This is a genomic window from Qipengyuania sp. NPDC077410 (genome assembly GCF_044543405.1).
GTDB classification, from domain to species: Bacteria; Pseudomonadota; Alphaproteobacteria; order Sphingomonadales; family Sphingomonadaceae; genus Qipengyuania; species Qipengyuania pacifica.
The window spans coordinates 619823-676891 of the sequence record NZ_JBITWB010000001.1 but is presented as its reverse complement, the minus strand read 5'-3'; the positions used below and the strand labels follow the sequence as shown (position 1 = coordinate 676891).

At 63.2% G+C, this 57069-nt stretch carries 50 protein-coding genes (2 of these 50 only partly in view); 23 read left to right on the top strand and 27 right to left on the bottom strand.

The genetic code is table 11. The features are described from left to right. Positions 1-71, bottom strand: partial view of an ABC transporter ATP-binding protein gene (locus tag ACIGGE_RS03330; RefSeq protein WP_397489435.1) — the 5' portion only. Its footprint begins 931 nt before the window's first position; 71 of the gene's 1002 nt are visible here — the first part of the coding sequence; its start codon is at positions 69-71; the stop codon falls past the left edge of the window. A gap of 45 nt (positions 72-116) precedes the next feature. Between ACIGGE_RS03330 and queG the strand changes: the two genes are divergently transcribed. Then, positions 117-1166: a tRNA epoxyqueuosine(34) reductase QueG gene (gene queG / locus ACIGGE_RS03325; RefSeq protein ID WP_397489434.1), complete on the top strand. Its 1050-nt coding sequence runs from the start codon at positions 117-119 to the stop codon at positions 1164-1166. On the opposite strand, the gene ACIGGE_RS03320 is transcribed toward queG, so the two are convergent. From ACIGGE_RS03320 to ACIGGE_RS03270, 11 genes are all read right to left on the bottom strand, one after another. Continuing rightward, the gene (locus ACIGGE_RS03320; RefSeq protein WP_397489433.1) at positions 1150-2376 is read right to left on the bottom strand and encodes an NAD(P)/FAD-dependent oxidoreductase; all 1227 of its coding nucleotides are present in this window, start codon (positions 2374-2376) and stop codon (positions 1150-1152) included. The genes queG and ACIGGE_RS03320 overlap by 17 nt on opposite strands. A 45-nt stretch (positions 2377-2421) precedes the next feature. Continuing rightward, positions 2422-7110, bottom strand: coding sequence for an NAD-glutamate dehydrogenase (locus tag ACIGGE_RS03315; protein WP_397489432.1), 4689 nt, complete (start codon positions 7108-7110; stop codon positions 2422-2424). 179 nt (positions 7111-7289) lie between these two features. Continuing rightward, positions 7290-8267: an LLM class flavin-dependent oxidoreductase gene (locus tag ACIGGE_RS03310; RefSeq protein WP_397489431.1), complete on the bottom strand. Its 978-nt coding sequence runs from the start codon at positions 8265-8267 to the stop codon at positions 7290-7292. Further along, positions 8264-9103: a tetratricopeptide repeat protein gene (locus ACIGGE_RS03305; RefSeq protein WP_397489430.1), complete on the bottom strand. Its 840-nt coding sequence runs from the start codon at positions 9101-9103 to the stop codon at positions 8264-8266. The genes ACIGGE_RS03310 and ACIGGE_RS03305 overlap by 4 nt, the downstream gene beginning before the upstream one ends. Continuing rightward, positions 9100-9843 carry an alpha/beta fold hydrolase gene (locus ACIGGE_RS03300; RefSeq protein ID WP_397489429.1) on the bottom strand — a complete coding sequence of 248 codons (744 nt, stop codon included), beginning with the start codon at positions 9841-9843 and terminating at the stop codon, positions 9100-9102. The genes ACIGGE_RS03305 and ACIGGE_RS03300 overlap by 4 nt, the downstream gene beginning before the upstream one ends. Before the next feature lie 41 nt (positions 9844-9884). After that, entirely contained in the window at positions 9885-11009 is a 1125-nt protein-coding gene (locus ACIGGE_RS03295) for a M48 family metallopeptidase (protein WP_397489428.1), read from the bottom strand. After that, positions 10966-12057, bottom strand: a complete 1092-nt coding sequence (locus ACIGGE_RS03290) for a YjgN family protein (protein ID WP_397489427.1) — start codon at positions 12055-12057, stop codon at positions 10966-10968. The genes ACIGGE_RS03295 and ACIGGE_RS03290 overlap by 44 nt, the downstream gene beginning before the upstream one ends. A 51-nt stretch (positions 12058-12108) precedes the next feature. Next, the gene (locus tag ACIGGE_RS03285) at positions 12109-12318 is read right to left on the bottom strand and encodes a helix-turn-helix transcriptional regulator (protein ID WP_196847165.1); all 210 of its coding nucleotides are present in this window, start codon (positions 12316-12318) and stop codon (positions 12109-12111) included. Further along, positions 12315-12896, bottom strand: a complete 582-nt coding sequence (locus tag ACIGGE_RS03280; RefSeq protein ID WP_397489426.1) for a hypothetical protein — start codon at positions 12894-12896, stop codon at positions 12315-12317. Before ACIGGE_RS03280 ends, ACIGGE_RS03285 begins: the two co-directional genes overlap by 4 nt. Beyond that, positions 12893-13069: a hypothetical protein gene (locus ACIGGE_RS03275; RefSeq protein ID WP_158246634.1), complete on the bottom strand. Its 177-nt coding sequence runs from the start codon at positions 13067-13069 to the stop codon at positions 12893-12895. Before ACIGGE_RS03275 ends, ACIGGE_RS03280 begins: the two co-directional genes overlap by 4 nt. A gap of 56 nt (positions 13070-13125) precedes the next feature. Beyond that, the gene (locus ACIGGE_RS03270; RefSeq protein WP_146029842.1) at positions 13126-13308 is read right to left on the bottom strand and encodes a hypothetical protein; all 183 of its coding nucleotides are present in this window, start codon (positions 13306-13308) and stop codon (positions 13126-13128) included. Between the two features lie 157 nt (positions 13309-13465). Between ACIGGE_RS03270 and ACIGGE_RS03265 the strand changes: the two genes are divergently transcribed. The 3 genes from ACIGGE_RS03265 to ACIGGE_RS03255 all read left to right on the top strand — a co-directional run bounded on the left by ACIGGE_RS03265 (position 13466) and on the right by ACIGGE_RS03255 (position 18118). Next, complete coding sequence (locus ACIGGE_RS03265) at positions 13466-15127, top strand: alkaline phosphatase D family protein (protein WP_397489425.1); 1662 nt, start codon at positions 13466-13468, stop codon at positions 15125-15127. 240 nt (positions 15128-15367) lie between these two features. Next, positions 15368-17350: a threonine--tRNA ligase gene (gene thrS / locus ACIGGE_RS03260; protein ID WP_196847161.1), complete on the top strand. Its 1983-nt coding sequence runs from the start codon at positions 15368-15370 to the stop codon at positions 17348-17350. A gap of 21 nt (positions 17351-17371) precedes the next feature. Continuing rightward, positions 17372-18118, top strand: a complete 747-nt coding sequence (locus tag ACIGGE_RS03255) for a sulfite exporter TauE/SafE family protein (protein WP_196847160.1) — start codon at positions 17372-17374, stop codon at positions 18116-18118. A gap of 4 nt (positions 18119-18122) precedes the next feature. On the opposite strand, the gene ACIGGE_RS03250 is transcribed toward ACIGGE_RS03255, so the two are convergent. The 3 genes from ACIGGE_RS03250 to ACIGGE_RS03240 are packed head-to-tail and all read right to left on the bottom strand — an operon-like array spanning position 18123 to position 21005. After that, a complete protein-coding gene (locus ACIGGE_RS03250; RefSeq protein ID WP_255548746.1) occupies positions 18123-18251 on the bottom strand; it encodes a hypothetical protein in 129 nt (42 codons plus the stop codon). 34 nt (positions 18252-18285) lie between these two features. Beyond that, positions 18286-19278, bottom strand: a complete 993-nt coding sequence (locus ACIGGE_RS03245; RefSeq protein WP_397489423.1) for an agmatine deiminase family protein — start codon at positions 19276-19278, stop codon at positions 18286-18288. 14 nt (positions 19279-19292) lie between these two features. Next, a complete protein-coding gene (locus ACIGGE_RS03240) occupies positions 19293-21005 on the bottom strand; it encodes a M28 family metallopeptidase (protein WP_397489422.1) in 1713 nt (570 codons plus the stop codon). 106 nt (positions 21006-21111) lie between these two features. Here ACIGGE_RS03240 and glnE point away from each other — a divergent pair, with 106 nt between their 5' ends. The 8 genes from glnE (at position 21112) to ACIGGE_RS03200 (ending at position 31696) form a co-directional block, all read left to right on the top strand. Next, positions 21112-23793, top strand: a complete 2682-nt coding sequence (gene glnE, locus ACIGGE_RS03235) for a bifunctional [glutamate--ammonia ligase]-adenylyl-L-tyrosine phosphorylase/[glutamate--ammonia-ligase] adenylyltransferase (RefSeq protein WP_397489421.1) — start codon at positions 21112-21114, stop codon at positions 23791-23793. Then, complete coding sequence (locus tag ACIGGE_RS03230; RefSeq protein WP_397489420.1) at positions 23790-24263, top strand: peroxiredoxin; 474 nt, start codon at positions 23790-23792, stop codon at positions 24261-24263. Before glnE ends, ACIGGE_RS03230 begins: the two co-directional genes overlap by 4 nt. Beyond that, positions 24260-25060 (top strand): ferritin-like domain-containing protein, encoded by an 801-nt coding sequence (locus ACIGGE_RS03225; protein WP_397489419.1) that lies wholly within the window; start codon positions 24260-24262, stop codon positions 25058-25060. The genes ACIGGE_RS03230 and ACIGGE_RS03225 overlap by 4 nt, the downstream gene beginning before the upstream one ends. Before the next feature lie 136 nt (positions 25061-25196). Beyond that, the gene (locus ACIGGE_RS03220; protein ID WP_103023943.1) at positions 25197-25877 is read left to right on the top strand and encodes a M23 family metallopeptidase; all 681 of its coding nucleotides are present in this window, start codon (positions 25197-25199) and stop codon (positions 25875-25877) included. 151 nt (positions 25878-26028) lie between these two features. Beyond that, a complete protein-coding gene (locus ACIGGE_RS03215; RefSeq protein ID WP_397489418.1) occupies positions 26029-27576 on the top strand; it encodes an acyl-CoA synthetase in 1548 nt (515 codons plus the stop codon). After that, the gene (locus tag ACIGGE_RS03210) at positions 27576-28877 is read left to right on the top strand and encodes a cytochrome P450 (protein WP_397489417.1); all 1302 of its coding nucleotides are present in this window, start codon (positions 27576-27578) and stop codon (positions 28875-28877) included. The genes ACIGGE_RS03215 and ACIGGE_RS03210 overlap by 1 nt, the downstream gene beginning before the upstream one ends. Positions 28878-29304: 427 nt before the next feature. After that, positions 29305-29937 (top strand): OB-fold-containig protein, encoded by a 633-nt coding sequence (locus tag ACIGGE_RS03205; RefSeq protein WP_397489416.1) that lies wholly within the window; start codon positions 29305-29307, stop codon positions 29935-29937. Between the two features lie 37 nt (positions 29938-29974). After that, positions 29975-31696 carry a flotillin family protein gene (locus ACIGGE_RS03200; RefSeq protein ID WP_397489923.1) on the top strand — a complete coding sequence of 574 codons (1722 nt, stop codon included), beginning with the start codon at positions 29975-29977 and terminating at the stop codon, positions 31694-31696. A 55-nt stretch (positions 31697-31751) separates the two neighbouring features. On the opposite strand, the gene galU is transcribed toward ACIGGE_RS03200, so the two are convergent. Beyond that, the gene (gene galU, locus ACIGGE_RS03195) at positions 31752-32642 is read right to left on the bottom strand and encodes a UTP--glucose-1-phosphate uridylyltransferase GalU (RefSeq protein WP_397489415.1); all 891 of its coding nucleotides are present in this window, start codon (positions 32640-32642) and stop codon (positions 31752-31754) included. Positions 32643-32778: 136 nt separating this feature from the next. Here galU and murA point away from each other — a divergent pair, with 136 nt between their 5' ends. After that, positions 32779-34062, top strand: coding sequence for a UDP-N-acetylglucosamine 1-carboxyvinyltransferase (murA, locus tag ACIGGE_RS03190; RefSeq protein ID WP_397489414.1), 1284 nt, complete (start codon positions 32779-32781; stop codon positions 34060-34062). Positions 34063-34124: 62 nt separating this feature from the next. After that, positions 34125-34346: a hypothetical protein gene (locus tag ACIGGE_RS03185; protein WP_103023950.1), complete on the top strand. Its 222-nt coding sequence runs from the start codon at positions 34125-34127 to the stop codon at positions 34344-34346. Between the two features lie 32 nt (positions 34347-34378). Here the strand turns inward: ACIGGE_RS03185 and ACIGGE_RS03180 are convergent, their stop codons facing one another. Next, complete coding sequence (locus ACIGGE_RS03180; RefSeq protein ID WP_369828438.1) at positions 34379-34639, bottom strand: ribbon-helix-helix domain-containing protein; 261 nt, start codon at positions 34637-34639, stop codon at positions 34379-34381. Between the two features lie 88 nt (positions 34640-34727). On the opposite strand from ACIGGE_RS03180, the gene ACIGGE_RS03175 reads away from it, so the two are divergent. Beyond that, on the top strand, positions 34728-35465 hold the full coding sequence (locus tag ACIGGE_RS03175) for a DUF4019 domain-containing protein (protein WP_397489413.1): 738 nt from the start codon (positions 34728-34730) through the stop codon (positions 35463-35465). A 42-nt stretch (positions 35466-35507) separates the two neighbouring features. On the opposite strand, the gene phbB is transcribed toward ACIGGE_RS03175, so the two are convergent. Both phbB and ACIGGE_RS03165 read right to left on the bottom strand, forming a co-directional pair. Further along, positions 35508-36233 carry an acetoacetyl-CoA reductase gene (phbB, locus tag ACIGGE_RS03170; RefSeq protein ID WP_103023952.1) on the bottom strand — a complete coding sequence of 242 codons (726 nt, stop codon included), beginning with the start codon at positions 36231-36233 and terminating at the stop codon, positions 35508-35510. Between the two features lie 113 nt (positions 36234-36346). Beyond that, positions 36347-37111 (bottom strand): hypothetical protein, encoded by a 765-nt coding sequence (locus ACIGGE_RS03165; protein ID WP_397489412.1) that lies wholly within the window; start codon positions 37109-37111, stop codon positions 36347-36349. A gap of 333 nt (positions 37112-37444) precedes the next feature. Between ACIGGE_RS03165 and ACIGGE_RS03160 the strand changes: the two genes are divergently transcribed. The 4 genes from ACIGGE_RS03160 (at position 37445) to holA (ending at position 42018) form a co-directional block, all read left to right on the top strand. Next, positions 37445-37894: a DUF3576 domain-containing protein gene (locus tag ACIGGE_RS03160; RefSeq protein WP_103023953.1), complete on the top strand. Its 450-nt coding sequence runs from the start codon at positions 37445-37447 to the stop codon at positions 37892-37894. A gap of 76 nt (positions 37895-37970) precedes the next feature. Further along, complete coding sequence (gene leuS / locus ACIGGE_RS03155) at positions 37971-40487, top strand: leucine--tRNA ligase (RefSeq protein WP_397489411.1); 2517 nt, start codon at positions 37971-37973, stop codon at positions 40485-40487. Beyond that, entirely contained in the window at positions 40487-40975 is a 489-nt protein-coding gene (lptE, locus tag ACIGGE_RS03150; protein ID WP_103023955.1) for an LPS assembly lipoprotein LptE, read from the top strand. The genes leuS and lptE overlap by 1 nt, the downstream gene beginning before the upstream one ends. Then, a complete protein-coding gene (gene holA / locus ACIGGE_RS03145) occupies positions 40972-42018 on the top strand; it encodes a DNA polymerase III subunit delta (RefSeq protein WP_397489410.1) in 1047 nt (348 codons plus the stop codon). Before lptE ends, holA begins: the two co-directional genes overlap by 4 nt. Before the next feature lie 10 nt (positions 42019-42028). Here the strand turns inward: holA and ACIGGE_RS03140 are convergent, their stop codons facing one another. Genes ACIGGE_RS03140 through ACIGGE_RS03130 form a run of 3 tightly spaced genes read right to left on the bottom strand, consistent with a single transcriptional unit; the run spans position 42029 to position 43887 of the window. Further along, the gene (locus tag ACIGGE_RS03140) at positions 42029-42577 is read right to left on the bottom strand and encodes an LptA/OstA family protein (RefSeq protein ID WP_301643220.1); all 549 of its coding nucleotides are present in this window, start codon (positions 42575-42577) and stop codon (positions 42029-42031) included. Then, positions 42577-43245 carry an LPS export ABC transporter periplasmic protein LptC gene (locus ACIGGE_RS03135; RefSeq protein WP_103023958.1) on the bottom strand — a complete coding sequence of 223 codons (669 nt, stop codon included), beginning with the start codon at positions 43243-43245 and terminating at the stop codon, positions 42577-42579. Before ACIGGE_RS03135 ends, ACIGGE_RS03140 begins: the two co-directional genes overlap by 1 nt. A 24-nt stretch (positions 43246-43269) precedes the next feature. After that, complete coding sequence (locus ACIGGE_RS03130; RefSeq protein WP_196847145.1) at positions 43270-43887, bottom strand: ribonuclease D; 618 nt, start codon at positions 43885-43887, stop codon at positions 43270-43272. Positions 43888-43966: 79 nt separating this feature from the next. On the opposite strand from ACIGGE_RS03130, the gene ung reads away from it, so the two are divergent. Together ung and ACIGGE_RS03120 are read left to right on the top strand one after the other, a co-directional pair. Further along, on the top strand, positions 43967-44650 hold the full coding sequence (gene ung / locus ACIGGE_RS03125) for a uracil-DNA glycosylase (protein ID WP_397489409.1): 684 nt from the start codon (positions 43967-43969) through the stop codon (positions 44648-44650). Positions 44651-44705: 55 nt separating this feature from the next. Beyond that, positions 44706-46199, top strand: coding sequence for a serine hydrolase domain-containing protein (locus ACIGGE_RS03120; RefSeq protein WP_397489408.1), 1494 nt, complete (start codon positions 44706-44708; stop codon positions 46197-46199). A gap of 1 nt (position 46200) precedes the next feature. Here ACIGGE_RS03120 and ACIGGE_RS03115 read toward each other — a convergent pair whose 3' ends face one another. The 5 genes from ACIGGE_RS03115 to ACIGGE_RS03095 all read right to left on the bottom strand — a co-directional run bounded on the left by ACIGGE_RS03115 (position 46201) and on the right by ACIGGE_RS03095 (position 55531). Next, the gene (locus ACIGGE_RS03115; protein WP_397489407.1) at positions 46201-46980 is read right to left on the bottom strand and encodes an SDR family NAD(P)-dependent oxidoreductase; all 780 of its coding nucleotides are present in this window, start codon (positions 46978-46980) and stop codon (positions 46201-46203) included. A gap of 14 nt (positions 46981-46994) precedes the next feature. After that, positions 46995-48431, bottom strand: a complete 1437-nt coding sequence (locus ACIGGE_RS03110; protein WP_397489405.1) for a glutamate synthase subunit beta — start codon at positions 48429-48431, stop codon at positions 46995-46997. 113 nt (positions 48432-48544) lie between these two features. Then, the gene (gltB, locus tag ACIGGE_RS03105) at positions 48545-53197 is read right to left on the bottom strand and encodes a glutamate synthase large subunit (RefSeq protein ID WP_301643224.1); all 4653 of its coding nucleotides are present in this window, start codon (positions 53195-53197) and stop codon (positions 48545-48547) included. Positions 53198-53424: 227 nt separating this feature from the next. Next, entirely contained in the window at positions 53425-54285 is an 861-nt protein-coding gene (locus tag ACIGGE_RS03100; protein ID WP_397489403.1) for a hypothetical protein, read from the bottom strand. 28 nt (positions 54286-54313) lie between these two features. Continuing rightward, a complete protein-coding gene (locus ACIGGE_RS03095) occupies positions 54314-55531 on the bottom strand; it encodes a TIGR04063 family PEP-CTERM/XrtA system glycosyltransferase (protein WP_397489402.1) in 1218 nt (405 codons plus the stop codon). Positions 55532-55610: 79 nt separating this feature from the next. Here ACIGGE_RS03095 and ACIGGE_RS03090 point away from each other — a divergent pair, with 79 nt between their 5' ends. Further along, positions 55611-55796 (top strand): hypothetical protein, encoded by a 186-nt coding sequence (locus ACIGGE_RS03090; RefSeq protein WP_397489400.1) that lies wholly within the window; start codon positions 55611-55613, stop codon positions 55794-55796. Continuing rightward, a protein-coding gene (locus ACIGGE_RS03085; protein ID WP_397489399.1) for a DUF5935 domain-containing protein crosses the window boundary here: on the top strand, positions 55789-57069 show its 5' portion. Its footprint extends 102 nt past the window's final position; only the first 1281 of its 1383 coding nucleotides appear in the window; its start codon is at positions 55789-55791; its stop codon lies off the right edge, out of view. The genes ACIGGE_RS03090 and ACIGGE_RS03085 overlap by 8 nt, the downstream gene beginning before the upstream one ends.

Sequence of the window (57069 nt, the reverse complement as noted above, 5' to 3'; positions counted from 1 at the left end):
CGCGCCTCGATAGCGAGCGGACGATGGCCGTCGGCCGGGGGTCGCGTCATGGTGCCTGTCTCGGTAAGCATGGGCGCATCGATAGCGGCTGGCAGTGAACGGGAGCACACGCAAGCGTGGTTAACGCGGAATTGCAGGATGATTTGCGCAAGGAGGCGCAGCGGCTGGGCTTCGTCGCCTGCGGCTTCACCTCGGCTGCGCCCGATCCGCAGCGTGCCGCGCGCCTCGAAGAATATCTGGGCGAAGGCCGTCACGGGTCGATGGAATGGATGGAAGCGCGCAAGGCCCAGCGCGCCTCGCCGCAGGGGCTATGGCCCGAAGCGAGAAGCGTGATCGCGCTCGGCATGAGCTATGCGCCCGACATCGATCCGCTGGCGCTGGAATCGCACCCGGAAAAGGCGCGTGTCTCGGTTTATGCACAGGGGCGCGATTATCACGATGTCGTGAAAAAGACGCTCAAGGCCCTGGCGCGCTGGCTCATCGAACGTGCGCCCGAAAGCGAACTCAAGGTTTTCGTCGATACGGCGCCGGTGATGGAAAAGCCGCTCGGCGAAGCGGCCGGGATCGGGTGGCAGGGCAAGCATACGAACGTGGTCAGCCGCAACCACGGTTCGTGGCTGTTTCTCGGCGCGATCTACTCGACCCTGGACTTCGCGCACGACACCCCGGGCCGCGACCTGTGCGGCTCCTGCCGCGCCTGTCAGGATGCCTGCCCGACCGATGCCTTCCCCAGCCCCTACAAGTTGGACGCGCGTCGCTGCATTTCCTACCTGACCATCGAGCATAAGGGCGAGGTTGAGGAAGATCTCCGCCCCCTCCTCGGCAACCGCATCTACGGCTGCGACGACTGCCTGGCTGTCTGCCCCTGGAACAAGTTCGCCGATGCCGCGCACCGCCATCTGAAGCTCGCCCCGCGCCAGGAACTTGCCGCACCCGACCTCGCAGCCTTCTTGCAGTTCGACGATGCCGGCTTCCGCCAGTTCTTCTCTGGCTCGCCCATCAAGCGCATCGGCCGCAACCGCTTCGTGCGGAACTGTCTCTATGCAGCCGGCAACAGCGGTTCAGCCAGTCTGGCGCCGTTCGTACGCGGTCTGTGTTCGGATGAAGACCCCGTCGTCGCCGATGCCGCCCGCTGGGCGCTTGCGCGGATCAGCGCAGCTCCTTGAGCTGAACAGTCGCGTCCGCAAGCAGCTCCGGCTCGATCTCTGCGCGGTCCATCACCAGCTTGCGACCCTGAACGTAATCCTTGGTGTTGTTGACGCAATCGAGCGCCACGACCCGCCCCTCGCACAGATAGACCACGCTGAATTTCTTGTCCGCCGGATCGCCGCGCAGAACCGCCCGGTCATGATCGATGGAGATCCCGACAGTCTGCAGTCGCAGGTCGTACTGGTTCGACCAGAACCACGGGACTGCATCGTAATCCTGCTTGTCGCCCATGATCGCCTTCGCAGCGACGGTGGCCATATCATTGGCATTCTGTACTGACTCGAGGCGGATGACCTTGTTGTTGGCATAGGGATTGGCATGCGCCGCGCAGTCGCCGATGGCGTAGATGTCGTCCAGCGTCGTACGGCAGAACGTATCGACATCGACGCCGCTCGATCCTGCCGCTCCTGCAGCGATCAGGGCCCCGACGGAGGGAACGATGCCGATACCGGCGATGATGACGTCGCAGGCGATCTTCTCGCCGCTATCGGTCAGAACAGCGCTGACCCGGCCATCTGCCCCTTCGATTGCCTCGACCCCGGTGGACAGCCGCAAGTCGACACCCTGTTCGCGGTGGTAGGCGGCATAGAAATCCGAAAGTTCGGGGCCCGCGACCCGCGCGAGGACCCGGTCCTGCATTTCCACCACGGTAACTTCGCAGCCCAGCTTGCGCAGCACCGCCGCCGCCTCGAGCCCGATATAGCCGGCGCCGACGATGACAGCCCGTTTTGCACCTCCGGCCAGCTCTTCCTTCAGCGTATCGACATCGCGCCGCGTTCGGACATAATGGATACCGTTCAGATCGCTGCCCGGGCAGGATAACCGTCGGGCATCGCCACCGGCAGCCCAGATCAGCTTGCGATAGGTAATCCGGGTATCGTCCGACAGAACCAGTTCGCGCGCAATCGGATCGACTTCGTTGACGTTCCTGCCGAGACGAAGTTCGACATTCTTGTCTGCCCAGAATTTTTCGGGCCGGATCTGGATCCGCTCGAACGGCTTTTCGCCTGCGAGATATTCCTTCGACAGCGGCGGTCGTTCGTACGGTGGGTTGCGGTCGCGGCTGACCATGAGGATGGTATCCTCATGACCGTTCTGCCGCAGGGCGATGGCTGCCTGCGCACCGCCGTGCCCCGATCCCACGATGACGACATCGAAATGTTCCATTGCCGCGCTGGCTGGCGCGAAAACGCCAGCCGGTCAAGCTCAGTCCTATCGAGCCAGCAGGTTGCGAGCCATACTGGCCACCTGCGCTAGCGTGGCCGGAGCGACTTCACCCTGGGCCTGCGCGCGCCCGACCATGGTGCGGAACTGGCGGATTGCGGCGGCATGTTCTTCCGCCCAGATGGCGACGGTACCGACCGGATCCTTCTTCGCATCCTTGCGCCGCGAGAGCCGGCGCAGGAACTCGAGCCGCATCTGCTGGAAGTCGCGCGAAAGGCCGGCGACAAGCAGACGTTCCCATACATCGGACGGGTTCATCATGGCCGACGTGCTCTGCGCCCAGTCGAGGCCGATGCGTTCGCCCAGATCGGTGAACGCAGCGGTGAGTTCCCGCACGTCGATCTCGGCACTGCGCGAGAGAGAAGCCAGACCAACCGCGCCGTCCAGGTCATAAAGGTGGGTGACGCGAGCGGCGAGCTTGTCAGGAGCGCCCATGTCGACGAATTCTGCGCGCAGCTTGTTGGACTGCCTGATCGATGCGTCGGTCAGCAATTCTTCCGATCCCGTCATCAGGCGCTTCACGCGGTCCTGAAGGCTCGTGATCAGTTCGCCCGGGGGAATGGTGCTGGCGCCGACCCGGATGAGATCGGCCATCTGGCTGCGAAGCGCACCGGCCATATGGCGGAAAAGGTAGATGCGAACATCTTCGGGCATGGCAGCCGTTTCAAGCTCCGCCCACAGTTCACTCGCGCCGAAGAGCCTGTCCGCCACGATGAACGCCGCGGTGACGTCAGCCAGGCCGACACCTTCTTCTTCCGACAGTTCGAAAGGATGCACGAAGCCCATGCGATTGACGAAGCGGTTGGCCAGTGCAGTTGCGATGATTTCACGCCGTAGCTGGTGCCCTTCGATCTGCGCCTTGAACTTCTTGCGCATCGCGGATGGGAAGTAGTCGAGCAGCAGATCGGCAACGCTCGGATCGTCTGGGAGACTGCTCTGTTCGATGGCCTCCTGCAGCACCAGTTTGGTCGAGGAGAGCAGTACAGCCAGTTCAGGCCGGGTCAGGCCCATACCTTCCGACGTTCTGCGCCCCAGAGCCTCGCTCGATGCGAGACCTTCCGTCTGGCGGTCCAGCGCCCCGCGATCTTCCAGCGCCTCGATCAGGCGCAGCTGGGGCGGTACCGCGCCAGCGCCGCCCTGTTCGGCGATTGAAAGCGCCAGCGCTTGCAGGCGGTTATCCTCCAGCACGATCTCGGCGACCTCGTCGGTCATCGATTCGAGCAGCGCCACACGCTTGGGTTCGCTCAGCTTGCCCGACCGCTTGGCCGCGGCCAGTGCGATCTTGATATTGACCTCGTTATCGGAGCAATCGACCCCGGCCGAGTTATCAATGAAATCGGTGTTGCAGCGGCCGCCATGCAGCGAAAATTCGATGCGGGCTGCCTGGGTGATGCCCAGATTGGCGCCTTCTCCGATGACCTTGGCTTTCACATCGGCTGCATCCACGCGCAGGGCGTCGTTTGCAGGATCGCCCACCTGGACGTTATTTTCCTGGCTGGCCTTGATGTATGTGCCGATGCCGCCGAACCAGATGAGGTCCACTGGCGCTTTGAGAATGGCGGAAATCAGGGCTTCCGGTTCGATCGCCGACTGGTCGATATCCAGCTTAGCCTGCATCACCTTGGACAGCTTGATGCTCTTGGTATCGCGCGGGAAGACCCCGCCACCTTTGGAAATCAGGCTGCTGTCGTAATCTTCCCAGCTCGAGCGCGGGAGAGCGAACAGGCGCTGACGTTCCTTCCAGCTTGCTGCCGGGTCCGGGTCCGGATCGAGAAAAATGTGGCGATGGTCGAATGCTGCGACAAGCTTGATGGCCTTGGACAGCAGCATGCCATTGCCGAACACGTCGCCCGACATGTCGCCGCAACCGACAACCTCGATGCTTTCGTTTTGCACATCGATGCCCATCTCGCGGAAATGGCGCTGTACACTGACCCACGCGCCGCGGGCGGTGATGCCCATGGCCTTGTGGTCGTATCCTTTCGAGCCGCCGCTGGCGAAGGCGTCGTCGAGCCAGAAATCCCTCGATTCGGCAATCGCATTTGCGATGTCCGAAAAGGTTGCCGTGCCCTTGTCGGCGGCGACAACGAAATACGGATCCTCGCCATCGGTAATGACCACATGTTCGGGATGAACGACCTTGTCGTCGACGATGTTGTCGGTGACCGACAGCAATGTGCGAATAAAGGTTTCGTAGCTGCCGCGACCCTCGGCCGCCCAGGCTTCGCGATCAATGGCCGGGTTCGGGAGCTGCTTCGGATAGAAACCGCCCTTGGCGCCGGTCGGAACGATCACCGCGTTCTTCACGCGCTGGGCTTTCATCAGGCCGAGAATTTCCGTGCGGAAGTCGTCGCGCCGGTCGGACCAGCGCAACCCGCCGCGGGCAACCGGCCCGCTGCGCAGGTGGATGCCTTCCACCCGACGGGAATAGACGAAGATTTCGCGATAGGGGACCGGTTTGGGCAGGTTCGGGACCTTTGCCGAATCGATCTTGAAGGCGAGCGCTTCATGCGCAGCCGGTGCGAATGCGTTGGTTCGCAGGATCGCATCGATGAGCGAGTTGTACAGGCGCAGGAGGCGGTCGTCATTGATCGCCTTGACCTTGGACAGGCCCCGCTTGATCGCCGCACGGGCTTCCGCGATCGCTTCGTCGCGAGCATTGCCGAATTCTGGATCGTGACGGGCGGTGAACAGGGCCACCAGCGCACGCGTCACGTCGGGCGCTGCTGCAAGCGCATCGACCACGGTGTAGATCGTGAAGCTCATCCCGACCTGGCGCAGATAGCGATAGAAGGCGCGCAGCCAGTTCGCTTCGCGAGCCGACAGCCCCGCTTCGGGGACCAGGCGGTTGAACGGATCGTTTTCCGCCTCGGCATTCAGCACGGCAGCGATGGCTTCCTCGATTGCCGAGGAACGGTCGATCAGCGCCTTGGGGTCGGCGCCCGGTTTCAGATCGAGCAGGAAATCGTGGATCGTGCCAAGACGGCCCTCATCCAGCACGGTGGGCATCTCGGACTGAACGTAAAATCCGAAATCCTCCAGCGCAGGGACGCCTTCCGATAGCGGCAGGCTGCCTTCCGATTGATACAGCTTCAGGCGCAGCGTGCCCTTGTCTTCAGCCTCGCCGAAGCACAACCGGGCGCCGCGCACGATTTCCTCGCTTTCAACGCTGGCCCCCAGATCATGCAGGCGAGCAATATCGAGCGCGGCTTCGTGCGGACCGAAGCGACCGCGGAAACCGGTGGGAAAATGTTCGGCGAAACGCAGGGCAAGGCCAGCCGCGCGCGTCGGATCCTCGAGCGCGCCGAGTTCGGCTTCCACAGCCTCGCTCCAACCGCGCAGGAGGGTCTGCATCTGCTCTTCAAGCTTCGCTTCGTCGGGCGCTTCTATGCCGTCACGGATGTCGAACACGAAGCGGATCGTGGCGAGATTTCCGCCTTCCACCTCGAGGCTCCAGTCGAGCAGACGCGCCGCGGCGGCCTCTTCCAGCAGAGCCTGGATTTCGAGGCGAACCTGTGTGGCCACCATGTCGCGTGGCAACCAGACGAAGGCGAAAAGGTGGCGGGCCAGCGGGGCCTCGACCAGAGCGAGACGCGGACGCGGCCGATCAACGAGGCTCATCATCGTCGTTGCGACACGTTCGACATCCTTTTCGGAGAACCCGATGAGGAGATCGTGAGGAAGCGTAGTCAGGGCATGAACCAGCGCCTTGCCGGCATGCCCTGTCTCGTCGAAGCCATGCCGTTCGCGCAGCGCATCGAGCTGACGGCGCAGGCGCGGAACGCTGCGGGGCGGTGCGGCCAGTGCGGCGCTTGTCCAAACCCCTGCGTGAACCGAAAGGGCCACGACCTTGCCGCCTTCTTCGACCGGCACGATAAACAGATCCAGCGGCACGCGGCGGTGCACATTGCTCAGGTGATTGGCCTTGATGATGAGCAGCTTGCGCCCATCCTTGCCCTTGTCGAACCAGTCGAACGCGCGCTCGAACGATGCCTGAGCCAGCAATTCTTTCGCGCTCTTGCGGCAAATACCGCGAGCATCCTGCTGGCTGCCACCGCGCATCTGGATGACATGGCCGAGCTGGGTCAGCATCCCCGAATTCAACCATTCGAGAAGCTCTGCACCTTCTTCATCGCTCTCGCGGATGCGTGCGGCGTCTGCAGACATGGCCTCCTGCACGTCGGCCCAGTCGGTAACGGCAGCCCGGACGTCGGCGAGCGTTTCCTTGAGGCTTTCCTGGAGCTGGCGGCGGGTCTTGGCATCGACGCGCGCGGCCTCGATGTAGATCATCGATTCCCAATAGGCATCTTCCGGATCGCCGTCGGGAATGCCGGTAAGCAATCCCTTTTTGTCCCGTTCGACGGGAATGACGGGATGGACGAGCCGGTCGATCGAGAGGCCAAGCGCCGCGATGGAGGCGGCCACCGAATCCACGAGGAAGGGCATGTCGTCATTGACGATGGCAATGCGCGTCAGACGACGCTCGTCGCTCACGCTTTCGATCGCCATCGAAGATCGGCCCAGAGTCCGGTCCGCGGCCAACGCACCCACGAATGCGGCGGCATCGGCAAGGCGCGCCTTTTCGAAAGGGGTATCGCCGCTCAACAGCGAAAGCCGCATCCTTTCGGTAATGGCGTTTTGAAGCTTTCCGGGAAGTGCTGCAGTCTTCGAACCCATGAGGGGCCTCTCTCCTTGCGGCGCAGGATCATTTCGGCGCCGGGAAATATCCGAGTCGTGCGCGCCACGACCTGCGCGCCGCGCCTAGGCCGGTTGGAAACGGCTATCAAGGTGGCACAACGCAAATTTCGCAAACGTATGCGAGCATTCCGCCGAACTGCCCCGCCGTTACGGCATGCCTAACTTCCGAGCGCGTCCATTGCGAGTTCGAGCGAACGGTTGCGCGCTTGTGGATCGTACATGCTACCGCCGAATATAATTTCGTCGGCCCCTGTGCGGTCGATAAAGGCGCGAACCGTGTCGGCCGCCTGTTGCGGCGTTCCGGTCGCACTCGCCTGGCCGATATGGGCCAGCATCGCCTGGGCCTGCGACGGAAGGCTGCCACGATAATCGCGGACGGGCGGCGGAAGCTTGCCCGGTTTGCCCGTACGCAGCGATACGAACGCCTGCAATTGCGAACTGGCGAGGTATTCCGCCTCGTCCTGCGTATCGGCGACGAACAGGTTCATCGCAGCCATGACATGCGGTTTTTCCCATGCCTCGGACGGTTGGAAATCGCGCCGATAAAGCTCGAGCGCCCCATCGAGATGATCCGGGGCGAAATGGCTGGCAAAAGCGTAAGGCATGCCCAGCTTCGCGGCGAGTTGCGCGCCGAACAGGCTCGATCCCAGCATCCAGAATTCGGGTTTCGCGCCTAGTCCGGGGGTGGGGTGAATTGTCGTTTCGCCCGCCATGAACGCCATGAGCTCCATCACGTCCTGCGGAAACATTTCGGCAGCCCGGTGAAGATCCTTGCGCAAGGCGCGCTGCAGCTCGGGCCCGGCGCCCGGGGCACGGCCGAGACCTAAATCAATACGGCCCGGAAACAATGCATCGAGCGTTCCGAACTGTTCGGCGATCTGGAAAGGCGTGTGATTGGGCAGCATGATGCCGCCCGATCCGATACGGATGGTCGACGTCGCATTGCCGATATGCGCGAGAACCACGGATGTCGCCCCGCCCGCGATGCCTTCCATGGCGTGGTGTTCGGCCACCCAGAAACGCTTGCAACCCACTTTTTCCGCCGTTCTGGCAAGCGTTGTGGCGGCGTCGAACGCCTCTCCCAATGTGCCGCCCTGGCGGACCGGGACGAGGTCGAGAATGGAAAAATCGGTCACGGTTTCAATTGCTCCAGATAGGCTCGGGCACGCGTGGCTTCATCGCTCTCGGGCGCAACCAGGAGGACGGAATCGAAACTGCGGCGGGCCTCTTCTTCCCTGCCCGATAGTGCGGCGATCACGCCTGCTTCCAGGCCAACCGCGGGGTCCTGCGGCGCAAGCGTGGCGGCTTGAGCAATCTGCTCCTGCGCCTCTCCCAAGCGTTCGAGGCGGCGCGAAAGGGTAGCCGAAAGCAGCCAGGCGCGGGCATTGGCCGGATCGCTGGTTCGCGCTTCTGCCAGGGCTTTCGCCGCTTCATCGTTGCGACCCAATGCTACCAGCGCCCGTGCACGGTCGACCGAAACGCTGGCAGAAAGTACGGTATCGCCTGCCTCTGCAGCATAGCTGACCGCCCGACCGAACGCGAGTTCGCCAATGGCCGGTTTGCCTTGAGCCATGGCCGCATTGCCAGACATGGCCGATAGCCGTGCCTGATAGGCCGGTGCGCCGTCAGGAACTTCCCCGGCAGCCAGATCGAAGGCCTGCTGCGCCCCTTCAAAGTCGTCCAGTCTTACAAGCGCCAGACCCAGGCAATGAGCCGACTGGGCGAGCTCAAGCTGGGTTTCGGCGGTTTCGCGCCATTTCTGCGCCATATCGCTGGCCGCTTCGGCATCTTCGGCCGCCATCGTCACGCATTCAGCAAGCTTTCCGCTAGCCGCATGGGCGGTCGCGGGCGCATTTTCCGCATGTGTCTGGCGCGCTCGTTCGCGCGTTTCGTCCGGAATGTCGGGAAATGTGGTGCTGGTGGGTGCAGGGCCGACCTGCATGAGCAGCAAGGCAAGGGCAGAGGCAATCATGAAGGGCCTTTCGAAAGCGCTTCGACCGTTTGCAATATCAGGGCGATGTCCTGATCGCGCGACAGCCGGTGATCGCCGTCCTTTATCAAGGTGACCTGTATGTCGTCCGAACGGAGCGCTTCGGCAAGGCGCGTGCTGATATCCCACGGCACATCGTCATCTCTCTGCCCGTGGATCAGCCGAACGGGCGCTTCGATGGGTATTTCGCTGCCCAGCAGCAATTGCGACTGTCCATCGGCGAAGAAGCCCGGATGCGTCGGCGTCGGTTCGGGGCCATAGGGATTGTCGTCATAGACGGTCTCGCCTGCTGCGAGCTTGTCCTTGTCCGTATCGGAACGGCCCCATTCGGTGAAATCGGGTGCAGGAGCAATTCCGACCAAGCCTGCCAGCCTGTCTCCCAGTTCCATGCCGGCGAGCAGCATCAGCCAGCCGCCCATCGACGATCCGACGATCACGACCTGTCCTTCGATTTTCGCGTCGATCAGCGCCAGGACCTCCTCTCTCCACCTCGACAGGGTTCCGTCAGCAAAGCTGCCACCGCTCTGACCGCACCCGGAATAATCGAACAGCAGACAGGCCCGGCCCTGCCGACGGGCCCAGTCGAACATGGCGGTAGCCTTGCCGCCTGCCATGTCGGACATGTAGCCGGGCAGGAAGACCAGAGCGGGGCCGGTCCCACGGATATGGCGATAGGCGATGCGTCGCCCGTCGGGCATGGTGAACTGCTTGGTGTCGAACATGGCGGGCGATGTCGGCCCGCAACCTGTCGATTGCAAGTCTTTCAGAAGAACTCGAATTCCTCGACGTCCGGATCGTGTGCACACATGGTCTTCAGCGCTTCGAACTCATCATCGGTAATGGCAGGCGGGTAAGCCGTTCTTCCGCCAGCCGCGTCACGGTAGGCTTTCGCGCGTTCGTTCGACGAGGGATGGCTCGCTATCCAGCCGAGCAGGGCAGGAGAGTTATCCTCGCCGCCATGCTCTTTGGCCATACGCTCGAAGAAACTGGCTGCGCCCAAGGGGGATATGTCGCTCTGCGCCATGCGCGCTCGCGCATAATCGTCGGCTTCGCGTTCGGCATCGCGCGAATAGCCCATCGACGCCAGCCCGACCGCCCCATTGGTGAGCCCCGAATCCGCGCCTGCGAGCAGAACAGACAGACCGAACTGCCTCAGCAGCGCCGTCATGACATGCCGTTCGCGTACATGGCCGACTTCGTGGGCCAAGACGCCCGCAAGTTCCTCCGGAGATTCGGCTTGCTGGACCAGGCCATCGAAGAGCAGTACCTGCCCCCCTGGCAATGCTATCGCATTGACCATGTCCATGTTCGCAATCCCGGCTCGGACCTTCTCTCGTGCCGGATCGACTTTCCCCAACAGTTTGGCGAGGGCGGCATCACCCTCTGGCGTATGGCATATCCGACCGCCGAAATCGCCGACCATCGCCTCGCCGATGTTGCGCTCCCAGCTGACCGGAATGCGCGGGCCGAGCCAGTCTGGTGCAGTCATGAACAAAGCCACGGCGGCCACGCTCACAACAGTGAAAATCGCGGCGGCTTTGCCAAGACCAAGCTTGTCTACCCACGCCCCGTATTCGCTCTTCCCCGGAAGCTGCGAGGCGAGGCCCGGTGTTAGGTCGTTTGGCAGAAACAGGCGAAAATCGGGGACGCTCTCGCTGCGATAGAGGGTGCGGTCCGTGCGTGTCTCGCCAAACCGCAGATCGGCTGCGTTCAGATCGACGCGGGAGCTACTCGCCTGAAGCGACAGGCCGCCCCGACCATCCCACCGCAGCACCCCCGAATGCCGCAGCGCATTCGTGCCGTCGTACCATTCGGCAGGAACTTCGAAGGCATCATCCATCGGTTCAGATCGCGCCCATGTCGAAAGCGTCGAGCAGGCCTTCGCCATGCTTGGCGGTCTTGGTTTGCGACTGGGTCAGCTCGTCGAGGAGTATTTCTCCGCCCGCCTCGAGATGCGTCATGAAGAACTTCCAGTGGCGATAGGATAGGAAAACGAAGCCCAGGCCCAGCGTGAAAACAACGAGTAGCGCATCGCCGATGAGCAGCTTGACCCAATCCATGGTTGATGCCTCGAAACTGAAATGAAGCGAGCGCCACCGTGTTGCGCCCACCACTTCGCGATAGAATTTCGCATAGAACGCAACCGCGATCAGGCCGAGGCCGAGATAGAAGAACAGGACGATGCCGATGACCCCGACTATGCCGCCGATGGCCCTCCCATTCTCGCCGCCGATTCCGTAACCGGCAAGCATGCCCATGCCGCCCATGATCAGCATTCCGACGAACATCACGAAGGGCGCCAGATAAAACAGCAGGAAACGCGCGAAGACCCCGCCCGCTTCCGCGTCTGCCTCGAAGGCGAACGGACCGAAGCTCATCTTGCTCCAGCGCTCGTTCCAGAGGCTTGTCATCGACCAGGGGATGAGCAGGCCGAGCGGAAGCCAGCCGACCATCGTCTTCCACATGTAGGACAGGCCGAAAAGGAAACCGCCGCTGTCGCTCCCGCCACGTATGCTGCGCCAGCGGGTCCGCGACAGGCGATAACGAAGTGCGCGGAAGCGGGCGACCCCGCCCAGATAGAAAATCGATATAAGCGCGACTGCCCCGAGTCCGGCGCCGATGGCTTCGTATCCGCGAGCGATCAGTGCCTGTGCCACGAAGCTCAACCCGAAATAGGGCAGGCCGAACAGCAGGATGACCATCACGAAGCCGAGAAACAGTTCCATGCCGGTGCCGGCCCATTCGAGGTGCTCATCGACGAAGCGCGTCCGCGACCACAGATAACGGCGCTCGCGCGCAGTCGCCCAGAACCGGTAAATGCCCAGCGTCACAATGGTCAGCAGAAGGTTGGGCAGCGCGATCCGCGCGAAATCCTTCCAGTTACCTTCGAAAACGAAGGCGCTGTCACTGCCTTCCATGTCCTGCGACCCCTGCATAATCAATGACCTCCGATCCCCACCGCGTGGTCGGGGATCGGAGAGCCAGTGTCAATCGGCGCGCGGTTCTTCTTCACGCAGGAAGATTTCCTCGATCGTCATGTCGAAGATGTCGGCAATACGAAAGGCCAGTGGCAGAGATGGGTCGTAGCGTCCGGTTTCGATGGCGTTGACGCTTTGGCGCGACACTTCCAGTCGCGCCGCGAGATCCTGCTGGCTCCAGTCCCGCTCGGCGCGCAGGACCTTGAGGCGGTTCTTCATGCGTCGCGCACCTTTTGCCAAAGCTGTGTTAAGCCCAGGCCGATGGCCCAGACTGGCAAGACCCACCACGCCCAGACATGCGGCACCAGTTCGAACATTTCCAGGAAGCCCCAGAAGATGCCCAGCGCCAGCACAAAGCCAAGTGCAATCAGGGCAGCCATGATCGTGCGGTGCCGGAGATACTCATCCTGCTCTTCGGCAAGGTAGCGGGCCATCGCCCAGATCACGCCGAAAGTGGGCAGGGTGGGCAATAGCGAGATTGCGAACACGACCGGACGGGACAATTCGTAGTTGTCCCACAGGGTGACCGCGATGCCCAGTCCGAGCGCATAGCCGAAGCTGCTGACCAGCACACGACGATTATAGTCCACCATCGCCTTGCTCGCACAGCCGGCTGTGCGCTGCCGCGCGATCGGAATCAGCAGGCCGGTGGCCAGTGCAAGAAGGATGAAGCCTGTCGGCCCGTTAATTGCATCGGTGAGCTTGAGCGTGCCAACTATCCCTATGGCGACCAGATAGATCACAACCCAGAGATAGGGAGAACGGCCCCGAGGCCGATCACCCGATGCCGCGCTCAAGACACGCTCTCGCACGAGCGGCCGCCGACCTTGCGCATATGGGTCAGGGCAATGACGGCAAGGCCGATGGTGACGGTCAATGCGATACCGTCAGACACTTCGAGATGCACCATCAACATGGCGGCAGCTATGATCAGCGAACCATAGGCAAGGGCTATCCGGCGAACTTTCATGGTTGTGGTCTCCAGAACTGTGGGATTTCGAACGAATTGGAAACGGGCGGACCCGGTCACTGTTTCAGCGCGCACACCCCACAATCGGTATTGCCTTTACGACGGTTGAGTATCGCAAGCAGAGGGAGCGTGAATATGGCGAGAAATGTCGACCAGTCCGGCAGTATGTCGAAAATGTTGAGCAGGGCGACACACAAAACCGCGGCGGCCCATAATAGATTGCGAACTCTGGGGTTCATGACAACTCTCCTTTTCATCGTGTAAAGGCTATTTGTCATTATCACAGCACTGTGTCAAGCAAAGTTGACAAAGTGACACGCGACCTTTCCGCGCGTGGTTTTTGGCTTGTCATGATATGGCCATGAGGCGCAGGCAGACGCGAAACGAGGAGATTTCATGACTGCCACTGAGCCCCCCGCTTCGCCGAAGCTTCCCGCACTTGACCGCCGCAGCCTTTTGAAGGCCGGCTTGCTGGGTTCCGGCATGCTTGCTGCCCCCCTTTCTGCAAGCCAGCCGGGACGGGGCTTTACGCATGGTGTGGCCAGCGGCGAGCCTGGACCTGATCGCGTATTGTTATGGACCCGTTTCCAAGCCGATCAGGATACGCCGCTGGAGTTCGAGGTCAGCGATTCGGTGGATTTCACCCGCAAGATTGTCGGTGGCTCAATCGCCGCGAGGGCAGAGAACGACTGGTGCTGCAAGACCCTTGCCGAAGGCCTCGAGCCGGCACAGTCGTATTATTTCCGGTTCATTGCGCCGGACGGCAGCATTTCCGACATCGGCCGCACGCGCACATTGCCCGAGGGACCAGCCGATCGTTTTCGTATGGCTGTGTTCTCCTGCGCGAACATCGGTTTCGGCTGGTTCAACGCCTATGCCCATGCCGCGGCAGACGGCAACTTCGACTGTGTGCTGCACCTGGGCGACTATTTTTACGAATACGCCCCGGGTACGTATCCCTCGACCGACGAAACCGTTTCCGGCCGCAGCGTGTGGCCCTCGCACGAACTCGTCGCGCTGGCCGATTACCGCGAGCGGTATGCGGCGTATCGGCAGGATCCAGACCTGCGGCGATTGCACCAGCTTTTCCCCATGATCGCGGTCTGGGACGACCACGAAAGCGCCAATGATTCCTGGGAAGGGGGGGCAGAAAACCATCAACCCGACAGCGAGGGCGAATGGTCGGTTCGCAAGGCGGCAGCGATGAAGGCTTATCGCGAATGGATGCCGGTATCCGACGAACCATGGGCAGAATACGAGGTTGGTGACCTCGCAACGCTCTATCGCCTCGAAACGCGGCTCACGGCACGCGCCAAGCAATTTAGTCTTGGTGACGTGCTGCGAGGTGGCAGCTCGCCGGAGGAAGCCAAGGCGGCACTCATTGCTTTTCGTGATGGCGACTACAGGGATCCTGCGCGCGAATTGCTCGGTTCTGCTCAGCAGGGTTGGTTGGCGGAAGGCTTCAGCCGCTCGAAGGCTGCCGGCAAGACTTGGCAGGTCCTCGTCCAACAGGTCTTGATGGGCAACCTCGTTTCTTCTCCATCGCTGGCAGCCGCGCTTCCCAAGGATGCGCCCGACTACATTCGCCAACGGGTCCTCGCCGGCGCCATGGCCGGGGCAGAGAGCGTACCCTTCAGTATGGATGCATGGGACGGGTATCCCGCCGCGCGTCGGCGGGTGTTCGAGGCGGCACTGTCAGCGGATGCGAGCCTTATCAGCCTTGCCGGTGACACCCATAACGCCTGGGCCTTCGATCTCGATCTCGAGGGAACACCGGTCGGTGTGGAGTTCGGGGGGCAGTCCGTAACTTCTCCCGGCTTCGAAGGTTATCTTCCGCAGGTCCCACCCGATGTTCTGGCCCGGGATGCAGTTGCAACAAATGCACAGCTGCAATGGATGGATTCGTCGCGCCGCGGATATATGGCCGTCGAACTTACACCCGGCAGCGCCACGAGCGAATACCGCTTCCTTGGCAGCGTCCGCGAAAAGGGCGCGGGCGTGGTAGCAACAAAGCGGATGACGACCCTCGCAGGCAGCCGCAAGCTGGATATGGGTTGAGAAATCAGCTCGACGGAGTTATCTGAGGGGCATGACGCCCATGCGCATCACGACCACGACAACTACCACCCCGGGCAACCGGGGGTGGTCGGTCGCGGCTTGAGCGATCCACCACCGCCCGGTTTCGGGTGGTTGGCGTTTCTTCCCGAAATCGGAATTCTTCGCAAACGCCGCTTCAAGGCTGCGCCTCCTTGTGCCATGGGCGCGGCAATTAACGGCGAAGAGCCCTAGGACGAGACGATGACGGAACTTCTCAAGATTAGCCTGCCCGACGGTTCGGTGCGTGAAATGGAGCCCGGTTCCACGCCTGCCGACGTAGCGGCCGCGATCGGGCCGGGACTTGCGAAGGCAGCCATTGCCGCGCGCGTCGATGGCGAATTGCGCGATATCAATCGTCCATTCGAGAGCGATTCCGAACTGGCTCTCGTCACGGCCCGCGACGAGGATGACGCGCTTGAACTTGCGCGCCATGATTTTGCCCATGTGCTGGCAGAAGCGGTGCAGGCCCTGTGGCCCGGTACGCAGATCACTTTCGGTCCATCGACGGATGACGGCTTTTACTACGATGTGAAGGCGCCCGCGGACCGTGACCCGTTCAGCATGGACGATCTTCCCGCGATCGAGGAAAAGATGCGCGAGATCATCAAAGCGGACAAACCTCTGCGTCGGGAAGTCTGGAGCCGCCAGCAATTGATCGACAAGTGGGAGGCCGAGGGCGAGGTCTTCAAGGCGGAATGGGCCAGGGAGCTGCCGGAAAACGAAGAACTCACGGTTTACTGGTCGGGGGAAGACTGGCTCGACATGTGTCGCGGTCCTCACCTTGCCAGCACGGGCAAGCTCGACCCGCAGGCCTTCAAGCTCATGCGCGTCGCAGGAGCATACTGGCGCGGCGACCAGAAGAATGCGCAGCTCACACGTATCTACGGCACCGGCTGGCTCAACAAGAAGCAGCTCAACGCTCATCTGACGCGGCTGGAGGAAGCGGCCAAGCGCGATCACCGCAAACTGGGCCGCGAGATGGACCTTTTCCACTTGCAGGAAGAGGCGCACGGCAGCGTCTTCTGGCATCCCAACGGCTATCGCATCTGGCGCCAGCTCGAAGCCTATATGCGTCGCAAGATGGATAAGGCGGGCTATCGCGAGATCAAGACGCCTCAGGTGATGGACGCGCGCCAGTGGGAACAGTCCGGCCACTGGGGCAAGTACCGCGAAAACATGTTCGTTATTCCAGACGAAGTGCCCAATACCGAGGAAGACGGTCCGGTCATCTCCGGTGAAGCCGACTGGATGGCATTGAAGCCCATGAACTGCCCGGCCCACGTACTCGTGTTCAAGCAAGGCATCACCTCTTACCGCGACCTGCCGATCCGGCTGGGCGAGATGGGCTGTTGCCACCGCAACGAGCCGCATGGCGCGCTCCACGGTCTGATGCGCGTGCGCCAGTTCACGCAGGATGATGCGCATATCTTCTGCACGGAAGGCCAGGTGGTAGAGGAGGTGCAGGCCTTCCTTGCGCTGGCGGATACGGTCTATCGCGATTTCGGGTTCAGCTACGACATCAAGCTTGCGCTGCGCCCGGAGCAGCGGTTCGGCTCGGATGCGGATTGGGACAAGGCCGAACAGGAACTGCGCGACGCGCTGACAGCAAACGGCCTCGAATGGGAAGAATTACCCGGTGAAGGGGCATTCTATGCTCCCAAGCTCGAATGGCACCTGACCGACGCGATCGGTCGCACTTGGCAGGTCGGCACGATCCAGTCCGACCGCGTCCTGCCCGACCGTCTCGACGCCAGCTATGTCGGAGAGGATGGGGAGAAGCATCGCCCCGTCATGCTGCACCGTGCGATCTTCGGTTCGTACGAGCGCTTCATCGGCATTCTGATCGAGCATTTCGCCGGTCGCCTGCCCGTTTGGCTCGCCCCGACGCAGGCGGTGGTCGCTACCATCGTGTCCGATGCGGACGATTACGCCAAGGAAGCCGTCGGAAAGCTGGAGGCCGCGGGGATCCGGGTCGACAGCGATCTGCGCAACGAAAAGATCAACTACAAGGTGCGCGAGCATAGCCTCGCGAAGGTTCCGCACTTGCTGGTGGTCGGCAAGCGCGAGGCGGAGGAAGGCACCGTCGCGGTCCGCACGCTGGGCGAGAAGGACCAGCGCGTGGTGAGCCTCGAGGAAGCCATCGACATGCTGCGCACCGAAGCGACGCCGCCCGATCTGCGATGATCGTCAGAAAGGGCGGGGTACATGGATGTAATCGCCGGCTACGGTATCGCAGCCGTACTCGCTGCGCTGGCTGCAGCTTTCGGATCGGCTTTCGTTCGCGGCCTTACCGGTTTCGGCATGGCGATACTGATCGTCCCGATCCTGGCGCTCGCCCTCTCGCCGGTCCACGCGGTGCTGGTGACCAATTTCCTTTCGGTTTTCATCGGTGTTTCCGAAATCAGGCGGCTACTGCGCGAGGCGGAAAGATCGGCCTGGTTTATCATCGCAATGGTCGCGGTGACCACGCCCGTTGGTCTTTACGCGCTGAGCCTGACCACCCCTGCGATCGCACGGGTCGTGATTGCCTTTATCGCTCTTTCGGCGTTTGTGGCCATACTCCTTCCGCTGCGTAGGGCCGCGCATCACCACCCGGCGACAACGGGCGGCGTGGGGCTGCTTAGCGGGCTGATGACAGGATACGCCGGAATGCCCGGCCCGCCGGTCGTTCCCTACTACGTGGGGCGCGATATACCTCGCGAAACGGCCAAGGCGTCGATGCTGCTGATTTTTACCTGCGCATCCAGTGTCGGTCTGGCGAGCGGCGCGGCGATCGGCGTGCTGGAGTGGAAGCTGGCCCTGCTCGCGGCGCTTCTGTTTCCGGCGGTGCTGCTCGGAAACTGGCTGGGCAACAAGGCATCGGGCCGTATTGGCGACCGTAGCTGGCGCATATGCGTGGGCATGGTGCTCGGTGGCGCAGCCGCGGCTGCGCTATGGAAGGCGATCGTCTGACCGCTCAGAAGGGGAGGATAGGTCCGGCGAAGGCTAAGGCAAGGCCGCAACCGCTGACGATCACGGCACGCGCGATATTCGCCACCGGAAACGGGGCGAAATGTGTGCGGGCGAGTGCGATTGCATGGGCCATTCCCGCATTCTGGGCCTGAACCCCTAACGAAGTGTTAAGGCCGCCACCCGGCCGATGGCATTTGCTGGCTCGCACAATGGAAACCGCCTCCGCCGGCAAGCACGGCATCACCGGCAAGTCCGATTGTCGCACGGTCGGGAAATAGCTCGGCAATGGCCGCAACGCCCTCCGCATCATGCGGGCTCCCGAACGTCGGCACGACGACCAGATGGCTTGTGATGGCGAAATTCGCATAGCTCGCTGGCTCGACGTGGTCGCCGCTGGTTACGAGGCCGGGCGAAGGGATCTCCTTAACCGTGACGCCGGCATCCTCGGCACGCCGCCTGGCATCGGCATAGATTGCGGCGTTGGGATCGTTTCTGCCCGTCGCGCGGGGCAGGCAGAGCGTATTGGCAGCCACGAAGCGGGCAAGATTGTCGACATGGCCGTCGGTATGATCGTTGATCAGTCCCTCGCCCAGCCAGAGAACACGGTCGAAGCCGAGGTCGCGTCGCAATCGATCTTCGATTTCGTCCTTTGTAAGCTGCGGATTTCGGTTGGGATTGAGCAGGCATTGTTCGGTCGTTACGACCAGCCCCGTACCGTCTCCGTCGATCGCACCGCCTTCCAGGATCCAGTCCGCGACCTCGAGCGGTAAGCCGGCATCCGTAGCCAGTTCTGCGCCGACCGTCTGGTCGCCTTCCATCAGATATTTGCCGCCCCAGCCGTTGAAGCCGAAGCGCTGCGCACGACGCTCGCCATTCTCATGGCACAGCACGAGCGGACCGGTATCGCGCAGCCAGATGTCGCCATAGGAACGCTTTTCCAGAACGACGCTACCGGTTACTAACTGGCGCGCGCGCGCTTCATTGGCGCCGTCCTTTACCAGCAGGCGGACCTCCTGACCGCTTTCGGCAACGGCATTCGCAAAAGCAGCGATCTGCTCTTGGGCGCGTGGAAGCGTGTCGGGCCATTCCTTCGCATCATGAGGAAAGCCGATCCACAGCCAGTCCTGCGGCGCCCATTCGGGCGGCATCCGAAAGGTCATGGATCGGCTCCTGCTTATGGGGCTTCAGGCGTGCCGCAGAGCGCGCCATCGACGGCGCAATCTTCGTCGCGCGTCGCCTTGAACTCGTCACCCTCGACCCAGTTCGGCCAGCTGGTCGAATCGCCAAGCATCCGGCCGATGCGATAGAACAGCCGCAGGTCGGCCATTACGCCCGACCAGTCCCAGTTCGGATCGTATTCGTCCTTGGGCCCGTGATACCGGTTGTCGCGATAATCGGCCTGGACGGCTGCGCCCGCTTCCTTGCCCCCGTCGACGAGATCTTCGCCGCCGTCGAGGTAGAGCATCGGCACGCCTCGCTTCGCGAACGCGAAGTGGTCCGAGCGGTAGTAATAGCCCGCTTCGGGGTTCGGATTGGGCGTCGTTACCCGGTCATCGCTCATCAGCGCCTTGTCCAGGAACAGGTCGAGCTGCGATTTGCCCGGCCCAACGACGGTCACATCCTTCGCCGGACCGGCCACCAGGAACGCATCCATGTTGATACCGCCGACCGTCTTGTTGAGCGGGAAGACCGGGTTTGCAGCGTAATAGTCGGCACCGAGCAAGCCGGATTCCTCGGCAGTGACCGCCAGGAACACGAGACTGCGTTTGGTCGGCCCCGCTTTCGCGTGCGCTTCGGCCAAGGCTACGAGAGCAGCAGTGCCGGTGGCATTATCGACTGCGCCATTGCAGATGTCGTCGCCATCGGGTGCCGGCGTGCATCGGCCCAGGTGATCCCAGTGTGCCGTGTGCATCACATATTCGTCGGGACGTTCGCTGCCGGGAAGAATGCCGATCACGTTCTTGGATGCGAATGTACGAATGTCGTTGCGGAAGCTGGTCGATGCCTTGAGGCCGAGTGGGACCGCCTTGAAATCGTCCTTGCGCGCAGCAGCCATCAGATCGTCGAGATCCTGACCCGCAGCGGCGAGAATTTCACGGGCCTTCTCCTTCTGCACCCAACCGTTCAGCTTCGTCATCGGAGGAGGATTATCGCCGCGGTCGGCGTATGCCTGCGGCCCCGACCAGCTGCTTTCGACGACGTTCCAGCCATAGGCGGCAGGTTCGGTGTCGTGGATGATGATAGCGGCTGCCGCGCCCTGCCGTCCGGCTTCTTCGTATTTATACGTCCAGCGGCCGTAATAGGTCATTGCCTTCCCGTTGAACGGGCCGTCCAGGGTTTCGGCGCCGAAGTCCGGATCATTGACGAGAATGACCGCAGTCTTACCCTTCATGTCCAGGCCTTCGTAATCGTTCCAGCCCTTTTCCGGCGCGTTAATGCCGTAGCCCACGAATACCAGCTCGCTGTCATCGAGTTTGGTTTCAACGTCTTCTCGATATGTCGCACCGACCCAGTCGGTGGCGTAATTGAGCTTGATATCGCCATTGTCGCCGCCTGAAATTGTAAGCGGCGCGAAATCCTTGCCGGTAATCTCTACCAGGGGCACATCCTGCACCCAGCTGCCATTATTGCCAGGTTCGAGGCCGGCTTTTCCGAATTCCTCGATGAGATAGGCGATCGTCTTTTCTTCGCCAGACGTGCCGGGGGCACGCCCTTCGAATTCGTCGGAGGAAAGCCGCTCGGTCACGCGCTTCATGGTTTCTTCGGACAGGGTCCCGTCGGCCACATCGGGCAGATCGAGCGCGGCATCGGGGCTTTCCACGTCCTGGCCCATCGAACAGGCCGACAGAAGGAGCGCGGCGGCCGCACCGATCGTAAAGCGTTTCATGGGAGAATTTCCTCTCTTCGCATCTCGCATTCGGCGCGCTTCTTGTCAGCATGGCGGCATAAGGGCAAGCTTGCGCCGTGCGTCGCGGGGAGGCAGGGGACAGCCGATGGCTGTCGATTGGACCTCAGCGCTGGACCGCGCCCGTGCCCATGCACCATTCCTCGCGCGCGCGCTCGAGCGTCGGCCCGAACTGGCCGAGTTGCTGGCCCAGGGGGATGGCGAGGCGGCCCTGCGCGCTGCCAAGCGAGTAAGGGAAGGCAGTGCGGCAAGCGCGCTGCGCGACGAACGGCTCGGCCTGGCCCTGGTGCTTGCGATCGGCGATCTGGCCGGGGCGTTCGACCTCGACAAGGTCATGCGGGAATTGTCGACCTTTGCGGATCGAGCGCTTGATCGGGCGCTGAACACCGCCATGAACAGTCGTGTTCCGGACGCCGAACCGTCGGGAATGATAGGGTTGGCGCTCGGCAAGCACGGGGCTGGCGAGCTTAACTATTCCTCCGACATCGACCCCATCCTGCTTTACGATCCCGAGAAGCTGCCACGGCGCGAACGCGACGAGCCGGGAGAGGCGGCCCAGCGGTACGCCCGCGAAGTCGTGCGATTGCTGTCAGATGTGACGAGCGAGGGGTACGTTTTCCGGGTCGATCTGCGCCTGCGCCCCGCATCGGAAGTGAGCCCGCTTGCCATTCCGCTGAACGCCGCTATCACCCATTACGAAAGCTCGGCACTGGCGTGGGAGCGGGCGGCTTTCATTCGCGCACGCGCCTGTGCCGGCGACATTGCAGCCGGCGAAGAGTTTCTCGATCACATCAGGCCCTTCGTCTGGCGCAGGAGCCTTGATTTCGGCGCCATCGATGAAGTCCGCCGGCTGACCCACCGCATTCGCGATCAGCACAGCGGTCCCAGCGTTCCGGAGCCCGGCTACAATTTGAAGCTGGGTCGCGGCGGCATCCGCGAGATCGAGTTCTTCGCCCAGACCCATCAGCTGATCCACGGTGGACGCGACCCCTCCCTCAGATCGCGAGGCACGCGGGCGGCACTGGATGCGCTGGCTGCCACCGGCCGGATCGGCGAGGAAGACGCGAGGGCGCTCGGCGAAAGTTACGACGGCCTGCGAACGATCGAGCACCGCCTGCAGATGGTCGGCGACAAACAGACGCATTCGCTTCCCGCAGGTGATGCGCTGGACAATGTGGCGCAGCTGCATGGTCTGGCTGACGGCGCAGCGCTGGTGAAGCATGTGCAGGATCTTGCGCGACCGGTCGCCGAGCGTTTCGACGCACTTCTCGATGAGGACAGGATTTCCGTACCGGCTAGCGCGCCGCACGTTCTGGCAGGCGATGCGGCCGAAGGCGATGTGCCAGCAGAATTGGTCGATCGGATCGCGGGTTGGACCGACGGGAAATATCAGGCGCTGCGCAGCACCGCGGCTCTCGGCGCTTTCGAAGCCATCCGTCCGGATCTGATCGCGTCGATTTCCGGATCGCCAGATCCCGATGCAGCCGTCGTGCGCTGGGAGGGTCTTATCTCCCGATTGCCGAGCGCCATAAACCTGTTCCGCCTGCTCGAGGCGCGGCCAGGATTGTTCGCCCTGCTTGCCGATTGTCTCACGCTGGCGCCGCCTCTGGCGGACGAACTTGCCCGGCGACCGAACCTGCTCGATGCCCTGATCGACCGGACAGCTCTCGATCTGCCGGGCAGTGTGAATGACATCGTCGCCCGGATGGGAAGGCGCGAGCGTGGGGATGATTACGAAACGCGGCTCGACCGGCTGCGCGTCGTCACCAGCGAGACGCGGTTTGCGCTGGGGGTCCAGCTGATCGAAACGGCGCATGACCCGCTGGATATCGCCGCGGGCCTGTCGCGCACGGCGGAAGCAGCCCTTCAGGTTGCAGTCGATGCGGCCGAAAGCGAGTTTGCGTTAAAGCACGGACGCATCGCTGGCAGCGAACTGGTGGTGGTGGGCCTCGGGCGGCTGGGCGGTGGTGCGCTGACGCACGCTTCGGATCTCGACATCATTTATCTTTTCACAGGTACGCACGAGGGCGAATCCGATGGCGAGCGGCCGCTCGGCGCGACGCTCTATTTCAACAGGCTTGCCCAGCGAGTCACGGCAGCGCTCAGTGTCCCGACTGCGCAGGGCGCGCTTTACGAGGTGGACACCCGGCTGCGCCCCCAGGGCAATCAGGGGCCATTGGCGGTAAGCGTGGAGAGTTTTGCGCGGTATCAGCGCGAGGATGCCTGGACGTGGGAACACATGGCGCTGACGCGTGCCCGGGTGCTCGTCGGTAGCGACGCTGCCCGCCAGCAGGTCGGTGACGTCGTGACGTCCATTCTTCGCGGCGAACGGGACGGTGATGCCCTGCGTGACGATGCCCTGAAAATGCGCACGGAAATGGCGGCCCACAAACAGGCGCGCGGGGCGCTTGACGCCAAGCTGCTGCGGGGCGGCCTGGTCGATATCGAGTTTCTCGTCCACCTCCTCCAGCTGCGGCATCGCGAAGCACTGACGTCGCATCTGGACGAGGCGATAAGCCAGTTGATCGAGACGGGCTGCTTACCCGGGACGATCGCCGAAGCGCACAGTCTGATGACACGCCTGCTGGTGGGGACGCGTCTGCTCGCGCCCGATCTCGAAAAGCCCAAGTCTGCCGCGGCCGCCTTGCTCGCCCGGCAGAGCGGGTGCGAGGATTATGACGAGCTGATAGAGCGTCTGCACGAGGCACGCCGTGATGTCGCGGCGGCGTGGCGGGACATATATGGTGAAACCCTGGAGATAGACGAATGACGACGACCTACGGCGAAGGCGATGACTTTCCCGACTTCGAGATGGAAACGCCGGACGGCGGTACCGTCACCAAGGCTGACCTGTCCGGCAAAAAGGCAGTGATATTCTTCTATCCGAAGGACAACACGCCGGGCTGCACCACCGAAGCCAGGGATTTTTCCGCTCTCAAGTCGGTATTCGACAAGGCGGACGTATCGCTCCTCGGGGTGAGCAAGGATTCGGCCAAGAAGCATCAGAACTTCATCGCCAAACATGATCTGACCGTCGATCTTGCGACCGATGCGGCAGACAGCGGGCTGTCGGACGAGTTGGGTGTCTGGACCGAGAAACAGATGTACGGGAAGACCTATATGGGCATGGTCCGGTCGACCTTTCTTATCGGTGCAGGCGGCCAGATCCTGCGCGTCTGGCCAAAGGTAAAGGTCAAAGGGCACGCCGAAGAGGTGCTGGAAGCTGCAACCAAGGCATGACGGGACCGCGCCGATCCGTCGCCAGCGCCATTCGCGATGCGCTGCTCACGGGCGCGGCGAAGGCCAAGGTCTTTGCCGCCCGTCAGGTGGCGCGCGACTGGCGTCTCGGACGGCTGGATTTCGTGTTCGAGGTTACAATGCCGGATCGTCCGGAATGGCCTGATCGTCTAGAGGTTCTGGCACCGGGCGCCATGCCCCGTCGCGGAAAGATGGGGTCGGAACGCAATCGTGCCGCCTTGTGGCACGCGCTCGCCCATATCGAATTCGTCGCTATCGATCTCGCGCTGGATATGGCCGGCCGCTTCGGTGAAGCGATGGGTTCCGACTTCGTTTCGGACTTCCTCGAAGTTGCTGCCGACGAAGCGATGCATTTCGCGCTGCTGTCCCGCAAACTTGATTCGCTGGGGTGGTCCTACGGGGCGTTGCCTGCGCACGACGGGCTGTGGAGCGCGGCTCAGGACACCGCTCACGATGTTGCGGCGAGGCTGGCGATCGTTCCCATGGTGCTCGAGGCGCGCGGTCTGGACGTCACACCGGGCACATTGGCAAGGGTTCGCGCGCAAGGTGATGAAAACGGGGCGAAAATTCTCGAACGAATCCTTGACGATGAAATTCGTCACGTTGCCGCAGGTTCAAAGCACTTTCATGCGATCTGCGAAATGCGTGCGCAGAACCCGCAGAAAACATGGCAAAATCTGGTCGGAATCCATTTCGCAGGTGGTTTGAAGCCGCCGTTTAACGACTCAGCGCGTTTCGCAGGCGGCCTGCCGCGCGACTATTACGCGGGTATTGCCTGATTAACCTTTTCACCGATAACTCGAACTCACGAGACGCCGGGGGGTTCCGGCAGTGACTTAAAAGGTGGGTTCGACACGGGACGTCGGGTTCACTCAGGATCGAAAGGCGCGCAAAGCGCCAGATGGACGGGTTAGCATGATCACCAAGCGCAATACGCTTGCTCTCGCAGTAGTGGCCAGTTTCGGCATCGCAGCAGCTCCGGCTCAGGCGCAGGAAACCAACACCGCTGCTGCAGTCGGTGCGATCGACATGAGCAAGGTGGCTGCTCCTACCCAGACCGGCGAAGATGCCCAGTTCAAGCAGCTGTTCGCACAATGGGACAATCTGGATCGCGCTACTCCGGCAGCGACCAGTGTCTCGGTTCCCTCGCGCATGCCGCTCGATAACACCAAGCTGACCAGCGATTACGGAATGCGCACCCATCCGGTTCTGGGCGGACGTCGCAATCACAAGGGCGTCGATCTGGCCGCACCCGTCGGCACACCGATCTATGCTACCGCCGATGGCTATGTCAGCAAGGCCGAATGGTTCTCCAGCTACGGCAAATATGTTTCGATCGAACACGGTGCGAACCTGCAGACCCGCTTCGCACATATGTCGGATATCGCTGTAAAGGCCGGCACCCGCATCAAGAAGGGCGACATCATCGGCTATGTCGGCTCGACCGGTCGTTCGACCGGCCCTCACCTTCACTATGAAGTCCGCGTCGACGGCCAGGCCGTAAACCCGGTTCCCTACATGGTCGAATCGGAAGCCCAGCGTGCATTCGCTCTGGCGACGGGCACGGGTGGCCAGGGCGACGGCGACGACAACTGATTTTCGGGCCTTCGGGCTTCGCAAAAGGGCGGCGGGAGCGATCCTGCCGCCTTTTTTCTTGCCCGTGCGGATGGGTTAGGTAGGTTTCTTCTCGAAACTGGAAGAGTCCCCTCGTCGAGAAGGGCGCCACCGGAGAGGAGAAAGCAAGCCAATGCACCCCATCGCCCATGCGCAGACGCGCCCGGACCATCCCGCCATCATCATGGCCCCCAGCGGCGAGACCGTAACTTTCGGCCAGATGGACGATTACGCCAATCGCTTTGCGCAACTGCTGCGGTCGCGGGGCTTGCAGCGCGGCGATCACTTTGCCGTGTTGATGGAGAATAATTCCCACTATCTGCAGGTCGTCTGGGGTTCGCAGCGTGCGGGCACGATGATGGTGCCGATTTCCACCCGGCTGACGGCGCCCGAGATCTGCTATATTCTGAAGGATGCGAATGCCAAATTCCTGCTGACGACCCGCAGGTTCGCCGATGTTATCGAGGGGATCCGCGGCGATTGTGCCGATCTGCCGCTGCTGATCGTCGGCGGCGAAGGCGATGAGGATTACGATGCGGCCCTTGCAGCGCAGCCTGCGGAGCCGATCGCGGATCAGGCGCCGGGCCAGTACATGCTCTATTCCTCCGGCACGACCGGAAGGCCCAAAGGGGTGAAGCCTGCGCCGCCTGCGGATGAGGACATCCAGGCCGTCAATCCGCTGGTCGGACTGGCAGTCATGGGGGCGGGCATGCCGGCGGATGGCAGCATGGTCTATCTTTCCCCCGCGCCGCTCTATCATGCCGCGCCGCTTGGCTGGTGCACGACCGCGCAGCGCCTGGGCGGCACCGTGGTGGTGATGGAGAAATTCGATCCCGAACTCGCGCTCGCCACGATCGAGCAATACCGCGTGACCGACAGCCAGTGGGTGCCCACGCATTTCGTCCGGATGCTCAAGCTCGATCCCGAGCTTCGCACCCGCTACGACCTGTCCAGCCACAAGCGCGCACTCCACGCCGCCGCGCCGTGCCCCGTTCCGATCAAGCGCGAGATGATCGAATGGTGGGGCCCGATCATCAACGAATATTACGCCGGGTCGGAAGGGATCGGCATGACGCTGATCAAGGCCGAGGACTGGCTGGACCACCCCGGCAGCGTGGGCAAGGCGATCCATGGCAGGCTGCATGTCTGCAATCCCGATGGCGAGGAAGTACCGGCCGGGCAGGATGGGCTGCTGTTCTTCGAGAACGAGAATATCCCGACCTATCACAACGATCCCGACAAGACTCGCGAGGCGATGCATTCAAAGGGCTGGATGACGCTGGGCGACATCGGGCATCTCGATCCCGACGGCTATCTCTACCTGACCGACCGCAAGAGCCACATGATCATTTCGGGCGGGGTGAACATCTATCCGCAGGAGATCGAGAACCTGCTCGTCACCCATGACAAGGTGATGGATGCCGCAGTGATCGGCGCGCCCTGTCCCGATTTCGGCGAGAAGGTGGTGGCGGTGATCCAGCCGATGGACATGGAGGCCGCGGGCGACGCCTTGGAGGCGGAACTGCGCGATTTTCTGGCGCCGAGCCTGTCCAAGATCAAGATGCCCAAGCAGTTCGACTTCCGCCCGCAATTGCCGCGCGAGGCGAACGGCAAGCTCTACAAGCGCGAGTTGCGCGATGAATATCTCGCCAAGGCGGAGATCGAGACGGAGCAGGCCTGATGGCCACGCAGGAAAGGCCCCGACTGGACCCGGCTACCGCCCGCCAGGTCATCGACCCGTCCAGCTATGCCGAGTGGGACGGACTGCTCGATACCTTCGACCGCCTGCGCGCCGAAACGCCGGTCGCCTGGGTCGAGCCAGAAGACAGCGGCGTCCACCCGCCGTTCTGGCTGGTCACGCGCTATGACGACGTCATGCGCATGTCGAAGGACAATGCTACCTTCCTCAACAATCCGCATACCGTGGTCTTCAGCCTGACCGAGGGCATCGAATTCGCCAAGGCGTTCAGCGGCGGGAGCGAGCATATGGTTGCCAGCCTGGTGACCTTCGATGCGCCGATCCACATGAAATACCGCAAGCTGACGCAGGAATGGTTCATGCCCAAGAACCTGCGCACGGTCGAAGACGAGATACGTACAATCGCGCGCGCGGCGGTCGAACGCCTGCTGGCAGGCGGCGGGGAAGCCGACTTCGTCAAGACGGTGGCCGCGCCCTATCCGCTGCATGTGGTGATGCAGATCCTCGGCGTGCCGGAGGAAGACGAGCCGCGCATGCTGATGCTGACGCAGCAGATGTTCGGCGGCAGCGACGAGGATCTCAACCAGTCCGGCATGAAGGACCTGCCGCCCGAGGCGATCACGCAACTGGTGGCAGGCGCGGTCAAGGACTTCGAAGCCTATTTCGCCAAGCTCACCGCGGAACGCCGAGCCAGCCCGACCGCGGATGTCGCCAGCACCATCGCCAATGCGGTGATCGACGGCGAGCCGCTGAACGACCGCGACATGATGGGCTATTACATCATCCTGGCCGCCGCGGGGCACGATACGACCAGCGCCAGTACGGCTGGCGCCATGCTCGCCCTGGCGCGCGATCCGGAGCAATGGGCCCGGGTGCGCGCCGATCGCAGCCTGCTGCCGGGTATCGTCGAAGAGGCGATCCGCTGGACCACGCCGGTCCAGCATTTCATGCGCACTGCCGCCGAGGATACCGAGGTCGGCGGCCAGCCCATCGCCAAAGGCGACTGGCTGATGATTAACTATGTCGCCGCCAATCACGACCCGGCGCATTTCGAGAACCCGCGCCGCTTCGATGCCGCGCGCAGCCCCAACCGGCACCTCGCCTTCGGGGCGGGCGCACACCAGTGCCTCGGCCTGCATCTCGCCCGGCTGGAAATGCGCATCCTGTTCGAGACGCTGCTCGACCGGATCGAGACGGTCGAACTGGCAGGCGAACCGGCGCGCAGCAGATCGACCTTCGTCGGCGGGCTGAAGACCCTGCCGCTGCGCTTCACCCCGGCCTGATTCGCCCGGCAGCTGTTCCGCTTCGCGCCGCGATGGGCCGAGACATGGACCGGGTGTTACACAGTCCAGGGGCAAAAACCTGTCGGTTTACGCAAGATCGCGTCAGCTTGCGCGGAAAGGCGTCGGCTTGCGCAGAAACGGCGTCAGCTTGTGCGAACCGGATGTCGGCTTGCGCAGGCGAAATGTCGGCTTGCGACGCGTACGTGTAAACTTGCGGCCTGGCAGACTGGGCGCGGCCGCGGGTGATGGACGGTAGGAAAGAGCCGCCGCGAAGCTAGCAGGCCAAGCGCTTGTAGGAAATCCGCCACCTTCTTCCGGTACGCTGCATCCGCGCCGCGAATTTGCTATCGCTGAGCGTGCCCGGTTGCTACGCCTAAAGCACCGTAAAAAGGACAGAAACGAGCATCGCCATCAGGGGGACAGGGGGATGACCATCTTCGAGCCGCATAACCTGCCCTTCGCCGTCGCGCTGGCGGTGATGCTGGCGCTGGCGGCGATCCAGTTGGTAGGTCTTGGCGATGTCTTTGGCGGGGCGGATGTGGACGCCGATATCGATGGCGATGCCGCGATTTCTTCCGGGCCGATAGATGGCATTTTCACCCTCCTCGGTATCGGGCGGGTCCCCCTGACAATCTGGCTCGCACTTTTTCTGCTGCTGTTCGCCGGTATCGGCGTAGGTGGTCAGGCGCTGGCCGACAGCCTGCTCGGAGCGCCGCTGGACCGCTGGCTCGCTGCAGTCATGGCGGGCATTGCCGCATTACCCGTTACCGGACTTCTGGCGCGACCGCTCGGGGCAATCTTGCCGCGCGATGAGACGACTGCGGTCTCTCTCGACGCATTGTTGGGTCGGCGAGCACGGATCACCGATGGAACTGCGCGCAGCGGATCGCCCGCCCGCGCACAGGTTCGCGATCATTACGGCCATCCGCATCACGTCATGGTCGAACCGCACGAAACGGCCAGTGAGATGCACGCCGGGGACGAAGTATTGCTGGTTCGCCGCGAAGGCGGCAGTTTTTACGCGACAGCGCTGGCCGAGCGCCGCCTGTCGCCCGATTGATTTCTTCGAGGAGGGGTAATTGAATAATCTTGTAGAACTGGCGGTACCGGTTGGTGCGGTCGTCGTATTCATTCTGGTGGTCGGGCTGACAATTGCACGGCTGTACCGCCGCGCTTCGAAGGAAGTCGCTTTCGTACGCACGGGCGTGGGCGGGGAAAAAGTCGTGATGAACGGCGGCGCGCTGGTGCTGCCGGTGTTCCACGAAACGATGCCGGTCAACATGAACACCGTGGTGCTGGCCGTGGTGCGGCGCGACACCGAAGCGCTGATTACACTGGACCGCCTTCGTATCGACGTGAAGGCCGAATTCTATGTCCGTGTGCGGCCCGATGCGGGCGCGATCGCCATGGCCGCGCAAACGCTGGGACAGCGCACCATGGTGCCCGAGGCGCTGAAGGATCTGGTCGAAGGCAAGTTCGTCGATGCCCTGCGCTCCGTCGCCGCCGGCATGACCATGAACGAATTGCACGAGCAGCGCGCCGACTTCGTCCAGAAGGTGCAGCAGGCGAGTTCCAACGATCTCGCCATGAACGGGCTCGAACTGGAATCGGTTTCGCTCACCGGGCTGGACCAGACCAGCATCGAACATTTCAACGCCAACAACGCCTTTGACGCGGAAGGCCTGACCAAGCTGACCGAGCAGATCGAAGCGCGCAAGAAACTGCGCAACGATATCGAGCAGGACACCCGCGTCCAGATGGAAACCAAGAACCTCGAGGCGAGCCAGCGCTCGTTCGAGATCAGCCGCGATCAGGAATATGCGCGGCTGGAGCAGGAGCGTGAAGTCGAGGTCCGGCGCGCGGCGCAATCGGCCGAGATCGCCCGCGAACAGGCCGAACGCAACCGCGAGGCGGATGCCGCTCGGATCGAAGCGAAGAAGCAGGTCGATGCCCAGCAGATCGAAGCCGACCGGCTTGTCGAGGAAGCGCGGATCGACCAGCAGCGCGCGCTCGAGATCGCGCGACAGGAGCAGCAGATCGCCGTTCAGAACAAGAGCCGCGAGGAAAGCCAGGCCAAGGCCGACGCCGACGAGGCCCGCGCCAAGGCGGTGGCCGCGGAAGAACAGGTCGCTACCTCACGCGAAAGCGAGATCGCCGAGCGCCAGAAGAAGATCGAACTGATCGAAGCGTCGAAGCAGGCCGAACGCGACGCCATCAAGATCCGCGTCGATGCCGAAGCCGAAAAGGATGCTGCATCCAACCGCGCCGAGGCCGCCCGCCGCGAAGCGGAAGGCGAGGCCGAGGCCGAAAAGCTGCGCGCCGAAGCCGCCCGCGTGCGTTTCGAGGTCGAAGCTGCCGGTCAGAGGGCGATCAACGAGGCGGCCAACCTCCTGTCGTCCGACCAGATCAGCCTGCAGACCAAGCTGGCGCTGCTGAACGTGCTGCCCGAAGTCATCCGCGAAAGCGCAAAGCCCATGGAAGCGATCGATTCGATCAAGATCGTTCAGGTGGACGGGCTGACCAACGGCAATGGCAAGAGCGGGACGTCGACCACCGGAAACGGTTCGGGCAACCTTGCAAGCGATGCGGTGAGCGCAGCGCTTGCCTATCGGGCGCAGGCGCCCGTGCTAGACGGCCTGATGAAGGAACTGGGCCTCGACGGTTCGTCCTTGGACAATCTCGTGAAGGGTCCCGCAGCAGCCGAAACGTCGCTTCGTCTCGCCGAAGTGCAGGATGAACCGGCAGAAGAGACGACTAAGCCGCAGGCCAAGGCGAAGCCGGAGAAGGCTTCCGCCAAGGACGACGCCGAGGTTGAGTAAAAAAGCCAGCTAGAAAGGAGCAAGGGGGCGCCGCGGCGCCCCCTTCTTTGCCCTTTTACTCGCTCAGCAACCGCTCCGCCATCGCGCGTACTTCCGCGCCCATGTCTTCGCGTTCCATGGCGAGGGCCAGGGTCGCTTCGACGAAGCCGGTTTTGCTGCCGCAGTCGAAGCGGCGGCCGGCGAAGGTCGCGGCGTGGAAGGGCTGGTTGCCGATCATCCGGGCCATGGCGTCGGTCAGCTGGATTTCACCGCCCGCGCCCTTTTCCTGGTCTTCCAGCAGGCGCATGACTTCGGGCTGGAGGATGTAACGGCCCGAAACGATCTTGTTGCTCGGCGCTTCGGCCACCGGTGGCTTTTCGACGAGGCCGGTGACTTCGGTCAGCGTCTCGCTCTTCACCTCGCCGGGCGCGATGACGCCGTAGCTGGAGACGGCTTCCTGCGGCACTTCCAGCACCGAGATGAGATTGCCGCCGACGTCGTTATAGGCATCGACCATCTGTTTCATGCAGCCGGTCCCGCCGCCCTTCTGCGCCACCATGAGCTCGTCCGGCAGCAGGATGGCGAAGGGTTCGTCGCCCACGATGGCGCGGGCGCACCAGATGGCATGGCCGAGGCCGAGCGGCACCTGCTGGCGCACGGTTATGATGTCGCCCGGCGTCGCCCGGGTCGGCTCCAGCACCGAGAGGTCCTTACCGCGTTCGCGCATCGTGTGTTCGAGTTCGTAGGCGATGTCGAAATGTTCGACGATCGCGGTCTTGCCGCGGCCGGTGACGAAGATGATCTGTTCGATCCCCGCCTCGCGCGCTTCGTCCACCGCATACTGGATCAGCGGGCGGTCGACGATGGGCAGCAGTTCCTTGGGGATCGCTTTGGTCGCGGGGAGGAAACGCGTGCCCAGCCCGGCGACGGGAAAGACGGCTTTCTTGATCGGCTTGTGCTGGTTCATGGCTGCAGGGGGTAAGTCGCCAGCGGTATCGGGTCAATCGACATAGGTTATGCGGCATGCGCGGTCCTGGCCCGCTGCCGTGATGCGACAGCGGCGTGACGCTTGCCAGCGGCGCTGCCTTCTCTAAGGAAGCGGCATGGACAAACTGATCATTCGCGGCGGCAATCGCCTTTCCGGTACCATCCCGATTTCGGGCGCGAAGAATGCCGCGCTCACCCTGATTCCCTGCGCGCTGCTGACCGAAGAGCCGGTGACGCTGCGCAATCTGCCGCGGCTGGCCGATATCGACGGGTTCCAGCACCTGATGGGCCAGTTCGGCGTGGCGCACACGATCCAGGGCCAGCGACCGGAAGATTTCGGCCGCGTGGTCACGCTGGAAGCGACGCGGCTGACCGGCACCGTCGCGCCATACGAACTGGTGCGCAAGATGCGCGCCTCCATCCTCGTGCTGGGCCCGATGCTGGCGCGCATGGGCGAGGCGACCGTTTCGCTGCCCGGCGGCTGCGCGATCGGCAACCGCCCGATCGATCTGCATCTGAAGGCGCTGGAAGCCTTCGGCGCGCATATCGAACTGGCGCAGGGGTACGTGAAGGCGAGCGCGCCCGACGGCGGGCTGCCCGGCGGCGATTTCGATTTCCCCATCGTGTCGGTCGGCGCGACGGAAAATGCGCTGATGGCGGCGGTGCTGTGCAACGGCACCAGCAGGCTGATCAATGCCGCGCGCGAACCGGAAATCGTCGACCTGTGCCGGCTGCTTACCGCCATGGGTGCGGAGATCGAAGGTATCGGCACGTCCGAACTGACGATCCACGGCGCCAAGCGGCTGCACGGTGCGACCTATCGCGTCATGCCGGACCGGATCGAGGCAGGCTCCTATGCCTGCGCTGCGGCGATCACCGGCGGCGACGTGCGGCTGGAAGGCGCGGAAGCGGAAGACATGGGCTCCACCCTTCACGCGCTGCGCAATATCGGCGTCGAGATCGAAAGCGACAAGAAGGGTGTCGATGTGCGCGCCAGTGGGCCGCTGAAGGCGCACAACCTCACCACCGCGCCATTCCCCGGCCTTGCCACCGACATGCAGGCGCAGCTGATGAGCCTGCTGACCCGGGCCGAAGGCACCAGCGTGCTGAAGGAAACGATTTTCGAGAACCGCTTCATGCATGTGCCCGAACTGGCGCGCATGGGGGCGGACATCGAAACCGAAGGCCGCACGGCAATCGTGCGCGGGCCGGTGAACCTCACCGGCGCCGAAGTCATGGCGACCGATCTGCGCGCCTCGATGAGCCTGGTCATCGCGGGCCTTGCCGCAGAAGGCGAGACGACGGTGCGCCGGCTCTACCACCTCGACCGCGGTTACGAGCGGCTGGAAGAGAAGCTCCAGCTTGTCGGCGCGGATATCGAACGGGTTGGCGACGATTGAGGCAGCGGGTGCGGACCTTTCCGCGATGACGGGCGTTGGGTCAGCAACAAAGGAGTTTTGTCATGCTACTCAAGCTTTTGACCCTCGGCGGGCTCGGATATGCCGGCTATCGCTATTACGAAAAGAACAAGTCGCAGCCGGCGTTTTCCGGCAACCAGGGCAACGCCTCGGTGCGCGACGCTGGTCCGGAATCCATGCGCGACAGTTCGGGCCGCAAATGGACTCAGGCTGACGAGGAAAGCGACCAGAGCTTCCCCGCCAGCGATCCGCCGGCCAATTACTGACCCGTTTACTCCAGTTGGAGAGGACGAGAGTCCTAAGGGGCGGTTGGAGCGATCCAGCCGCCCCTTTCATGTGTAACCAGCCAGATGCGGATTGCCCCGGCAAGGCCCGGCGGCGTCGCGGCGCGGATACGCTCGGCATCGATTTGGGCGACCAGCGCGTTGATCGACTGGCTGCGCGCGGCAGCCGCAGCGGTCAGCATCTCCCAGAACATGGGCTCGAGACTGATCGACGTGCGATGGCCGTCGATCCGGACGGAGTATTTTTTCGGCGGATGGTACGGGGGCATTTCCATAAGCGGCGGCCCCTTACATCGCCGGGGCCGGGGCCGATACGATTTTTTTGGGGTGTGCGGTGAACCGTGCTGCGCCTAGGTTTCAGGCATGGCTGACGGCTATGACGAACTCACCGACAAGGAAAAGCAGACCCTGCGCCTGATGGTGCGCGGGCACGATGCGAAATCCGCGGCGAGCGAACTGGCGCTGTCGGTCCATACGATCAACGAACGTCTGCGCGCCGCGCGCCGCAAGCTGGAAGTCACCAGCAGCCGCGAGGCGGCCCGGCTGGTGCTGGAACGCGAAGGGGTGGCCCCCGAAAAACCTGTATCCATGGATTTGGGGGATGCGGGGGCCCGGCAAAGCTATGACGATGGCGGGGCAACGGCAGGCATGCCCGCCCGCCGTCCGATCCTTGCAGGAGTTGTCATTATGCTTACCCTTGCCGCAGCCGCACTGTTTCTCGTCCCCGCGATCGTCCAGAACGACAATGCGGGCGGGGCAACCCAATCGTCACCCAGCGATGCGGAGGTCGAAAGCGCCGCGCGGGCCTGGCTGACGTTGCTCGATGCGGGCGACTGGGAGGCGAGCTATGCCGCCACAGCAACCTCGTTTCGCAAAGCCAACACGCTGAAGCTCTGGAGCGATACGGCGGAAAAGGTCCAGTCCGGCCTCGGGAAGACCCTGTCGCGCAAATATATCGGGCAGGACGATGTGCCGTCGCCGCAGGGCATCACCATCGTGAAGTTCCGGACGGATTTTGCCAATCGCGCAGGCGTGGTCGAAACGATCTCGCTGGTGCGCGAAGATGGCGCATGGAAAGTCGCAGGCATTTACGTGTCGTGATGGGAGAGGGCGGATGCCTTGCGCGATCCGCCCTCCCGCCGATCAATACATGTGCTGGCCGCCGTTGATGCTCATGGTCGAACCGGTCACGAATTCGGCATGGTCGGAACACAGGAAGCTGACGCCGCGGGCGATTTCGCTCGCTTTGCCCAGCCGGCCGACGGGGATCTTGGCGACGATCTTTTCCAGCACCGGTTCGGGCACGGCGGCGACCATGTCGGTGTCGATATAGCCCGGGGCGATGGCGTTGACGGTGATGCCGAAACGCGCGCCTTCCTGCGCCAGCGCCTTGGTGAAGCCATGGATCCCGCTCTTCGCGGCGGCATAATTGACCTGGCCATACTGGCCCGCCTGCCCGTTGATCGAACCGATGTTCACGATCCGGCCCCAGCCGCGTTCCTTCATGCCCGAAAAGGTCGCCTTGGCGAGATTGAAACAGCCGCCCAGATTGGTCCGCATCACGGCGTCCCAGTCTTCATAGCTCATCTTTAAAAGCGTGCCGTCGCGGGTGATGCCGGCATTGTTGACGACGACGTCGATCGGGCCGTGTTCTTCTGCCACCTTGCCGCAGGCATCCTGCACCGCGTCGAAATCGCCGACGTCGAACTTGATCGTCGCAATGCCGGTCTCATCGGTGAACTTGCGCGCCGCATCGTCATTGCCCGCATAATTGGCGATGACGGTGAATTCGCGCTCGTCGCGCAGGCGTTCGCAGATGGCGCGGCCGATTCCGCGCGTGCCCCCGGTAACGATGGCCACACGTGTCATGATCTTTCTCCCAAGCTTTCCGTAGCGTTGCCACGACTTAAGCGAGGGATGCACGACGCGCCAAGTCCTTTCGCCCAGACGGGCGAGGATGCAGACGTATTTTCCGGTAGTGCCTAGAAGTTGACGCGGGTGCCGACGTAAACGGCCTGATCGTCTTCGACCCCATCGGTCAGCGGGGCAAGGCGGTTGTTATCCTTCGACAGGCGAACGCCAGCCGTCACGTTGACGTTGCCGATCACGCGATAGGATGTGCTGAGATCCACGCTCTGGCCGGGCAGGCCGTCGGGTGTACGCAGCGAACGGGTGCCGCTGTCTTCCCGGTTGATCGCGACGCGCGAATTGAAGCGACTCGGCTTGTCGGCCTTCTCGATCTTGTCGGGTGCGAAGGCGGCCAGATCGGGCATGCCCATGTCGCGCAGGCCGACCGAAACGGTCTTGGGCTGCGTGGGCTGCGAGAAGCTCTGGTAACCGCGGGCGACGCCGAGGTTGTAACTGGTCGGGTTGACCGCAAGAACGCGTTCGCGGTTACCGGCGGTACCGACCGAATCGATGCCGCTGCGGATCGAAATCGCGCGGGCCGTTGCATCGTCCACCCGGACGGCCACGGTGACGGTGCGGTCCTTGCTCAGTCCCGGCTTGCTGGCCGGGGTGAAGCGAAGGCCCTTTTCCCCCATCACGGCAGCGACGCGCGCAGCAAGCTGCGGATCGATCTTGGCCGGGGTGAAGGGCAGGTAGGCGATGTCTTCGGGGAGTTCCGCGGCAGCGCTGGTCTGAACGACGGCAAGGCCGGCAGCGGGAATGGAAAGGGCCAGACCGGCAGCAACCAGCGCCGCGGGTACGAACCGCGCCTTGCTCTGGTTTTTGACCGAATGTGCCACCGAATTTCTTTTCCTATGTTGCTGCACCAGTAAGCCAGAAATCCGCTGAACGGTCCCTGACTCCTGCATTAAAGGCGCAGGCGATTCCCTCTACTCCGGCAAACATCCTACCACTCGCCCATGCCTTGGCCAGCTTTTCCACAAACCCTGGTGGTAATTGACAGAAAGTGTTGCCCAGTTTCCACAAGCACGCGAACCCTAACTTGTTCCCGGGCAATGAATTAAGGCCATATTCACGCGCTGGAGACTGTGTGGGCCGCTGGCCCGTTTGCCTTGCTCCGAGGCGTGCAGGCATTATAGAGCCAAGAAACCTGCAGGATACCAAGGACCGACATGAGCGCTTTCGCAAACATCCGCCGCCCCGCAACCTTCGCCGTTGCGATCGCAGCCACGGTTGGCCTCGCGGCATGCGGTGGCGGGCGCGAACGGCCGCGGGCCGACGTCGCAGCCTCACAGGTCACGACGATCGGCGTGAACTCCTATCTCTGGCGCGCCGCGCTCGATGCGGTCAGCTTCGCACCGCTGCTGCAGGCCGACAGCAATGGCGGCGTGATCGTGACCGACTGGTACGCCAACCCCAGCAATCCGGGCGAACGGGTGAAGATGACCGTCACCATCCTCGATTCGGATCTGCGCGCCGATGCCCTGCGCGTTGCAGCAAGCCGCCAGGTCAATCAGGGCGGGACATGGGTCGATGCGCCGGTACAGGCGGCAACCGTGCAGAAGCTGGAAGACGTCATCCTGACGAAGGCCCGCGAACTGCGCCGCGAAGCGATGGGCTGACCTGCGCAGGCATTGGCGGGCGCTGGCCTGAAAAGCGCCTTCCAATAGCCGGCAAAATCCGTAAACGCGGCTGCCTATGAGCAGCGATACCCGTTTCGATCCGGCCAGCGCCGATGTGCGCTGGCAAAATGCGTGGGACCAGGCGCAGACCTTCCGCGCCGATAGCAATTCGGCAAAGCCCAAGAGCTACGTGCTCGAGATGTTCCCCTATCCTTCAGGGCGCATCCACATCGGCCACGTGCGCAATTACACGATGGGCGACGTGCTGGCGCGCTACAAGAAGGCGATCGGGCACGAAGTGCTGCACCCCATGGGCTGGGACGCCTTCGGCATGCCGGCCGAAAACGCGGCGATGGAAAAGGGCGTCCACCCCGGCGGCTGGACCCGCGCCAATATCGAACACATGAAAGCGCAGCTGAAGCGGCTGGGCTTCGCGCTCGACTGGAGCCGCGAGCTGGCAACCTGCGAGCCGGATTATTACGGCCACGAGCAGGCGCTGTTCATCGACCTCTACGAAGCGGGCCTCGTCTACCGCAAGGAAAGCGAGGTCAATTGGGACCCGGTCGACATGACCGTTCTGGCCAATGAACAGGTGATCGACGGCAAGGGCTGGCGCAGCGGCGCCGAGGTCGAGAAGCGCAAGCTGGCGCAGTGGTTCCTCAAGATCACCGACTTTGCCGAAGAGCTGCTCGAAGGGTTGGACGGCCTCGAAAACTGGCCCGACAAGGTGCGGCTGATGCAGGAAAACTGGATCGGGAAGTCCAAGGGGCTGGAGTTCAGCTTCGACCTGTCGAATGGCGAGAAACTGCCGGTCTATACGACGCGGCCCGACACGATCTTCGGCGCCAGCTTCGTCGCCGTCGCGGCCGATCATCCGGTGGCGCAGTCGCTGGACAGCGACGAGGCACGCGAATTCATCGGCCTGTGCAAGAAGGGCGGCACGACTGCCGCCGAACTGGAGACCGCGGAAAAGCTCGGTTTCGACACGGGTATCACCGCGAAGCATCCGTTCACCGGCGCGGACCTGCCGGTCTATATCGCGAACTTCGTGCTGATGGATTACGGCACCGGCGCGATCATGGCCGTGCCGGGCCATGACCAGCGCGACTTCGAATTCGCGACCAAATACGGCCTGCCGATCCCGCGCGTGGTCGCTGCCAGCGCCGAAGATGCCAGCAAGCCCTTCGCGGGCGAGGCCGAGCCGGGCGAGGGCGTGCTCGTCAATTCCGACTTCCTCGACGGGATGGCGGTCGAAGATGGCAAACGCGAAATCATCGCGCGGATCGAACAGCAGGGCCGCGGTCAGGGCAAGACCGTGTGGCGCCTGCGCGACTGGGGCGTATCGCGCCAGCGGTACTGGGGCACGCCGATCCCCTTCATCCATTGCGACACATGCGGCGTGGTGCCCGCGCCCAAGGACAGCCTGCCGATCACCCTGCCCGAGGATGTCGATTTCCAGACACCGGGCAACCCGCTGCTGCGCCATCCGACATGGAAGCATGTCGACTGCCCCAAGTGCGGCGGCAAGGCAGAGCGGGAGACAGACACGCTCGACACTTTCGTCGATTCGTCCTGGTATTTCCTGCGCTTCGCCAGCCAGCCCGCGGACAAGCCCTTCGACAAGGACGAGATCGCCAAGTGGCTGCCGGTCGAACAGTATATCGGCGGCATCGAGCATGCGATCCTGCACCTGCTCTACGCCCGCTTCTGGACCCGCGCGCTGGCCCACATGGGACAGATCGACGTGAAGGAACCCTTCGCTTCGCTGTTCACGCAGGGCATGGTCACGCATGAGACCTACAGCCGCAAGACGGGCGGCAAGACCGTCTATTATGCGCCCGACGAGATCAGCCGCGACGCCGAACGCGCGTTGCTGAAGGACGATGGCGGCGAGGTCGAGATCGGCCGTGTCATCAAGATGTCGAAGTCGAAGAAGAACGTGGTCGACCCCGACACCATCGTCGACACCTATGGCGCAGATGCCGTGCGCTGGTTCATGCTGTCTGACAGCCCGCCCGAACGCGACTTGCCCTGGTCCGAAGCCGGGATCGAAGGCTGCAGCCGTTTCGTCCATCGCCTGTGGCGCCTGTTCGGTGCGTTCGATGCAGGTGTTCAGGGCACCGATCAAACGCTTGATCGACATGTGCACAAGACCGTTCAGGCGGTCGCGGGCGATATCGAATCGCTCGGCTTCAACAAGGCGGTGGCGCGGATTTACGAACTGACCGGCGCAGTGGAAAAGGCGCAGCCTTCTGCCAGCCGCTCGGCCGCGATCCGCACGCTAGTCCAGCTTGTGGCACCCATGATGCCCCATCTGGCCGAGGAAGCCTGGGCCACGCTGGGCGAAACCGGGCTGGTCGCCGATGCGGATTGGCCGACTGTCGATCCAACGCTTCTGGTCGACGATGAAGTCACCATCGCCGTCCAGCACAAGGGCAAACTGCGCGATACGCTGACCGCACCCAAGGGTGCTTCGAAGGAAGATCTCGAAGCCATGGCGCTCGCCAGCGAGAAGGTCCAGCGCTCGCTCGACGGGGCAGAAGTGCGCAAGGTCATTGTGGTCCCCGACAGATTGGTGAATATCGTCACCTGATGCGTATCCTCCTCGCCAGCCTCGCCCTCGCCACACTGTCGGCCTGCGGCCTTTCGCCCATGTATGCGGGCGGCGGCAGCGGTGCGGTGGCGCAGTCGCTCGCCGCGATCGAAGTGGCGCCGATCGAAGGGCGCGCGGGCTGGCTGGTGCGCAGTGCGCTGGAAGAACGCTTTGCCGCAGCGGGTAATCCCGCGCCGCGCTACCGCATCGATATCCGCCTGGACGACCGGCTCGAAGGGTTGGCGATCCTGCGCGACGATACGATCAGCCGTGAACGCCGCACTTTGCGCGCACGCTATCAGCTGACCGACCTTTCGACGGGCGAGATCGTCCTCGATGCGACCGACGGGTCGGATGCCGGCATCGACGTGGTGTCGAGCGAATATGCCGTCATCGCCGCCGAACAGACGGCGCTCGAAAATCTCTCGCAGGACCTTGCCCAGCGGATCGTGACGCGCGTCGCGCTGGCGCTTCGCAACCAGCGGTGAAGCTGACGAACCGCGATTTCGCGGCGAAGGGGCGTTCGGCCGCACAGGGCTGTTCGATTTTCTTCTTTTGCGGCCAGGATGAAGCCGGGGCGACAGCTGCGGCCAACGACCTAGTCACGTGGCTTCCCGAACCGGGCGAGCGGTTGGAGATGTCTGGCGGCGAGGTGAAGAACGATCCGGCCAGGCTGGGCGACGAAGCGCGCACCAATTCGCTCTTCGGCGACAAGCGTCACATCTGGATTCGCGCCAATGGAGACGAGGCGGCAGAGGCGCTGAAAGTGCTGATCGAAACCAGCGATGCTGGGGCAGGCGAGGCTTGTCCGGTGATCGTCGTGGCCACGTCCGCTACCGACAAATCGCGCACCGCCAAGCTGCTCGAAAAGCGCAGGGATGCGCTGGTGGCCATGTTCTATCCGCCCGATCTGCCCTCCGTCACCCGCAGCGTGCGCGCATTGGCGGATGGCGCGGGCGTGCGGCTGGGCGGAGATCTGGCAGAACGGATCGCGCGCGCCGCCAATCTCGACATCCGACTGGCCAAGAGCGAGGTCGACAAGCTGGCTCTCTATCTGGATGCCAGCGCGCAAAGTCCGCAGACGGCCACCGCGGACGATCTCGATGCCATCGGCGCATCGAGCGAAGACGATGGTTTTGCCTCGCTCGTCAATGTCGTGATGGGGGGGCAGGCCGTCAAGCTCGGGATCGAACTGGGGCGGATGAAACAGCTCGGCCTCAATCCGGTCGGCGTGCTGCTGGCCTTCGAACGGCGTGCGGCGCAGCTGGCGCGGATCGCCGCAGCGCTCGGCTCGCGCGGGTTTGGCGATCTGGATCGCGGGGAAGAGGCGCGGCTCGGCATCTTCTTCAAGGAAAAGCGCGAGATCGGGCAGCAACTGGCGCTGTGGCGGCACGGAGACAAGCTTGACCGGCTGACCCGGCGGCTCGTCTCCCTGCACCGCGAACTGCTGACCAACAGCCAGGCGGCCGAACTGCTGCTGGCGCAGGGCCTGGCCGACATCGCCAGGGTGGCGACGGCGCGGACCCGCTAAGCGGCAGGTATCAGTTTTCGGGGACCGAGAACGTGCCTGTCACGCGGCCGCCCGACTGTCCCTGGCCGGTGACCGAGGACGATCCGCTGGCACGTCCATCCACGCTCGATACGCCGGTCGCCAGATCGATGACCAGCCGTCCGCCGTTCAGCGTATCGCCGCCGCGATTGAGGCGAACATTGCCCGCCATGGTGATGATCCGGCGGTTGAAATCATATACCGCGGTATCGCCGCGCGCGCGCTCGTTCCCGCGCGTCACCTGGACGCCGCCGGTGGCCATGATGCGCTGGATTTTCAGCGAACCGGCGTCGGTATAATTGACGATGGTGCGCGCCGCATCGAGATTGAGACCAGCCTGCGTGATCTTCACATTGCCCGACAGGACGACGCGGTTCTGCCGGTCCTGCAGTTCGATGCGGTCGGCCGCATAGCTGACCGGCGCATTGGAATTGTGTCCGGCAATCGCCTGCGCCGAAAGCTGGATACCGGCCAAGGCGGCCGCCGTGACGGCAAAAGACCCGATGCCCCAGCGGGCGATGGTGGGGAGCAACGGCTTCATCAGGGCATCCTCAGCTTTCCGGGTTCCATGCGCAAGCGCGCATTGCCTGTCAGGGTAATGGTGCGTGCCGAAAGATCGGCGTTCAGGCGGTCGGCGCTGAAGGTGCCGGCGGGTATGGCGCCGTCGACCCCGCCCGAACCGACGAGCTGCTTGTTCGCAAGATCGAGCGATACGCCGCGCGCAACCATGCGGTAACCGTCGGCGGCCGTCAGGCGTAACGGGCCGCGTACTGCGACGATTTCGTTATCGATACTGTATTGCCCGCCCTGCGCGACCAGCCTTGCGGGACCTTCGTCGAGCAGCAGACGCGCCACGACATCGTTCATGCGCACGATGCCTTCGGCGCTGGAGCGCTGGACCGCTTCGCCCGCTGTCAGAGAGAAGGGACGGTTCTTGTTGTCGGCACCGCGATAAAGCGCATTGTCGACGCGCAGCCGCTCGTTGATGACGGCCACCTTGTTCCGATCGAGCAGGAAGCTGACTTCACCGCGCGGACTGAGCGGCGTGATCACCATCAGCGCCGCCAGCACCCCAACGCCCATGGGCAGAGCGCGCGACAGAAAGGCAACCATGCGATCGTGCGAGCCACCGGGCTCGGCCCAGTGCTGGCGCTCGCTGCGGCGCGCTTTCGCTTCCTGCGTTTCTATCCTGCGGTGCCGCGATACCATGGGTTATGCCTGACCGGCCTATCCTTACATATGGCTGAAGATGTCGTGATCGGCCCAGCCTGCCACGTCCAGCCGCGCGCGTGTGGGAAGGAAATCGAAGCAGGCCTGTGCCATCTCGGTGCGCCCTTCGCGTTCCAGCCGACGGTCGAGTTCTTCCTTCATCCGGTGAAGATAGCGAACATCGCTCGCGGCGTATTCACGCTGCGCATCGTTCAGCACCGGGCCGCCCCAGTCGCTCGACTGCTGGGCCTTGGAGATATTTTCGCCGAGCAGTTCCTCGACCAGCATCTTCAGTCCGTGGCGGTCGGTGTAGGTACGGATGAGCTTGCTGGCGATCTTGGTGCAATAGCAGGGCGTCGCCATGACGCCGAGGTAATGCTCGATCGCGGCCAGGTCGAAGCGGGCGTAATGAAACAGCTTCAGACGGGCCGGATCGGCCAGCACGGCTTTCAGGTTCGGCGCATCGTAACTGCTGTCGGGGCCGAACCGGACAAGGTGCTCGTCGCCCTTGCCGTCGCTGATCTGGACGACGCAAAGCCGGTCGCGGATCGTGACCAGACCCATGGTTTCGGTATCGACGGCAACGGGGCCGTCGGCGAGTACGCCTGCGGGGAGGTCTTCTTCGTGGAAATGCACTGCCATGTGCGCGGCCTTAGGCCGATTGGGGATTGGTGGGAAGGGGTGCTGGCGAGCAAAGGCGGATCGGCCTAGTCCCGCTGTCATGGCAGGCGAACCGATCCCCGAAAGCTGGCAACCCGTACTGGAACCGGTCCTGGCGACCGCAGAGGCGCGGCAACTGGGTGGGTTTCTGGTCGCAGAAGAACAGGCGGGCAAACAGATCTACCCGCCGCGCGGCTGCCGGTTGAAAGCGCTCGAACTGACGCCCCTGGACAAGGTAAAGGTCGTGATCCTGGGGCAGGATCCCTATCATGGTCCGGGTCAGGCCATGGGGCTGTGCTTTTCCGTCCCCGAAGGGGTGAAGATCCCGCCGAGCCTCGTGAACATCTACAAGGAACTGGAAGCGGACCTTGGTGTGGCGCGCGCCGATCATGGCGATCTGAGCAAATGGGCGCGGCAGGGTGTGCTGCTGCTTAATAACACCCTGACGGTCGAGGCGGCCAAGGCCGGCAGCCACGCCAAGCGAGGATGGGACGCTATCACCGACGCCTGCGTTGCAGCAGTTGCGGCCCGCGATGAACCGAGCGTGTTCATTCTCTGGGGCAGCCATGCGCAGGCGAAGGCAAAGCGGATCGCCGGCCTGCGCGAAGGGCAGCATTGCGTGATCGAAAGCCCGCACCCCAGCCCGCTATCGGCGCATCGCGGGTTTTTCGGCTCGAAGCCGTTCAGCAGGACAAATGCCTTTCTTTCAGACCATGGCCGCGAGGCCATCGACTGGGCGTTGTAATCGCTTGCCAGTCGTCGGCACGTGTAGGATGATCGGCGGGATGGCAGGGGGAACGATGAAGCAAGCGATATTCAGGACGAGCACTGCGCTGGCGGTGCTGGGCATGGCTATACCTGCGGGGGCGCAGACCGGCAGGGCGCCCGCCGTGCAAGCCGAACCCGCTGCGCAGATGGATGCTGCCAAGGCAGCCGCGCTGGCCGAAGCTATGCGCGCCAGCGAATTATGGATCGAAGGACAGCGCCGATACCGCAACATTCCTGCGATCTCCGCCGCTGTGGCTCTGGGCGACCGGACGGTGTGGGCGAAGGGTTTCGGCGCGACCGATCGCAGGCAGGACAAGCCCGCTACGCCCGAGACGATTTATTCGATCTGCTCGATATCCAAACTGTTCACTGCCGTCGCGCTGATGCAGCAATGGGAACAGGGCAAGGTCGCGCTCGACGCGCCGATTACGCAATATCTGCCGTGGGCGAGGCTGGCCGACGATCCGCGTGAAAGCGTGCCGATCACCTTGCGCGGGGCGTTGACCCATTCCGCAGGCCTTCCGCGCGAAGCGGACTTTCCCTACTGGACCGGGCCCGATTTTACCTTTCCCTCGCAGGAGCAGGTTCGCGCGACCATCGGCAGCCAGTCCCCGCTCTATCCTGCATCGACAACCTGGCAATATTCGAACCTCGGCCTGACGCTGGTCGGCGAGACGGTCGAAGCGGTGAGCGGCCGACCCTATGCGGACTATGTGACCGCGAACATCCTCGAGCCTCTCGGCCTCAGCGATACGCGTCCGGGTATTCCGGCGGAACTCTATGGCAAGCAGATGGCCGTGGGCTGGGGCGCGCTGGAGGCGGATGGCACACGTCCGGAACTGAAGCTGTTCGATCCGGCGGGCATCGCGCCTGCGGCAGGTTTCAGCGCCAGCGTGGCAGACCTCGCCAAATTCGCCAGCTGGACCTTCCGCCTTGCCCGGACGGGGCAGCGCGAAGTCCTGCGGCCCTCGACCCTGCGCGAGATGGAACGGGTGCATTACGTGTCGCCCGATTGGGAGACCAACTGGGGCCTCGGCTTTGCCGTGCGCAATATCGGCGGCACCACCGTGGTCGGGCATGGCGGCAGCTGTCCCGGCTATCGCAGCATGCTGATGCTGGCGCCGGCAGAAGAGATGGGCGTGGCGATCGCCATGAATGCGATGGACGATCCCGGGCGCCTCGCCGAAGGGATCGCGGCGCTGATCAAGGCGCGCGGCGAAGCCAAACCGTTCGATGCGGTCGAGGGAGTCGATCTGGCCGAATTCGCGGGCGTCTATGACGGGCAGCCGTGGTCGGGCGAATTCATGTTCGTGCCATGGGCCGGCGGGCTCACCTGGATCGATCCCGATGCCGGGGCACCGGCGGACAAGATGTCGCGCCTGAAACCCCTGGGCGGCGATCGCTTTCGGGTCATTTCGCCCAGCGGCGAAGAGCGCGAGGAGGTGGTCTTCGAACGCGACCGTGCAGGCAAGATCCACACAGTCCGGCAGCATTCGAATACCAGCCGCCGGCTAAGGCCGCTGTAGCTCAGAAGATCGTGTAGCCGCCGTCGATCACTACCGAATCGCCGGTGTGGAACCGGCTGGCATCGCTGGCGAAATAGACCGCGATGCCGGCAAAGTCCTCGCCTTCGCCCCAGCGCCGCATGGGCACCCGGCCGATGGCCTTTTCGTTGAAGGCATCCCAGTTCTGCAGGCGTTCGGTCATGTCGGTGGCGATCCAGCCGGGCAGCACGGCATTGGCGCGAATGCCGTGCCGGGCAAGCTCCACCGCCGTGCCGCGCACCATCGCCAGCACGCCGGCCTTGGTAGCGGCATAGGCCTGGTTCTGCGGGGCGCCGTGGATCGCCGATACGCTGGATGTCACCAGCAACGAACCGCCCTTGTCACCCCGTTCCGCGCGTTCGACCATGTGCCGCGATGCTTCGCGCAGCGTCCAGAATACCGCGTCGAGATTGACCGTGGTCACCTTGCGCCATTGCTCGGTCGTCTGCTCAATCAGCGGGGCGCTGCCGCCCACGCCCGCATTGGCGATGCAGGTGTCGATCCGGCCCATCCGCGAAAGGCTTTCCGCCATCGCGTCCACCACGGCGGCCTCGTCCGACACGTCGACCGACAGCGCTTCTATCCGCGTACCATGCGCTTTCAGCTGTTCGAGGGCGGCGGCGTTCTTGTCCGCCTTGCGGCCCCAGATGACGACATCCGCGCCCGCCCCGGCAAGCCCTTCGGCCATGCCCAGCCCGATCCCGCCATTGCCGCCGGTCACCACCGCCACCTTGCCGGTCAGATCGAAGGGGGTGAAGGCCATGGCTGTCGCTTCTGTCAGCGGGGTAGTTCGCTCGCCCCCATCAGGGCGAGATCGACGGCGCGCGCGCACTGGCGCCCTTCGCGGATCGCCCACACGACGAGGCTCTGCCCGCGCCGCATGTCGCCGCAGGAAAACACATTCGCCTCGCTGGTGAGATACCATTCGGTATCCGCCGCCACATTTCCGCGCCCGTCCAGATCCACGCCTGCCCGGTCGAGCAGCCCTCGGCGCTTCGGCCCGGTAAAGCCCATGGCCAGCAGGATGAGATCGGCCTTCAGCGTGAAGGTGCTGCCTTCCACTTCCTGCATCCTGCCGTCTTTCCATTCGACGCGCACGCATTCGAGCCCGGCGACATCGCCGTTTTCTTCGGTGACACGCTTGGTCAGGACGGCCCAGTCACGGTCGACCCCCTCTTCGTGGCTGGACGATGTGCGCAGCTTCAGCGGCCAGTCGGGCCAGGTCAGCGCCTTGTCTTCCTTCTCGGGCGGCTTGGGCATGATTTCCAGCTGGGTGACGCTGGCGGCGCCCTGCCTGTTGCTGGTGCCCACGCAATCGCTGCCGGTATCGCCGCCGCCGATCACGATCACGTGCTTGCCGGTAGCGGTGAGCGAGCCGCGCGGCGCGGCGCGCACTTCCTCGTCGCCTGCGTTGCGCTTGTTCTGCTGGGTCAGGAATTCCATTGCCAGCCGCACGCCGTTCAGTTCCGATCCGGGAATGTCCAGCATGCGCGCTTCTTCCGCGCCGCCCGCCAGCACGACCGCGTCGAAGTTCTCCTGCAGCGCCTGGAAGCTAACTTCCACGCCCACTTCGCTCGATGTGCGGAACTGGACGCCCTCGGCCTCCATCTGCACCGCCCGGCGGTTGATCAGGTGCTTTTCCATCTTGAAGTCGGGAATGCCGTAGCGAAGCAGCCCGCCGATGCGGTCGGACTTCTCGAACACGGTCACGGCATGGCCGGCGCGCGCCAGTTGCTGCGCGCAGGCAAGCCCTGCCGGACCGCTGCCAATTACCGCCACCGATTTGCCGGTGCGCTTTTCGGGCACTTCGGGTTTGACCCAGCCTTCCTGGAACCCGCGGTCGATGATCGCGCATTCGATCGACTTGATGGTCACCGGGCTGTCGACGATGTTGAGCGTGCAGGCCGCCTCGCACGGGGCGGGGCAGACGCGGCCGGTGAATTCGGGGAAGTTGTTGGTGGAATGCAGCACTTCCAGCGCATTCTTCCAGTCGTCCTCGTAGACCAGATGGTTCCAGTCCGGGATGATGTTGTTCACCGGGCAGCCGTTGTGACAATAGGGGATGCCGCAGTTCATGCAGCGCGCCGCCTGGTTCCGCAGTTGTTTCTCCGACAGCGGAACGACGAACTCCTTGTAGTGCGTCAGCCGTTCTTCGGGATCGCGATAGGTGCGATCCTCGCGCTCGAATTCGAGGAAACCCGTTTCCTTGCCCATTCAATCAAACCCTAAACTAAATTCGTAATCGCCGCGAAGGCAGGGACCCAAGGCCGGGCCGCACCCGTAACGGCTGGATGTCCGCCCATGCGGGAATGGCGAGGCATGCATGATCATTCCGCAGCTTCCATCGCGGCCTGTTCGCGTTCTTCCTCGAGCGCCTTCAGCGCCCGGGCATAGTCGCGCGGCATCACCTTGCGGAAGTTCTTGAGCTCGTTCGCCCAGTCATCCAGCAAGCCCTTGGCGCGGGCCGATCCGGTGTGCAGCAGATGGCGTTCGACCAGCACCTTTACGCGCTCCGCATCGTGGTAGAGCGGGTCGCCCATGCCGAAATTCTCGACCGAAACGCCGCGCTGCTGTGGCCTGCCCCAGCTCTTGTCGGCGCCTTCGCCATCGCCCGGCTGGACATCCAGCACATCGACCTGCGCCAGATTGCACAGCTTTTCGAACCGGCGCTCCGGGTCGTAGACATAGGCAATGCCGCCGCTCATCCCGGCGGCGAAATTGCGACCGGTGGGGCCCAGCACACAGACCACGCCGCCGGTCATATATTCGCACCCATGGTCGCCCGTGCCTTCGACGACGGCGACCGCGCCTGAATTGCGCACGGCAAAGCGTTCGCCCGCCACGCCGTGGAAATAGGCTTCACCGGCAATCGCGCCGTACAGCACCGTATTGCCCACGATGATGTTTTCGCCCGGCGCGCGTGGGGCCTCTTCGGGTTGGCGAACGATGATGCGCCCGCCCGACAGGCCCTTGCCGACATAGTCGTTGGCATCGCCGGTCAGGCTTACGGTCACGCCGTGGGCCAGCCACGCACCGAAGCTTTGTCCGGCAACGCCGGTAAAGTCGATCCGGATCGTGTCGGGCTGCAGGCCCGAATGGCCATGCACCTCCGCGATCCGGCCCGACAGCATGGCGCCGACGGTGCGGTTCACATTGCGGATCGTGCGGGTAAGCTGGACGGCCTGCCCGCTTTCGATGGCGGGCGTGCAGGCCTTGATCAGTTCCACATCCATTGCCGCGGCAAGGCCGTGATCCTGCGTTTCGGTATGGTGGAGCGATTGGCCCTCTTCCAGCGGCACTGCGTGGAGGATGCGCTTCAGGTCGACGCCATGCGCCTTCCAGTGGCGTTCCACCCGGCGCATGTCGAGCCTGTCGACCCGGCCGATCATTTCTTCGATCGTGCGGAAGCCCATTTCGGCCATGATGGCGCGCAGTTCTTCCGCCACGAAGAAGAAGTAATTGATGACGTGTTCGGGCGTACCGGTGAACCGCTTGCGCAGCACCGGGTCCTGTGTCGCCACGCCGACCGGGCAGGTATTGAGATGGCACTTGCGCATCATGATGCACCCGGCCGCGATCAGCGGAGCCGTGGCGAAACCGAATTCATCCGCGCCCAGCAGCGCGCCGATGGCCACGTCCCGGCCCGTGCGCAGGCCGCCATCGACCTGCACCGCGATGCGGCTGCGCAGATCGTTGAGCAGCAGCGTCTGCTGCGTTTCGGCAAGGCCGATTTCCCATGGCGATCCGGCATGCGTCAGCGACGTCAGCGGGCTCGCCCCGGTGCCGCCTTCATATCCCGAAATGGTGATATGGTCGGCCTTGGACTTCGATACGCCCGCGGCGACCGTGCCCACTCCGACTTCGGACACCAGCTTGACCGAAATACGGCTCTTGGGCTGGACGTTCTTCAGGTCGTGGATCAGCTGGGCAAGATCCTCGATCGAATAGATGTCGTGATGCGGCGGGGGCGAAATCAGGCCCACACCCGGCGTCGCATGGCGCACCGCGCCGATGCGCTTGTCCACCTTGTGTCCGGGCAGCTGCCCACCTTCGCCGGGCTTTGCACCCTGCGCCATCTTGATCTGGATATCGTCGGAATTGACCAGATATTCGGTGGTCACGCCGAACCGGCCGCTGGCGACCTGTTTGATCCGGCTGCGCATCGAATCGCCATTGTCCATCGGGCGGAAGCGCTCCGGCTCCTCGCCGCCTTCGCCCGTGTTCGAACGCCCGCCCAGCCGGTTCATGGCGATGGCCAGCGTCGAATGCGCTTCGTGGCTGATCGAACCGAAGCTCATCGCGCCCGTGCTGAAGCGTTTGACGATCTCGACCGCCGGTTCGACCTCGTCGATGTCGATGGGCTGTTCGGCAGGCTTCAGTTCCATCAGTCCGCGGATCGTCAGCAGCCGTTCGGACTGCTCGTTGATCGCCGCGGCGAACTCCTGGTAATTCTTCGGATCGTTGCCGCGTACCGCGTGCTGCAATTGCGCGACCGATTGCGGCGTCCAGGCATGCGCTTCGCCGCGCAGGCGATATTGGTAGATACCGCCGACATCCAGCATACCCTTGTAGAGCGGGCTGTCGCCATAGGCCTGCGCGTGGCGCAGCACGGCTTCTTCGGCCACTTCTTTCAGGCCGATGCCTTCGATCGTGGTGGCCGTGCCGTTGAAATAGGCATCGACGAATTCGGAATTCAGCCCGACCGCATCGAAGATCTGCGCCCCGCAATAGGACTGGTAGGTCGAGATGCCCATCTTGGACATGACCTTCATGATCCCCTTGCCGACGGCTTTGACGTAATTCTGGCGGACCTGATCCGCGTCGAGTTCGGGAAACCGCTTTTCGCGCAGGGTCTCGAGCGTTTCGAACGCCAGATAGGGGTTGATGCCTTCCGCGCCGTAACCTGCCAGCGCGCAGAAATGGTGCACTTCGCGCGCCTCGCCGGTCTCGATGACCAGACCGGTCTGCATGCGCAGCCCCTGCCGCACCAACTGGTGATGCACTGCCGACGTCGCGAGCAGTGCGGGCATGGGAATACGGTCGGGGCCCTGCCCGCGATCTGACAGGATCAGGATGTTGGCATCGCCCAGTACGGCCTCGGTCGCAGCCCAGCACATTTCCTTCAGCGCCATGGCAAGTCCATCGGCGCCCGTGCTTGCATCCCAGGTTATATCGATCGTGGCGGTGCGGAATGCGCCGTCCAGCGCGACTTCCACCGAACGGACCTTGGCCAGGCCTTCGTTGGTCAGGATCGGCTGGCTTACTTCCAGGCGCTTGTGCGTGCCGGCGTCGCGGCCCAGCAAATTCGGGCGCGGGCCGATCATCGACAGCAGGCTCATCACCAGCTCCTCGCGGATCGGATCGATCGGCGGGTTTGTGACCTGTGCGAAGTTCTGCTTGAAATAATCGTACAGCAGGCGGCTGCGGTCCGACAGCACGGCGATCGGGGTGTCGGTCCCCATCGAACCGATCGGGTCCTCGCCGCCGCGCGCCATGGGCTCCAGGAAGCGGCCGATGTCTTCCTGCGTGTACCCGAACGCCTGCTGGCATTCGAGCAGGCTGGTGTCGGTGCTCGCGATCTCGCTCAGATCCGGCTCGATGTGATCGAGATCCTTGAGCTTGTACTGTGCCGCTTCCAGCCATTCCTCGTAAGGTTCGGCATTGGAGAGCTGGGTCTTGAGCTCCTCGTCCTCGACGATGCGCCCTTCTTCCAGATCGATCAGCAGCATGCGTCCCGGCTGGAGACGCCACTTGCGCGTGATGTCCTCGTCCCTGAACGGCAGCACGCCGCTTTCCGATGCGAGGACGACGAGATCGTCCTTGGTCGTGCACCAGCGTGCGGGGCGCAGGCCGTTGCGATCGAGACAGGCGCCGATCTGGCGGCCATCGGTAAAGCACACGGCAGCCGGGCCATCCCATGGCTCCATCAGGGCGGCATGGTATTCGTAGAAAGCGCGGCGCGCGGGATCCATCAGCGGGTTCTTCGCCCAGGCTTCCGGCATCAGCATCATCATCGAATGGGCCAGGCTGTATCCGCCCGTCACCAGCAGCTCGAGCGCATTGTCGAGGCAGGCGGTGTCGGATTGCCCGTGCGGGATCAGCGGCCACATCTTGTCGAGATCTGCGCCGAGCAGTTCGCTCTCCATCGTCCGGCGGCGCGCTTCCATCCAGTTCACGTTGCCGCGAACGGTGTTTATCTCGCCATTATGGGCCATGAATCTGTAGGGATGCGCCAGGCGCCAGCTCGGGAAGGTATTCGTCGAGAAGCGCTGGTGGACGAGGCCGAGTGCCGAAACGCAGTCCGGATCACGCAGGTCGTCGTAGAAACTGCCCACCTGATTTGCCAGCAGCAGGCCCTTGTAAACGACCGTGCGGCTGGAGAAGCTGGGTATATAGGCCTGGCTAAGGCCTTCAATTCCATGCTTTTCTTCCAGTGCCTTCAGCGGATTGAGCGTCTGCTTGCGGATCACCACCAGCTTGCGTTCGAAGGCGTCCTGATCGGGGCAATTGGGGCCGCGCGCGATCACGCACTGGCGGATGCGCGGCATCGATTCGATGACGGCTTCGCCCAGTCCGTCGAGCGTTGTCGGAACGTCGCGCCAGCCGATCACACGCTGGCCTTCCTTTTCTGCGAAGCGTTCGAGCTGTTCGGTGACGAAATCAAACGCTTGATCCGCAGGTGGTAGGAAACACATGGCGACCGCGTAATCGCCCGGCGCGGGCAGTTCCTTGCCTTCGTTCTGTGCCCATTTGCGGAACAGCGGATCGGGAATCTGCAGCAGAATCCCTGCGCCGTCGCCCAGCAACGGGTCCGCGCCTACCGCGCCGCGGTGGTCCAGATTTGCAAGTATTTCAAGCGCTTGCGTGACGATGGCGTGGCTCTTCTTGCCCTTGATATGGGCGACCATGCCGACGCCGCAGGCATCGTGCTCGTTACGCGGATCGTAAAGACCCGTAGCGTGGGGCGGCGTGCGTCCCATTGGCGAAGCGTCCTCCTTCATGCCCACCGACCGCCCGCCCAAAGCACGGATCGGTCAGGAACAGGATCAATCGGCACCGCGCGCGATGCCTGCAAAATTGCGCGAAGGGACCTAATGCCGACAGGAACGGTTTTTTGCAACTGCGAGCAGCGTAGCAAAATTTCACGGGCTGCAAGATTTACACTTTAACGGGCGTCAGGCGCTGAAAAGCGCGTACCCGGCTGGCTCTATTGCGACTTGGTCGCCCTGTTGAGCTTTTCAAGCGCGCTGCGCAGTTCCGCCTCCGGATCGCCGGTCTCGTCCTGGCGAGGCCGCAAAGGTGTCTCATTCTCGGCCTCGCGGCGAAGAAAGGCAATGACCGGATCGGTATTTTCGTCCTGGCGCGACGTAGCGGGGCCTGCCTTGCATGCCTCCAGCGCGCGTTCAAGCCGCGCCGTCAGCGCATCCAGCGAGAGGTCGCCAACCGCATCCGCTACGACCGGCGGATCGGCCCGGGGTGTGTCGAAGGAAATCTCTTCCGTATCGCCAACGGATTGCCCATCGTCGGATTCGGGGTCCCAGGAACCGCGCGCTTCGTCGTCGATCGGTTCAACAATTTCAGAGGGGTAAGCGCCGACTTCGGAAGAATAGTCCGTTGGCTCGTCAATTGGAGGCGCGGCAACCTCGGCATCATCTGCCTGAGAAGTCGCAATCCCTTCTTCGTGCATGTCTTCGCGCGGATTGAACGGGCGGCGCGGCGCGTCTTCGGTGGCGGCGACAGGAAGTGGCTCTTCCTCCTCGCGAAGCCAGGCGGGGTCGACGTCGTCTTCTTCATCGTCGTCGTGAACGGCGTCGTTTATCGCCGCGACACGCATGGCCAGCACGACACCTATCAGCAGGCCAAGCAAAGCCGCGATTACGGACAGGACAATCCTGCTCGACGCGGCGCTCAGCACGCCATCCAGGAAAAGTCGTTCGGCCAGTGCCTGATGGATGCTCTCGGGCATGACAAACAGGCCAAGCCCCATCAGCAACGCAAACCACAAGCCGACACCCCATTTGAACGCAGGGTGTTTGCTGACTGGTGCGGTGCGGGTTGCGTCGGTCATCGGTCGGTCTCAACTCACCATGGGCGGCTCAGGCGGCCGCGGACGGGGCACGTCCTAGCAGTTCTTGGTAAACGGCACGATAACGATCGATGTTCCTGCTCCAGTCGTGCTTTGCAGCGACATGCATGCGACCGGCCTTGCGCATGGCGGGCCAGCGCTCCTTGGCGTCGACAAATCCAGCCAAGGCTGCCGCGATGGCCTGCGGGTCGTCGGGCGGAAAAAGGAGGCCGCTGACGCCATCTTCGATCAGTTCGCGATGTCCGCCGACATCGCTCGCGGCAACGATCCGCTGCTGCGCCATCGCCTCCAGCGGTTTCAGCGGGGTGACCAGATCGGTAAGCCGCGATTTTTTGCGTGGGTAGGCCAGCACATCGATCAGCGAATAATACCGTTCGACCTCGTCATGAGGGACCCTGCCGGTAAATACGATAGCCTCGCCCACACCCGAGGCGGCAGCTTGCGCACGCAGTGCCGCATCCATCGGGCCGCCACCGACCAGCAGCAATTGTGCGTTCGGATGATGATTGCGTAGCGCGGGCATGGCGGCGATGAGATCGTCCAGCCCTTCGTAATCGTAGAAGCTGCCGATGAAGCCTATGACCGGCCCGGACCCGATCCCGATACTGGCTGCAAGCGTTTCGTCGCGCGCCGGGGGATGTCCGAACAGCGTAAGGTCGACCCCATTGGGCGAGAGCGCGATCTTATCGCCATCGTGACCGCGGGAGACCAGATCGTCACGAAGGCCGTTGCAGATAGTGAAGACGGCGTCGGCCTTTGCGACCACGCGATTTTCCAGCGCGCGGGTGAGGCGGTATTTTATCGAGCCTTCGCTGCCGGTTCCGTTGCCGACTGCCGCATCTTCCCAGAAAGCGCGTATTTCGTAAACGAAAGGCATGCCCAGACGGTGTGCCGCGCGTAAGCCGGCCATCCCGCATAAGGCAGGCGAATGGGCATGGATGATATCGGGCCGCCATTCCTTCGCCACGCGTTCGATCCCTGCGCGCAAGGCTTCGATTTCCTGCCATTCACGGATGACCGGGGGGCTGGATAATTTCGTTGCGGTGCGATGGAAGGTCAGCCCGTCGACGTTTTCGACCGGCGGCCCTTGGGCCAGGTGGCGATTGCCCGTGATACCGCAAACCTCGATCCCGGCGCTCTGCGAACTCTTGAGTATGGCGCGCGTGCGAAAGGTATAACCGCTGTGCAGCGGCAATGAATGGTCGAGAATGTGCAGAACACGGGTCATAAGATCGGTTCCTGTGACACATCACGCTTAATGACGCGTCAACTGCATTGCATTAGAGGCGCACTGGAAAGACCTGCACGTGATCGATTATTTCGCCCTTGCCCTTGCCCACGCGCTCCTCGTCATTGCGCTTTTGCGCATACTTGCGCGCAGAGAGCTCGACCGAGAGGAGGTATTGGGCGATGTGATCGACGAGCCCCAGGCGCAGTCAAAGCAAAAGCGACCGGGTGGCACCCGCCAATGCAAGAAGCGCGGCGATGCTTGATGTAGCGCTTTTCCTGACCGTCATGGCCATGTTCCTGCTCGGTCTCAGGCGCCCGTTCATCTGGGTGCTGGCCTATCTCTATATCGATATTCTCGCGCCGCAGAAAATCGGGTGGACGCTAACGCCGATGCTGCCGATCTCGCTGATCGCATTCTTGCTGGCGTTTGCGGGATGGGCATTTGCGGACCCCAAGTCCGACACGAAGTTTACGCTGCGCCAGGGCATCATGTGCGCATTGCTCGCCTACTGCTTCATGACCCTGCAATGGGCCGATTTCCCGATCGAGGCCCATGAGAAGTGGGATTGGGTATGGAAGGCGCTGGTCTTTGCCATCTTTCTGCCGGTCACGCTGATAACCCGCCTGCGGATCGAGGCTGCGGCGCTGGTGCTGGTGCTGACCGCCGGGGCGATCATCATTTCGGCCGGCATGAAGACGGCGCTCGGCGGTGGCGGGTACGAAAATCTCTATCTGTTCGTGAATGACAATTCGAACATCTACGAAAGTTCGACCCTGGCAACGGTTTCCATTGCGCTGATCCCGATCATTTTGTGGTTTACCAGGCATGGTACGATCTTCCCGCCCGACTGGCGCGTGAGGACCTTTGCCGGGCTGCTCATTTTCGCCTGCCTGCTGATTCCGATCGGCACCGAAGCGAGGACCGGCCTGCTCTGCATCGGCGTGCTCGGCATCCTGATGCTGCGCGATGTCAGGAACCGGCTGATGTATGTAATGGCCGCCGGCGCGCTGGGGGTTGCCGCGCTGCCCTTTCTTCCCGCCAGCTATTACGAACGCATGGCAACGCTGGGATCTGTCGAATCCGACGAATCGGCTTCGACCCGCATGCAGGTCTGGATGTGGACGCTGGATTATGTGTCCGAACATCCGCTGGGCGGCGGGTTCGACGCCTATCGCGGTAACAAGTTCACGTACCGCATGCCGGTAACGCGCGAGGAAGGCGGTGCCCTGGTCACCGAAATACAGGATGTGACGGATGCAGGGCGCGCCTATCACTCCTCCTTCTTCGAAATGCTGGGGGAGCAGGGTTGGCCGGGTCTGATCATGTGGCTCAGCCTGCATGCACTGGGCCTCCTGCAAATGGAGTGGATCCGCAGGAAGTGGCGGGACCGGACAAACCCTGCAGAACAGTGGCAGGGCCCGCTGGCAAGCGCGTTGCAGTTTTCCAACATCGTCTATCTTGTCGGTGCAACCTTCCAGGGGATCGCCTATCAGCCGGTGTTCCTCATGCTCATCGGCTTGCAGATCGCTTTGTGG

Bases quoted from the DNA above. Each gene is read 5' to 3' on its own strand.
- ACIGGE_RS03320 (WP_397489433.1), bottom strand. From the start codon at position 2,376: ATGGAACATTTCGATGTCGTCATCGTGGGATCGGGGCACGGCGGTGCG.
- ACIGGE_RS03315 (WP_397489432.1), bottom strand. From the start codon at position 7,110: ATGGGTTCGAAGACTGCAGCACTTCCCGGAAAGCTTCAAAACGCCATT.
- ACIGGE_RS03305 (WP_397489430.1), bottom strand. From the start codon at position 9,103: ATGATTGCCTCTGCCCTTGCCTTGCTGCTCATGCAGGTCGGCCCTGCA.
- ACIGGE_RS03300 (WP_397489429.1), bottom strand. From the start codon at position 9,843: ATGTTCGACACCAAGCAGTTCACCATGCCCGACGGGCGACGCATCGCC.
- ACIGGE_RS03295 (WP_397489428.1), bottom strand. From the start codon at position 11,009: ATGGCGAAGGCCTGCTCGACGCTTTCGACATGGGCGCGATCTGAACCG.
- ACIGGE_RS03290 (WP_397489427.1), bottom strand. From the start codon at position 12,057: ATGCAGGGGTCGCAGGACATGGAAGGCAGTGACAGCGCCTTCGTTTTC.
- ACIGGE_RS03285 (WP_196847165.1), bottom strand. From the start codon at position 12,318: ATGAAGAACCGCCTCAAGGTCCTGCGCGCCGAGCGGGACTGGAGCCAG.
- ACIGGE_RS03275 (WP_158246634.1), bottom strand. From the start codon at position 13,069: ATGAAAGTTCGCCGGATAGCCCTTGCCTATGGTTCGCTGATCATAGCT.
- ACIGGE_RS03270 (WP_146029842.1), bottom strand. From the start codon at position 13,308: ATGAACCCCAGAGTTCGCAATCTATTATGGGCCGCCGCGGTTTTGTGT.
- ACIGGE_RS03265 (WP_397489425.1), top strand. From the start codon at position 13,466: ATGACTGCCACTGAGCCCCCCGCTTCGCCGAAGCTTCCCGCACTTGAC.
- thrS (WP_196847161.1), top strand. From the start codon at position 15,368: ATGACGGAACTTCTCAAGATTAGCCTGCCCGACGGTTCGGTGCGTGAA.
- ACIGGE_RS03255 (WP_196847160.1), top strand. From the start codon at position 17,372: ATGGATGTAATCGCCGGCTACGGTATCGCAGCCGTACTCGCTGCGCTG.
- ACIGGE_RS03250 (WP_255548746.1), bottom strand. From the start codon at position 18,251: ATGGCCCATGCAATCGCACTCGCCCGCACACATTTCGCCCCGTTTCCG.
- ACIGGE_RS03245 (WP_397489423.1), bottom strand. From the start codon at position 19,278: ATGACCTTTCGGATGCCGCCCGAATGGGCGCCGCAGGACTGGCTGTGG.
- ACIGGE_RS03240 (WP_397489422.1), bottom strand. From the start codon at position 21,005: ATGAAACGCTTTACGATCGGTGCGGCCGCCGCGCTCCTTCTGTCGGCC.
- glnE (WP_397489421.1), top strand. From the start codon at position 21,112: ATGGCTGTCGATTGGACCTCAGCGCTGGACCGCGCCCGTGCCCATGCA.
- ACIGGE_RS03230 (WP_397489420.1), top strand. From the start codon at position 23,790: ATGACGACGACCTACGGCGAAGGCGATGACTTTCCCGACTTCGAGATG.
- ACIGGE_RS03225 (WP_397489419.1), top strand. From the start codon at position 24,260: ATGACGGGACCGCGCCGATCCGTCGCCAGCGCCATTCGCGATGCGCTG.
- ACIGGE_RS03220 (WP_103023943.1), top strand. From the start codon at position 25,197: ATGATCACCAAGCGCAATACGCTTGCTCTCGCAGTAGTGGCCAGTTTC.
- ACIGGE_RS03215 (WP_397489418.1), top strand. From the start codon at position 26,029: ATGCACCCCATCGCCCATGCGCAGACGCGCCCGGACCATCCCGCCATC.
- ACIGGE_RS03210 (WP_397489417.1), top strand. From the start codon at position 27,576: ATGGCCACGCAGGAAAGGCCCCGACTGGACCCGGCTACCGCCCGCCAG.
- ACIGGE_RS03205 (WP_397489416.1), top strand. From the start codon at position 29,305: ATGACCATCTTCGAGCCGCATAACCTGCCCTTCGCCGTCGCGCTGGCG.
- galU (WP_397489415.1), bottom strand. From the start codon at position 32,642: ATGAACCAGCACAAGCCGATCAAGAAAGCCGTCTTTCCCGTCGCCGGG.
- murA (WP_397489414.1), top strand. From the start codon at position 32,779: ATGGACAAACTGATCATTCGCGGCGGCAATCGCCTTTCCGGTACCATC.
- ACIGGE_RS03185 (WP_103023950.1), top strand. From the start codon at position 34,125: ATGCTACTCAAGCTTTTGACCCTCGGCGGGCTCGGATATGCCGGCTAT.
- ACIGGE_RS03180 (WP_369828438.1), bottom strand. From the start codon at position 34,639: ATGGAAATGCCCCCGTACCATCCGCCGAAAAAATACTCCGTCCGGATC.
- ACIGGE_RS03175 (WP_397489413.1), top strand. From the start codon at position 34,728: ATGGCTGACGGCTATGACGAACTCACCGACAAGGAAAAGCAGACCCTG.
- phbB (WP_103023952.1), bottom strand. From the start codon at position 36,233: ATGACACGTGTGGCCATCGTTACCGGGGGCACGCGCGGAATCGGCCGC.
- ACIGGE_RS03160 (WP_103023953.1), top strand. From the start codon at position 37,445: ATGAGCGCTTTCGCAAACATCCGCCGCCCCGCAACCTTCGCCGTTGCG.
- leuS (WP_397489411.1), top strand. From the start codon at position 37,971: ATGAGCAGCGATACCCGTTTCGATCCGGCCAGCGCCGATGTGCGCTGG.
- lptE (WP_103023955.1), top strand. From the start codon at position 40,487: ATGCGTATCCTCCTCGCCAGCCTCGCCCTCGCCACACTGTCGGCCTGC.
- ACIGGE_RS03140 (WP_301643220.1), bottom strand. From the start codon at position 42,577: ATGAAGCCGTTGCTCCCCACCATCGCCCGCTGGGGCATCGGGTCTTTT.
- ACIGGE_RS03135 (WP_103023958.1), bottom strand. From the start codon at position 43,245: ATGGTATCGCGGCACCGCAGGATAGAAACGCAGGAAGCGAAAGCGCGC.
- ACIGGE_RS03130 (WP_196847145.1), bottom strand. From the start codon at position 43,887: ATGGCAGTGCATTTCCACGAAGAAGACCTCCCCGCAGGCGTACTCGCC.
- ung (WP_397489409.1), top strand. From the start codon at position 43,967: ATGGCAGGCGAACCGATCCCCGAAAGCTGGCAACCCGTACTGGAACCG.
- ACIGGE_RS03120 (WP_397489408.1), top strand. From the start codon at position 44,706: ATGAAGCAAGCGATATTCAGGACGAGCACTGCGCTGGCGGTGCTGGGC.
- ACIGGE_RS03115 (WP_397489407.1), bottom strand. From the start codon at position 46,980: ATGGCCTTCACCCCCTTCGATCTGACCGGCAAGGTGGCGGTGGTGACC.
- ACIGGE_RS03110 (WP_397489405.1), bottom strand. From the start codon at position 48,431: ATGGGCAAGGAAACGGGTTTCCTCGAATTCGAGCGCGAGGATCGCACC.
- gltB (WP_301643224.1), bottom strand. From the start codon at position 53,197: ATGGGACGCACGCCGCCCCACGCTACGGGTCTTTACGATCCGCGTAAC.
- ACIGGE_RS03100 (WP_397489403.1), bottom strand. From the start codon at position 54,285: ATGACCGACGCAACCCGCACCGCACCAGTCAGCAAACACCCTGCGTTC.
- ACIGGE_RS03095 (WP_397489402.1), bottom strand. From the start codon at position 55,531: ATGACCCGTGTTCTGCACATTCTCGACCATTCATTGCCGCTGCACAGC.